This is a genomic window from Candidatus Bipolaricaulota bacterium (genome assembly GCA_035528115.1).
Lineage (GTDB): Bacteria > Patescibacteriota > Patescibacteriia > UBA11705 > DATKZF01 > DATKZF01.
On the sequence record DATKZF010000001.1, the window covers coordinates 57,672 to 115,342 of the forward strand.

A 57,671-nucleotide genomic window follows, 5' to 3' on the forward strand; every position below is an offset into this window, starting at 1 on the left:
GTGCCGGTAAGATTCGAACAAGTCGAATCCGAAGAGGAAAAAACCAACGTCAAGGTTTTTTTCAACAACAGTATATTGGATCCCGAGATATCGTGCGTCAATGTTTTTTCCATTAATCGCGAAATAGAAAAGACGCCGACAGTGGCCAAAGCGGCCATTGAAGAATTGCTCAAGGGCCCGACTGAAGCTGAAAAAGCGGACGGTTACAATACCAGCATCACCCGAGGAGTGAAGTTGAACTCCATCACCATTCAAAACGGCACGGCTTTCGTTGATTTTGATGAAAAATTGGAAGCGCAAACCGGCGGATCCTGCCGCGTTGGGGCTATTACTTCACAAATAACAGAAACGCTTAAACAATTTTCCAGCGTGCAAAGCGTGGTTATTTCCATCAATGGCAGAACCGAGGACATTTTGCAGCCGTAATAAATAAAAATGTTTTGAAAACCGCTGTTTGAATTTTTTTTCAAGGCGGTTTTTTTTATGGCGCGGTCGGCGGCGTATTCGCCGCCGATGTAGAGACGCGCCGCGGCGCGTCTCTACACGCGGTCGGGATCGCCCGCGGTCGCGCCATTGTGAATAACATTTTTAAAAAAATGTCATTCATTGCTATAATGAATTCATTGAATTAATAAAAAATATGAAAAAAACAGCAATACTATTGATCGCCGCTTTATTTGTTTTTGGATCGGCGCATGGCGTAGTGGCCGAAAATTACGATTTTGTTTCTAGTAATATCTGGGTTTCGGAAACCGCGCCGCTGGAAGGGGATATTTTGAAAATTTCTTCCGTGGTAATAAATGACGGAGATAGAAGATTCAATGGCGATTTGGTGTTTTTGGACAATGATCAGCTAATCAGTTCGCAAATCGCGTTTTCGCTCGGCGCCGGAGAGTCCAGCAAGGTTTTGACCACGAGCTGGACGGCCGTTCGCGGGGAGCATAGATTCAAAGCGGAAATTAGAGATGCTTATTTTATAAATGAAGAAGGACTCAATGAAGCGATTGACGGTACTTTTTTCAGTCAGGTGACGGACGTGATTTACGTTGACGTTGACAGCGATGCCGATGGTCTGCCCGATTTGGAGGAAGAAGAGCAGGGAACGGACCCGACGAATCCGGACACGGACGGAGACACCGAAAACGACGGGGATGATCCCAATCCGACAAATCCGCAAGTTTTCAACGGTCCCGATACGGACGGCGACGGCATTATAGATACCTTGGATACGGATATTGATAATGACGGTTTGTATAATTGGGATGAAGATGATAGCGGTACCGATCCGAAAGAATACGATACGGACGGAGACGGCTATAGTGACAAAGAAGACTCTTTTCCACTCGATTCTAAAAAATGGAAAGAAGAAGTGAAAGTGGCGGTGGTTGAAAAAAAAGATGATTCCAAGTCGGACGACAAAGAAACAAAAAAAGTGAAAGATGCTTTGGCGGATGACTCGGATTTGGCCAGTTCGGATCAAGTTTTTGACAGCGTGAGCGATTTTTTCGCCAATCAAAAAAATAACGATAAAAACGTTGAAAATACGGAAGCTGAAAATTCCGGTGACGCTAGTAATTTTGACAAAGCGGGCAAAGGCTATTTGGCCAGTCTGACCAAACGCGACAATTTATTGAAATTGGCTTTGATTCCTTTGATTTTGATGTCCGCGATCATCGCCAGACAGCTGGTTAGAAAACCCAAATCAAAAAATAAGGACAATGATCAGGTTTAAAAGATCTTGTATATTGTAAAAAATGCCGGCCCTGCCCGGGATTTTTTATTAAATATTTGTTATAATGACAATATAATTTGAATGCGCATGAAAAGGAAATATTTAAAATTTTTAATTATCATGACCTTGCTAATCGCTTGGAGCGTTTTTATTTACTTTGTCGATCCGGTTAAAATTATCGATTTGATCGGCGTGCAAAACTCTTATATTTTCGGCTTTTTGATTTCCGTCTTCGGAGGTTTAACCACCTTCACCGCCACTTCTTTTATCGCCACTCTGGTTACCCTGGCGCTTGGCGGGGTGAACCCTTGGCTTTTGGGACTTTTTGCCGGGCTGGGACTGGCGATAAGCGATAGCGTGTTTTATTACTTCGGCAAAAAGGGCAGTGAAGTCATTTCGAAAAAAACCGAAAAAAGACTGAGCAAATTTTTTGCATGGTTGAAAAAGCAGCCGGAATGGCTTATCCAAATATTGGTTTTTCTATATATCGGTTTTACTCCATTGCCCAATGACATCGTGACCATCTCGCTATCTTTCAGCCGTTTTCCGTATAAAAAATTCATTATCCCGGTATTTTTTGGGGACTTGACGTTTGCCACGTTGGTTTCGGTCGCGGCCAGCTTCGGTTATCACGTTTATTGATTTAAAAAAGAGATAGAGTTTGCTATAATTCAAACATAATTTATGAGAGAGCAATTATTGATAATGCCTTTTGATCACCGGTCATCATTGATCAGGGATTCGATAGGCGTCAAAACCAATGTTGCCGTCCAAAAGGCCACTTTAAAGCTTTTTAAAGAAATCATTTACGCGGCTTTTTTGATTGTTCAAAAAAAATATCCCCGAAAAAATGACTTGGCGATTTTGGTTGATGAAAAATATGGAGCAGCTATCCTGAAAGATGCCAAAAAAAGAAAGATAAAAATTTGCTATACCGTTGAAAAAAGCGGAGGCAAGGAGCTGGCTTTCGAATATGGCAATTCATTCGGCGCCCATATCGCAAAATTCCAGCCTGATTTTGTAAAAGTTTTGGTCAGATACAATCCTTCGAATAAAGAAATCAACAAGAGGCAGTTGAAAAAGTTGAAGCGACTCGGAGAGTTTTGCGAAAAGAAAAATTATAGATTATTATTGGAATTGCTGGTGCCGCCGACGAAAAATGATTTGGCAATTGCCGGTTCACTCGCGGCGTTTGATAAAAATTATCGCATAAAAAAGACGGTCGACGCGATCGGAGAAATAAAAAAGGCCGTAAAAGTGGATGTTTGGAAAATGGAAGGCTTTGATAAGTCGAATTGGCGAAAGATTTTCAAGGTTGTGCCCGAATATTCCAAAATTATCGTTTTGGGCAGAGGAGAAAATGAAAAGAACGTGATGAAATGGATTATGGACGCCAAAATATTTTCCAAAATAATAGGTTTCGCCGTCGGCCGGACTATTTTTCTCAAACCTTTGCTCGAATACCATAAAAAACGGGTATCGAAAAAGCGAGCTGAGGAACTGATCGCGGCCGATTTTTCAAAATTCGTGAAGTTGTGGAATTCATAATATTAAATAATAATTAATTTTAGAAAATTATGAAAAAGAAAATTTTCACCGTTGCTTTGGCGATGATGACAATGGCTGTTTTGGCGGGATGCGGCGCCGTGTATTCGACAGGGGAAGTCTTGGAAGCCAAAATGTGCGTGGCCGCCGATAGAGAAGGCCTTTTATGCACACGCGATTTGGCCAGCTTTTACGCGGACACGGACGTAATTTACGCCACCGCCATCTTGGCCAACGTTCCGAGCGGCACCAAAGCCACGGGCACTTGGTACTATTTCGATCCAGAACAAGGAGTTACGACCATCGGTTCCTACATTTTGGAATCGGAGGAAATCAATTCCGATCTCGCGTATTCTCTTTCCAAACCGACCAATGGCTGGCCGGCCGGTAATTATCAGGTGGAAATCGCGGTCGATGGATACCCGGATATAACGGTTTATAAGGATTTTTCGATTCAATAAATTTTGAATTTCTAGGTTGATGGCGCCTTTTGCCGCGAATTTCGTTTTGCGGCAAAAGGCGTTTGGATATATGAAGCAATCTCCTATCGAAAGCAAAGATAACGAGCGGATCAGATTTTTGAGAAAATTGACTTACAAAAAACACAGAGAGAAGTTCGGTCGTTTTTTTGTTGAAAACATCAAAATTATTCATGACGCGGCGAAAAATGGAATTTTTCCGGAAAGCGTTTTTTGCACGGAAAATTTTTTTGATCGACATAAAAAAGAAATTGAGTTCGTCATTCAAAAAGCAGGTGATGAAAATTTGTGTTTTATCGGCGACAAAGTCAATAAATCTTTCAGTGAATTAACCACGCCGTCCGGCGTGGCCGTGATTTATGTCATACCGGAATTTCAAATCAAGGAAAACAAGCCGGTTGTTTATCTGAACGGCATAAATGATCCGGGTAATCTGGGAACGATAATCAGGTCGGCCGCGGCTTTTGATTTTGGCAACTTAATATTGGATGAATTATGCGCCGACGCTTTTAATTATAAAACCGTTAATGCCTCAAAAGACGCCATTTTTAAAGTGAACATCGCTTATGACGAGAATTTGAAGAAAATAAAACAATTGAAAAAGAAAATGAGTATTTATTCAACGGCGATTAAATCGGGGGAAGACGCGGCCAAGATAAAAAAGGGCAAGGCGTTTTGTTTGGTTTTCGGCAGCGAAGCCAGGGGAGTGGATGATAAGATTTTGAAATTATCCGACGGCTTGATCAATATAAAAACAAACGGACAGGTGGAATCTCTGAACGTGGCCTGCGCGGCTTCGATTATTTTTTCCAAATTATATAAAGGGTGACAAACGGTAAAAGTTGAAATTTTTTAAAATAAAAAAGCCCCTTTGTTCGGGGCGTTTTTTATAAGATTAAAATCTATTCGTTTTTCTTTGTTGGTGACAATCTTTGCAGAAAATAGGTCTGTCGCCATCCGGTTTAAACGGCAATTCCGTGATTTCTTTACCGCAGCCGGAACAAGTCCAGTTGCCTTGAACCATCGGTCTTTGGGCGCCGAAATTTTGTCGGTCTTCCATGTGATTTGTTGTTTTGAAACTTTACGATTTAATCGCTCTTATGAAGGCTAATAAAATTGTAAGTTTTAACAAAACTTTTAATTATTATGAGGCCATTTTATCATGTTTTTAATAATTTGTCAATATGCGCCTTGATTTTGGGTGTTTTATTTCTAAAATGTTTGTCATAATAAAGACATGACTGAAATATTATCAAAATGCAAAATTAAAGAATTTGACCTGCTTTTAGCTGAAAAAAAGAACGTTTTGGCTCTCGGACCCGAATCGGCGGGTAATTTCTCCGTTTATATCAACGGAAAAGTTTATTATTGCTCAGATTTTGGCGATTTATTGGAGGAAGAGCGTTTTGATGTCTATAAAAAGGCTTTATTTGAGCTTATTGATAGAAATAACCTGATTCCCGATATTATTCGCGTTGACCTTCATCCGGCCTATAAAACCTCAAAATTGGGCGAAGAATTGGCTCTTAAATTCAACTGCCGCCTGGAAAGAGTCCAGCACCATATAGCGCACGTTTATTCGGCTGTATTTGATCAATTTGCGGGCTACGAATCTACCAAAGATTTACCAATCCTGCGAAAACAAGGAGAATACGAATCTACGAATACTTTACGAATACGACGAAAGCATGGAGATATGACTCTACCGACAAAATTTTTAGGCATAGCCTGCGACGGCACCGGCCTTGGGTTGGACGGCAAAATATGGGGAGGAGAAGTATTTCAATATCAAATATCAAATATTAAAAATAAACTAACGCGAATCGGGCATCTTGAAAACCAGTTGCTGTGCGGAGGCGACGCGGCCATTAAAGAGCCGGCTCGAATGCTACTTTCCATACTTTTAAATATAAAAAAGCCGGCTGAGGTTTGGCCGATTTTTAGCGCATTTTACACCGAACAACAATTTGATACATTGGTAAAAATGCGTGAACAAAAATTTAATTCACTGGAGACTTCAAGCGCGGGTAGGGTGCTGGACGCGGTTTCGGTTTTGCTCGGATTTTGCGGCAATGAGAGAAAATACAAGCATGAGCCCATTGACTTGCTGGAGAAAAATTCAACGCAGCCTTTTGAGCTGGAGCCTGTGATAACTGAAGAACAAAGAAACAAAGAAACCGAGGAACAATGGAGCAATGGAGCAATGAAGCAATATGTCCTTAACACCTCTTATTTATTTGAATGGTTGCTTGAGAATTTAGATAAAGATAAGGGCAGACTGGCGGCGACAGTTCAAAAATATATTATCGAAGGCTTGATTGAGATAGCCAAAAGAACTGATCCGAATTTGCCGATTTATTTTAGCGGTGGAATGGCCAATAATCGAATTATGAGTCAAATTGCCATGAATAATGGCTTAATCATGGCTGAAAACATCGATCGGGGAGACAATGCCTTGAGTTTGGGGCAGTTGACTTTATTTTTGTAAAATTATAATATTCGCTTTCAACAAAGGAGGGCGATCATGAAGTTTCTGGCGGCATTGCTGGCCATGCTCACCATATATTCCGGATGGCAGGCGACCAAAAACATCATATTTCTTTTCGGCGCGGTCAAGGACCGTGAAAGGTATGAAGAACTTCGAAGTACTGTCCATGGTCCGTTCGCATTGGTGGAGTCCTACGTCATTTTGCCAGTCAGCGTTTGTCTGATATTTTTCTTTATGACGCTTTTGGCGGCGGGAATCGCTCTGGAAACATAGCCCGTTCGGATCATTTCGCGCGGGTTTTAAATTTGACAGATATTGGTAAATTAATTAAGTTTAAATACGACGGGTGACGCGCGTAAAGTTCAAGAGTTTGGACCCGACGTCACCTGAATTAGCATCACCTGATGCCACCGACGTGCCGCGCGTCACCCGTCATCTTCTCTTGCTCCTCCCCACGTGGCGGAGCATTCTTTTTTAAAGAAAAAATCAAGGATTGACTTAATTATGCAAAATTGCTTAAATATTATATTAACGGGTGAAAACAGAGGAGGACGGTCATGACCTTGAATGAGGTTTATCTTAAATACCAGGTGGAAAAAGAAATTAGGGAATTCGCTGATTGTTCGCGAGCCTGGCTGCGCAAGGTTGGCTTGGCCATCAAAAGAGTGGTCGCGGCAATCATGAAGGAACGTCGCATCAGTTTTGAGGAAGTAAAGCGGCTACCAGGCAATACGATTCTGGGGCCAATCTCCGAAGCGGCGGCCAACGAGTTCTTCGCCTTGCTGGCCACGGGTAGCGAGTGGCGGAACAAATGATTCAACCCGCGGATGAACGTATCTTGCGGGTTTTTAAATTAGTGATTAATAACTTTTCGCATTAATTCATTTACGAACTGAAAATTACCATCGCCGGTCAAAACAACGTCAAAATTTTCGTCAAACGCTTTTTTCATCGCCGTGTTTTCAATATTAAGAAAACCCAAAGAAATCATGTTTTTATAATAAAATCCTTTGACCATGCCCGGATCTCCGAGAGAGTCCCCGAGCAAAATGACATTGGGACGGTTTTTAATCTTTTCAAAAACCGACGGAATTTCTTTCAAGACCGTTTCGTCTTTATTTAAACTGTGAATGATCGGCTCGAGCGGACGCAAGGCTTTGCCGTTTTGATCCCACTCGAATTTATTGGTCACCTAATAAATATTCGGGAAATTCAATTTATTTTTTTCGAAGAATATGGGAATGGCGTCTCCGCAGCCGCTGGCGGACATTATAATCAAAGGAATGTTTTTTTCATTGAGCAGAGTCAGAAATTCCATCGCGCCGTCTCGAAACTTCAAATGTCCGTTGGCCACGATATCCGCCAAATCGTTTTTTGACAGTCCGGATTCAATCAGCAGACGGTCGTGTTTGTCCCACCATTGCCGCATTGCCGTTTTCTTTTCGTTGATTGAAATACTTAGATCAAGTTCAATCGGATGATAATGATCGAACAGTGCGTGAGCTTTGGCCGCGTAATCTTCGGTCAGATGTTTGCCGTCGCGCAGCATTGAAATAATGGAAGGAGTTTTGACCCCGTCAATTGTGCCATAAGTCAGGGTGCCGTCGAAGTCCGATAAAAAGTGTAATCCATTCGCGCCATCCATTTGAATGGATTTTTTTAATTGTTCGAATTTTGTGGGATTTTGAATGGATATTTGCATAAAATTTAACAAATCCTCGGAATCAATTTTCCTCTCGGCTCTTCGATTTGTCTTTCCGATCCAAGTTTTGTTTTCAAAAAAACGCCTTCGCCTTCAAAGCATTTGCCAATAATTTTGGCCTCGGGATTGAATTCTTGGAGCTTTTTTAATGCTTCATCAGTGTTTTGAGGACTGACCGCGGCGATAAAGCGGCCTTCGGAGGGCAATGTAAAAAGCTCAATGCCTAAAAGTTCGGTCAAGGCAAAAACTTCTTTTTTATAAGGCAATTTGTCTTCATCCAAAACAATTTTTATTTTTGATTTGGCCGCGATTTCATTCATGTTGGCGGCCACGCCGCCGCGAGTCGGATCTTTGGCCGCGTTTAGAAGATGCCCGACCGCCTGAAACTCGGCCAAGAGCGGCCGGCAGTCGCTTATTAAATCGGTTTGATAGTCAAAGCGATAGGCGAGAAGCGTCAGTCCATGTTCGCCCAAATCTCCGGAAGTTATGATGTTATCGCCGGCTTTGGCTCCGCCATTGTCAATCACTCTTTCAACCAAGCCCACGCCGGCCGTGGTTATTTCAATTTTATCGATTTTGCCTTTTTCCATCACTTTGGTGTCACCGGTGACAATGGGAATATTCGTTAACTTTGAAATTTTATCAATCGATTCGGCGATTTTGAATAAGTCTTTTTTAGAAAAACCTTCTTCAAGCACAATGCTCAGCGATAATCCCAGCGGTTTGGCGCCCATCACCGCCAAGTCGTTTATCGTGCCGCAAGCGGCGATTTTGCCAATGTCGCCGCCCGGAAAAAATATCGGATCCACAATGAAAGCGTCAGTGGTGAAAACCAGCTTTTTGTCTCCCAAATCGAAAATCGCCGCGTCATCTTCGGTGTTGGTCCAGTTTGTTTTCAGATTAATGATTTTCCTGAGCTCGCGGATAAGTTCATTGTTTTTGAATCCGCCGCCGCCGTGGTCAAGGTCAATCATATTAATAATTTCTACCCCACTTTAGTGGGTGAATACAAAGGCCCACTAAAGTGGGGTAGAATTTTTATATTTATATTCAATTTGGCAAGATCCCTCAACCGACACCATACAAGCCCCTTGCGGGTTTTCCGGTGTGCAAATTTTAGCGAAAAGGGGACAGTCAGCCGGTTTGGCCAGACCTTGCAGTATTTTACCACAAATGCAGGCGCTTGGCCTATATTCGGTGTTTTTTCTTATATTTTCAATTAAATCGTGATGAATAAACTCGGTATCCTGATTTTGAAATTCCTTTCTAATTTTTAAGCCTGAATTTGGTATGTTTCCGAGGCCGCGCCAGCGCGCATCTGAAATTTCAAAGACTTCATTGATTAATTTTCGCGCTTCAATATTGCCTTCGGGTCGTACGACGCGCGTATATTCGTTCTTGAGTTCATTTTTTCCGCTGACAATCATTTCAAGCAACCACTGAATCGAAAGCAAGACGTCTTCGGGTTCAAATCCTGAAATCACTTGCGGCACATTAAATTGCTTAAAAGGCTCCTCTCCGATAATGGCCGCAACATGGCCCGGATCAAGGAATCCGTCGATTTGAATATTAGGGCTTGAAAGTAAAGCGGCCATGGCCGGCGGGAACAGTTTGTGAGCTGAATATACCTTTAAACCTTGCTTGATCGCCCAGGCTGACATGGGTGTGGTGGTCTCAAATCCTATGCCAAAAAACGCCAAATCATTTATTTGTTCAGCGAGTTTTACAGCGTCGAGAGTGGAGTAAACCACTTCGATTTTTTTGCCTTGTTGCCTTAATTTTTCAAGGCTTGAATTTGTCCCGGGCAAGGATAGAGCGTCGCCGTAAACGGCGATGGGCACATCGTTTTCCGCCAGGCCGATGACAACATCAATGTCAGTCTGATCGGTGACGCAGATCGGACAGCCGGGCCCGGAAATAAGCTCAACGTTTGGCGGAAGCAAACTTTTCAAACCGTACTTGGCCACGGTTTGCGAATGCGTGCCGCAGAGTTCCATCAGTGTGACCGGGCGGTTGATTTGAGAAGCGAGTGTGTTAATTTTATTGATGATTTTTTGCATGAATGTTATTTAATCGCGAATCTATTGAATTTTTTATAGTAAATGTTATAATAAATAAAACTTACTGCAGGCGCTGTGTCAATACATGGAGTTATTGTATTATAAGGGGGATAATGATGGCTGGGTATGGGTTTAGGCCTGGTGTGGCTGGAAGTGGTGGGTCGCCGATAGACTGGGAAGAGAGGGCGAGACAGAGGAAGATGTCACAGGCCGGCCACATCATAGTTAAGGCCGTCTTTGCCAGAGGAGGCACTGATGAGGATTGGATGAGAATTTTCCATGACCGAGGCCTGGTAGATCGCCTGGCAGAAATGATCATTCAAAAGCCCGAGCCCACCTCCAAGTAGGGGCAGCATATCTTGACTCTTGAAGTTCCCGCGCGTCATTCGCGCCGGAGCTTTTTAATTTCATCAGCTTCGTTTTTATCAACAATTTCAATGGCAAACCCCGCGTGCACAATCACAAAATCTCCCGGATTTGGTGTTATCAGGCTTATATTAACTCTTTTTTTCAGGCCGTTAAAATCAACCAGCGCGGTTTGGCTTGTTTTATCCATTGATTCAATTTTTCCGGGAATGGCTAAGCACATAATTTTAAGAGGGATTAAGGTTGGTTTATATGTCCTTTTGTTTCATGATTCATGCTCCATGACGTTATGTTGATAACTTTTGATGATAATTGTTTAAGATGCTATAATTTTAACAGAAACATTATTAACTTCAAATTTTATGAATGGTGACACCACTCCGGCTCCATCAAGCGAGTCTTCAAAAATGCAGTTAAAAGTTGAGGTTCCTTGGAGAGAAAAGATTTCTCGTCTGTTTATTTTTAGATTTCTCTGGGTATTCGTGCTCGTTTGGGTGCTTTATGTTTGGATGATTTGGATCGGCTTGGTAAATTTTGTTCATTTTTGGTACATGTTGATTTTAGGCAAAAAACATCAAGCCATGTGGAAGAAAAACGTCAGATTTTTCAAAACCATGACCGAATGGAATTCGTATTTATCGAATTTAACTGATGAAAGGCCGAAATTCATTGGCGATAAGGTTTAATCGACGAAATAAAAAATCAGCGATGAAAAATACGCTGATTTTTTATATTTACATTTGAAGCAGATTGGTTCCGGTCATTTCCGGAGCCGGGGGAATGCCGACTTGCGCTAAAATTGTGGGCGCCACGTCAGAGAGAATGCCCAGCGGGCTGTTTAAGGAAAGATCCCCGTTTTCACCGGTTTGAATGGTTTGACCGGCGTGTTTATTGCTCACGGCGATGAATGGCACCGGATAAATGCTGTGCTCTTTGTCTATTTTGCCGGTTTGAAGATTAACCAATTCTTCGGCGTTGCCATGATCTCCGACAATAAAGGCCATTCCTTGCTTGGCCAAAATCGCGGAAATGACTTTTTCCAAACATGAGTCAACTGCGTTAACGGCTGAGACTGTGGCTTGCAAATTGCCCGTATGGCCGACCATGTCGGGGTTGGCGTAATTAATGGCCATGAATTGATATTTATCCGAAGCCAAGGCTTTTAATATTTCATCGGTCACTATATTGGCGGACATTTCAGGCTGTTTATCATAACTGTCAACCAGCGGCGACGGAATGAGCATTCTGTCTTCTCCGGGGAATTTTTCTTCGATTTGTCCGTTCAAAAAATAAGTGACATGCGCGTATTTTTCCGTTTCCGCGATATGGAGCTGTTTGAAACCGTTGTCGCTGAAGACTTTGGCCAAGGGATTGGCAATGGTTTGCCGCGGATAGGAGACTTTAACCGGCAAACCCGTTTTGTAATCCGTCAAAGTGACGAAGGTCAGTCCGTCAATGAAATTTCGTTGGAATTTATCAAAATTCGGTTCAACGAAAGCTTGCGTCAATTGCACGGCTCGATCAGCTCTGAAATTGAAGAAAATCACCGCGTCTTCTTCGGAGACCATGGCGAGCGGCTGGTTTTTTTTGTCCACCACAGCGCAAGGCGGGAATTCTTCGTCGAATATTTGATTTTGATAAGACTCTTTTAACGTTTTTAACGGATCGGTGGTGGAAATGGCTCCTTTGCCTTCGGCAATGGCCGAATAAGCCTGGCTTGTCTTATCCCAATTTTTATTTCTGTCCATGCCGAAAATTCTCCCAGTGATCGAAGCGACCTCTCCGCATTTTTGTTTTTTGCAAAATTTCATGATGTCTTCCAAAAATCCCGCGCCGGAGTCTCTGGCAGAGTCGCGGCCGTCAAGAAACAGATGTAAAAAAGTTTGTTTTTTCAATTTGTTTTCTTTGCAAAGCTTTATCAGCGCTTCCAAATGCCGCTGGTGCGCGTGCACGCCTCCGTTGCCGAGCAAGCCGATCAAATGAATTTTCGATTTGTTTTGAACGGCTTTTTGAACGGCCGCAAGCAGATTTTCATTTTTGAAAAAATTCCCGTCTTCGATTTCTTTATCGATTCTGGGCAAGCTTTGATAATGAAGAACGCCGGAGCCGATATTCAAATGGCCCACTTCGGAATTGCCGACTTCACCCCAAGGCAGTCCCACGTTCACGCCGGACGCTTCAAGCAGCATGGTCGGATAAGATCCGATGAGTTTTTTGTAAAACGGAGCCGAGCTGAGGCTGATGGCGTTCGATTGGCCGGGAGTGGCAATGCCAAAGCCGTCCAGCACAATCAAAACAACGGGATTGTATGATAACTGCATAATATTAAGCTTTTATTTCTTTGATTATTTCGTCTATTTTTTTGTCCAGATCCGTCGCGTCCTTGATTATTTGAGTTTTCTTGTATCCATCGTCCGTTTTTTCCGCCTGCACCACGTAAATGTTGCGATCGTAAATGATGCGCGTCAAATCCGGCAAAAGTTTGGCTTTTTGATCCGGATCCGTGACTTTGTAATCGGCAAAATATTGCTCGATGGATTTTTGTTTCAAGGTGTCCATAAGTATTTTTATTAATTCAATTAAATTATACTTGATTTGAGTTATTAAATCAAAAAGTTAAGTGGTATAATGTTCATGGAGCCAATGGAGCATTGTTACTAATTACAATCATCCAGTAGGCCGATTGATATATAATTACGAATTACAAAAAGCTGATTAGCTTTAAACGATTCTTACTAATTACTTTCACCTATATCCTTAAGCCTGAGAATGTTGTAATTCGAAACAAATAACCTAGAAGCTAAATGGAAGATTGTAATTGGTAACAATAAAACAATGAAGCAATGAAGCAATCTTTTCTCCAAATATATATGCAAAAAGAAAAAGAAAACGAAAAAAAATCCATCAAGCTTGAAGTGCTTGAGAAATTGTCCGCGCTTATTATCGCGGGCTTTGGTTTGGTCGCGGCCTTGGCTTGGAATGACGCCATTAAGGCGTTGTTCAATAAGTTTTTTCCGGCGCCTTCCGGCAATCTGGTCGCCGGATTGATTTACGCGGTCGCCATAACCGCGATTGTGGTAATTGTCACCATCCAATTCGGCCGGATGATCAGGCGCGCCAAAAACGTGGTTGATAAATTGGACAAATAAATAATATCAACAACTTCGCCCGACGAATCGTATAAAAAATGCTATAATCTAAACATCTTTTATTTTTTATTATGCGGAGAAAATTCATGATCGCCGCAATAATGGTGTTGATGACCGTTGCTTTGGTCGGCAACGGATTTTGGCGTCAAGAAACATTGGCCGCCGAATTGTACGCGGCCTCGGACTCCGTGTCTTCGCATCAACCCGGAGCAAAATCAAACCATACCATAAGTTTCAAAACGCCGTCCGGCGTTCACGCGCCCGCTTCAAGCATTACCATCGGATTCGCTTTGGATTTTAATGTCAGCGGGCTTGATTTCAGTGACCTTGATTTGACTCACGGTCCGATCAGCGGTTCCGAAACATCCGAGGCCTTGGCTGCTGCCGCTGGCGTCAATGTTTGGGGGGCGTTTTTCGCCGGCAATGTTTTGTTTTTAATGCCGCCGACCAATGCCGGCATCAATGAAATCGCGCCAAGCGATACCGTAATTTTAGGCATTGGGTCGCAAACGGACACCGGCGCAAATGACATAGAAAATCCGGCGGTCGTCGGCTCTTACGATGTTTTGATCGCCGGGGATTTCGGCGACGGCAAGACCATTTCCGTGGCCATAGCCGATACCACGGTAAGTGTCGGCTCGACCGTGGTGGAGTCGGGCAGCGGGATTTACGGAGATACCACGCCCCCGATTATTTCAGATGTCGAGGTAATCAATATTACTCCTTATGCCGCCACGATTACCTGGGTGACCAATGAAGCGGCGAATTCGAGAGTCGAATACGGATTGGATCGCGCTCATGACGCGGTTTCCGTTTTTAACGGCTCGTTCGTTGTGTCGCACTCGATTGATTTAATGAATTTGAAACCCGATACCGTTTATTATTTTCAAATAATCTCTTTGGATCAATCTGGCAATCAGGCAATCGCCGGAAATCTCTCTTTTACCACCTTGCCGGAAGTGGAAGAGTTGTTTGTTTATAATATTCGAGTCAGAAATATTACCGCTCATTCGGCGGATGTTTTATGGGAATCAAACAGAGAAGCGGATTCGAGAGTGGACTTCGGTCTGACCGAAGAAGCTGAGACCGGTTTTTTTTACGATGAGGCTTTTGTTCGCGAACATGTAATTCATCTTAACGGACTTCGCGCCGAAACCAAATATTATTTCAATGTCACTTCCGAAGATGAATTCAAAAATGAAGTTACTGGCACCGGCCATTATTTCACCACCAAAAGTGAAGAATTGTTCGTGCCGAACGTGAAAAATTTCGACGCTAAATCCGATGTTGAAAATTATCGCGCGATATTAACCTGGGAAAACCCCATTTATCCCGAATTTCACGGCGTGACCATAAAAAGAAGTCTCGCCGGTTATCCGGCTTATCCGTCCGAGGGAGACTTTGTTTACGGCGGCGCCGCTCAAATCGCCTACGACAATAATCTTGCGCTGGGAGTGATATATTATTATTCGGCTTTCGCTTATGACGGATCCGGGAATTTTTCATCCGGCGCGTTCAGTTGGACGATTTTGATTCCGAAACATTATTTGACGATTAAAGCCAAGCCCGAGAAAAGAGTCCCGAAAATCGGCAATTGGGACACGAGCGCGGTCGTGACTTTTAAAACACCCGGAGAAAATTTTTCTTCAAATCTTTATTTGGTGGAAACAAACGCCCAAGGCGAGGCTGATTTGGTCATTGATGATTTAATACCGGGAATCTACGATTCCACGTTTAAGGGCTTGTCTCATTTGAAAAAAAAGCTTTACGGTTTGGACATTCGAATCAATGGAAATAATTTTTTGGACTTTACGCAAGGCGACACTTTTCACCTTTTGGCCGGAGACGTTCAGCGATCCAAAGACAATTACGTCAACGGATTGGATATCGCGGCCATGGAAAATAATATATACACCGGAGATGTTGACGTTGATTTGAATCAAGATTACGTGGTTAATGGGTTGGATTTCAGCGTCCTGTCGGCGAATTTTTATAAATGGGGAGACTGAGTTGATATGAAAAGCATTTTTAAATCATCATTTATCCTGCTGTTTTTGGCCGTGATTTTGATTTTCGGGCAAGACGCTTTGGCCGCCAAATTTTATTTTGCCCCTGCCGGAGGCTCAATGTCTTCGAATTGCGAAAATTCGCTCGATATCATGATTGATACCGAAGGCGCCGGCACGATAGCGGCGGACGCCATTATTGAATTTAATCCGGACGATATTGAGATTATCGATCAGTCGCCCGCTCCGGGCATCCAAATAAAAACCGGTGGCGCGTATGAAATGTATCCGGGTAATAAAATTGATCCTTCGGGCAAAATATTTTTGACCGGGTTTGATTCTTTGCAAGTATTCAACGGCACCGGAATTTTCGGCTCGATTGTCTTCAAAAGCAAGCCGGGAGTTCAAAATACCGAATTCAATTTTTATTTTCAACGGAATCTGACGACCGACAGCAATGTCGCCAACCTCAACAGCGAGGATGTTTTGACAGCGGCCTCGGGCGCGAATTTTTCTTTTCTGGCAATGGCTTGCGACAAAGATTTGTCCCCGCCGAGATTGGAAAATATCAGTCCCGCGGTATCCGCCAAGAACGTGGCTTGGGATTCCAAAGTGGCTTTTAACATCGTCGATGACGGGGCTGGCGTTGATTTGTCCACGGTCAAGGTCGTGGTGGACGGTGTGCGTTACGCCGTTGACGAAGAAGTGTCGTTTGATTTCACCGGAGACAAAAATGATTATAAAATAATTATTGACCCGCTCTATGATTTTTTTGAAAATGACACGATTAACGTGGAAATAAAAGTCGCGGACTTAAAAGGGAATGTCATGCCGACATTTTTTTACTCATTTTCAACGGGCAAAGCAATCGATCAAGAGCCCGTTTTACCCGCGGATTTTATGTCCGAGGAGGTTACCGTGCCGCAAGATTTGAGGCTTGATTTGTCTCAAGTCGAATTTTGGGCGGCCGCGCACACCGTGCCTTTGCTCCAGAGCAAGACCGGCGTCATTTCGATTTTGCCTTTGAGCGTCTTTACCGCGGAATTTAACGCCTCCGCCTTATCAAAGCCGGTTAAAGACGCGCAATTGGCAATCGGTTCATCGATTTATCAATTCGCGAAAACCAGCGACGGTTTGTTGTATAAAGTCAGTCTCCAAAGCGATGCGGAACCGGGATTTTATCCCGCTAAAATCATTATCAGGTATCTGGACGGTTCCATCGACGCGGTGGATTTCGCCGTCAATGTTTTGCCCTGGGGTGATATTTATGAGACGATAAGCGGGGAAAAGTCATTCGTGCCGGACGCGACAATAATGTTAACGGATGATACCTCCAACGCGATTTGGCCGGGTTCGGCTTTTTCGCAAGCCAATCCGTCGCAAAGCGATCTTGAGGGCTCTTTCGGTTTTTTGACCGCGCCCGGACAATATAAAATCAAAATAGAAAAGGAAGGCTATAAAACAAGAGAAGTTTTTTTCGACAACGGGTCGATAATAAATCCCTCGATTGAATTGCTCGCTCTGCCGAAACCTTTAGCGACCGCGGGCGGCGCGATTGGATATATCAAATCTTTCGGCAAACTGATCAAATTCAAAATGAAATCGTTGGCTCAGACGTTGAGTTTGCCCGGAGTCACTCGGTTCGCGGCCAATGTCTTGTTCCCGGCCGCTTTGATCGCCACCTTGGTCAATTTGTTGAACGCCTTGGTTTCTCTGCGCTGGTTGGTTTATTTGTTCCTCTGGAGTCCGATGGCTTTTGTTCGAAAGCAACACAAGGATGGTCTGGTCTTTGACGCGAAAACGAATCGTCCCGTGCCGCTGGCCGTGGTTCATCTGATAGATATTGAGACGGACAAAATCGTCGCCACTCAAATCACGGGCAGAAACGGCCATTACAGTTTCAGAGCGAAAAAGGGTTCGTATAAAATTTTTGTCAGAAAACCTCATTACAAATATTCTCCCGACAATGAGACGATTGAAGTGACCGAGCCGATCGGCATTATCGCCAAAAACGTGGCGATGGAGCACGTCGGAGAATCAAAATTGCCGAACGGATTGATCAAATTCGGTATTTTCGCGCAAAAAACCGTGGCCATGATCGCTTGCTTTATCGTTTTGGCCGAATTTATTTTGGACAGGACTTATTTTAATTTGTTTTTATTAATCGTTAATCTGGCGATTGTAATATTAATATTTGGCGTGGCCAAAAAAAAGGCAACGCGAAATTTTAACAAAATATGAAAAAATTAAAAAACGCGTTATTGATTTTGGGTATTGTCGCTTTGATCGGAGCAAGTATGTATGTGGGTTGGTCAGTGGCCAAGCCGGAAAAGACTCAACGCCTCGTGACCGCTGAGGTTATTTTGACGACTCTTCACGCGCAGGGTTTTTTAATCAGCGAGAAATATGTTTTTGACGAACCGATCACCATTGAAAACACCCAGGGCACCTGGAAAGACTTGTTCTTCGGTCAAACGATCGAAGCTCGCGGCGTGGTAGAGGTCAGTATGGGAATTGATTTGCAAAAAGTCAAAGAAGAAGATGTTGATTTTCAATTGAATAAAGTGATTCTTTATTTGCCGCAAACGGAAATTTACAATACTCGTCTGGTCGGCAGAATCGACGTGCAAAACAAGCAAGGCATATTAAAGCGGCTTTTGGACAGCGACGACGGTTATAATCAAGCCTTGGAAGAGCTGACCGTTCAGGCCGAAGCCGCGGCGAAACAAGAAAATTTGCAAAAAATAGCGGATGAAAACGCGGTGGCGGAAATTACCAGAATATTGAAGCTGGTGGTTAAGGATAAAGAGATTGAAGTTCGTTTTAAAAATAATGAAAAAAACGAGGGGATATAGTCTATGAAGCGACTGATGATATTTTTTTGGTTGTTTATATTGTTTTCGGCCTTGCCCGTTTTGGCGGCGAACAAAAACATCGACGTGCCGTTCACGGTGCAAGCTCCCGACGGCTGGTACTCGCCGTTTGACGAAGCGTGTGAAGAAGCGGCCATTGTCATGCTGGATAATTTTTATCAAGGCAAAAATTATATTGCCGATCCCAAAAAAGAAATTTTAGCCGTAGTGAGTATTGAAAATAAACTCTGGGGGTACAATAAAGACACGGACGCTCATCAAATGGCTCATATTATCAATAATTTTTTCGCTTTTGAAACGGACACGAAAAATAACTCGACTTTGGCGGCGATAAAAAATGAAATTGATAATAATCGTCCGGTGTTGGTGCCGGTTTACGGCCGCGGCTTGTCAAATCCCAATTTTCGCGGGGCCGGTCCGATTTATCACGTGGTTATAATCAAGGGGTATGATGATTCGACCAAAGAATTCATTGTTAATGAACCGGGTACTATTCATGGTCATGATTGGCGATACGATTTCGATGAAATGATGAACGCGATTCATGATTTGAATTATTCCAATCAGCAGGAAGGCGCCAAAGTTGTTTTATTCACGCATGACGACATTAGACATTCGGGCTGGAGCGACGCGGACAAAGACGGCTTTTCAAAATCCGAAGAAATGAAATCCGGCACTGATTTAAAATCGGCTTTGTCATTTCCCGGACAAAATTTCGCGATCTATAACAATAAAATTTTGCGAAGTTTCACCGATCCCAGAGTATTTTTAATTAATAACGGTCATAAATCCAGAATTTATTCAGCGAGAGAGCTTTTTGCCAAAGGCTTTGATTGGAGGGATTTGCTCAGAGTCGAGCAAAACGTTTTGGATTTGATACCCAATCAATAAAAATATGGTTGAATCGATTCGCGAATCTTTGCCGGCGGCCAAACCCGCTCGAAGACCCGGTAAAAAAAATATCAGGCCGGTCTTGTCCAGTTTTGAGCTGGATAAAATCAGCTCGGAAGATGAAAAAATAATCAAATCTTTTTGGCGGGCGATTGACATGGACGTCGACCCGGCCGCCAATATTGTGATTTATTCTCAAGATTTAATAGAGGGCGATCCGGAAGCCAGAAAACAAATGGAAAACGCTTTTGACAGATTGAGAAATAAAAAAGCCTTGAATTTTCCCGATCAGCGCAAATTGCATTTTGAGCAAATAGTTGATGAAATCGCTTTGGCCGATTTTTTACCGGTCGGAATTCGAACCAGAAAATCAGATCCCATTCCAACAAACGGCAAATTGTATTTGATTGATGAATATGGAAAGTTAAATTGGTATTTCGGTGAGGCAAAAGAAGATAAGGTCATGGATTTGCGTCCATTTGAAGCCATAGGCGCTTCGATGCTGCCGTCGTTTGGCGAAGGAGCGCTGAAAAAGTTGATGGATGCTGTAATCGAAAAACAGATGGCGGCCGCGGAGAAAAAAATGTCATGAACAACCGTTTATGGTTAGCGGGAGTTTTCCAATTTAAAATCAAAAATAAAAACAGGCAATTGAAAGGTTGCTTTATTTTTCCCAAAGGGATTCTGTTGGGATAAATTTGTGACCATTGGTAACGAAACAAGAAATACTACAACCAAGGATAGCTTAATAGACGTGGTAATTTGTAACTAATATAACGCCAAGGCTAGCCAATCGGCGGCAATCATTTGTAACGTATGAATAAATTCGCCAAAAAAATTTTAAATCAAATTCGAAACGTGGTTTTCGGCGTTGAAGACGGCCTGATTTCCACGCTCGGAGTATTAACGGGCATTGCCGGAGGCACGAACAACAAGGCAATCGTGATTTTAACCGGCTTCGTGGTCGTTTTTGTGGAAGCGTCATCAATGGCCGTGGGCACGTTTCTTTCATCCAAATCCGAAAGACAAGCCAAGGTTAAAAAATTAAAGGAAGAATTGGAAAAAATCAGGGAAAATCCTGAAAAAGAAAAGCTGGAATTGGTTGAATTTTATAAAAGAAGAGGTTACAGCGAAAAAGAAATCAGCATGATGGTGAAACGAGTCAGCGGCAGTGAAAAATTGATTTTGGAAGAAATGGCCAATAAGGAACTGGGCATTTCCATGAAAAGAGAATATAAAACAAAGCGAGGAGCGTTTTATATGTTCTTTTCATATATGATCGGTGGTTCAATCCCCGTGTTGCCTTATTTTTTCTTTTCGGTAAATATTGGCATTGTTTTTTCAATAATATTAACCTCAATCGGACTTTTCTTTTTGGGATATTACAAGGGCTGGTTGACTGGAGTGCCTAAGGTTAAAAGCGGTTTGGAAATGTTTGTCATGGCGGCCGTGGTGTCAGGATTGGGATTTGCCGTAGGCAAAATAATCGGCCACTTCATTGGCTTGGTTTCATAATATGACTTTGGTTAATTACAAAAAGAAAAGAAAATTTGAAAAAACATCGGAACCCAAAGCCGTGGTGGCAAGTTCGAAAAAAGGAAATATTTATTCCATTCAAGAGCATCATGCCAGAAATTTGCATTGGGATTTGAGGTTGGAAGAAAAAGGCGTTTTAAAATCCTTCGCCATTCCCAAGACTCCGCCGAGAAAAACGGGACTGAAGCGTTTGGCGGTTCAGACCGAAGACCATCCGGTGGCTTACGCGTTTTGGCAGGGAGAAATTCCCAAAGGAGAATACGGAGGCGGTAAAGTTAAAATTTGGGATAGGGGGGAATATAAGACGATTGAAAAAGATAAGAAAAAATGGTTGATTGAAATTTCCGGTAAAAAATTAAAAGGCAAATACGCCCTGATTCATTTTAGAGAAAAAAATTGGTTGTTTTTCAAAATGAAAAAAGATTAAAATTACAAATTATAAAAGCCTCGTCGAGTTTCGGCGGGGCTTATTGGTTTTCGGGGGTGCCTTGTAGGTACCCCATGAGATATTCCGGCGTGCTACCGGAGTTGGCGCGACGTTCGAACGCGTCTTTTTTGCCGTGATTCCATTCACGGAAATTCCCCGTGATGTGCGGGCACTCGGACTCGTGAAACCCTTGATTTCTCAGACAATACGCGCACTTCATCGGGAGCAAGATTACCGCGAGATCGATGTCATTTGGACGCATCACAAGCTCTTCCTTTCACGCCTTGGCGTTGTAAACATTGTTATTATGCATAGATTAATATTTTTTGTCAAGTTTGCGTTTTATTCGAAAATTGTATAAATTATAGTGTGCATAGGAGGTGAAGCGATGAGTGTAAACTCTGAAATTGTAAGACTGCACGGAAAATTGGTTGGCCGGAGAAGACGCGATGCAAAAAGATGGGAGCTTTCTTTGTCGGACACGACATCAAGAGATGACCTGATTGCGCTACTAGAGTATTTGCGTGAAGAAACTCCGCGGTTTTGCCGAATACCCGGGGTGAACTTCTTGAAAGACAGAGATCCTCGCTCGCTCATTTTGAAGCTGTTGGCGATCAAAAACGACAAGAGAAGATCGCGAAAAAAATACGAGCGCAGAACGGCAGTCATGATTTCCAGAATCGATAATTGCATCGAAATACTGATCCAAATCTCGCGAAGCTGATTCATAATCGGCTTTTTAAAATTTTAAAAGACAGATCGTGAATCTGTCTTAGAACGTCGATTGACTGATATCAACAGTTTTTTTGACAGAAAATGCGAATATTTATACGCTTTAATCAGGAAGGTAGGAGGTCACACATGTGTTATGTCAAGCTCAAGGGAGGGAAACAGGTTCACAGACTGTTTTTTTTGGCCGTGTTGAATCAGGTGCGAACGCTGGCCATATTTTATCCTGAAGCTTTTGTCGCTTTGCGGCAATGCTGCATCGAGCCCGGACAAGAGCTGCCGTCTGATATTCTGGAAACGCTAAACAGCGAGCTTTATCTCGTTGACGTAGGAGGCAATGTTTGCCCTGAATTAAGAGACATAGTAATCTCTCTAATGATCAAAGACGGATAAACTTATCCGTTTTTTCAATCTTGACTTCGGGTCGGTTTTGATGTATATTGTATTTTGTAATCGTTATGCATTGGCCGGCATAGCTTCCGCCTTCGCTCCTCGCTTTGCTCAGAGCTTCGGCGGACAGGTCCGCCTACGTTGAAACTTCGGCGGACAGGCAGTGGTTTTGCCCGCTCGACTCAGTGGAGCTTCGCGAGCGGGTCCGCTCAGCAGCGAATCTGCGTGAGCGGATAAACCATTGGTTGTATTGCCCTTTGTAATTAATCACTATTTATCGTGCCAGCGTAGCTCAGTGGCAGAGCAGTGGTTTTGTAAACCATTGGTCGTGGGTTCGACTCCCTCCGCTGGCTCCACTCTAAATTTTGAAAAAGAGTATAACGTGGGTTCCCACCTGCGCTCCTCGCTCCGCTCGTAGGAGTTACGCCTGCCTTCGTCCCTCGACAAGCTCAGGGCTTCCGCCTACGCCAATGCTTCGGCGGACAGGTCGGCTGGCAGGCCATTTCGCCCTTGATTTGTTTTGAAATAAGGTGTATAATTAAAAACGTTGAATATTTAATATAGAAAATATGTCACAAGACAACATGATTAAATTGGAGTGCAAGGAATGCAAGCAAATCAATTATTACTCTCATAAAAACAAGAAAATTTTGAAAGAAAGACTTGAGATGAAAAAACATTGCAAGCATTGCAAAAAGCACACCATGCACAAAGAAATCAAGTAAATAAAAAACCTCTCGACAAGAGAGGTTTTTTGTTTTTCTTAATATTTGAAAATGTAAATTTGATCGTCTATGGATTTTGATTCCAAGGAGTTGGCAATTGCTTGCGTCACCGTATTATTGAAATTATTCCAGTATTTCGGAATCACGAAATAAACCGTGTCCGCGCCCGTTAAATTTTTAACTTCATTGACGTATTCGATCTTGGGGGCATCGTTGACCATTTTAAGAAAATATTGATACAGCTCGCCGCCGGTGGGAACGGGATAATAAAAATAGCCGTTTAAGGTCGGCGCAAAGCCGTACAATCTAACGGCCGCGGCTGAAGTGTTTTGATTCGCCAGCACCACATATTTTTCGCTTTCGTTTTTATTGATATATTCGGCCGCGGCAAAATCGTATTTGCTGACATTGACGGCCGGGTCGGCTGAGACATTGTCGAATCGCGGATAACTCAGGTAAAAGCCGGCGCAAATCAGCAGAGAAGCCATGACTTGAAATGAAATTTCGGCCAACCTCTTTTCTTTGATTTTATCAATCAATAGATTCCATGCTGAAATAAAAACAGGGGTCATTATGATAAACATTAAGAAAATCAGCCGCTGAGCGTAATCCGAGCGTTCGTAATAAATCAGCTCGTTGAAGGCGAAAATATTTTTTAGAATCAAGTAATTGATTAAAATAAGGAAGAAAGCGCCGAGGTAAATGCTGAAAACGCGCGTTTCTTTTTTTCGCTCGGCGGATTTTTTTATGGCGAATAAAATAAAGATGGCGATAAATATCAAAAAGAAAAATTTCCAATTGAAGCCGTAAAAATAAACCAAGTCAAGGATGTATCTGAAATTGTTTTTCCAGTAAAATACGTGCGTGAAAAAATGTCCGGCCGATTCAACCATTGCCTGCAAATCAAAAGATAAAATTGTTCGCTGGCCGCCCAGAAGCCCGGCCGCCATAAAAGCGAGCGGCGCTATTGTCGCGGATAAAATAATATAGCCGATTTTTAAAGCTTTGATTCCAATCGACTCGCTGCGTTTTTGAAAGATTAAAATTCCGATGGCGAATAAAAAGGCAGGCAGGCCGGACAGCGGATGGACGCAAATGGCGGCCGCGGCGAAAAAAATCGGCCACAGCCAAGAAATGCTTTTTTCCTTTAAATATTTGAAACAGAGAAAAGAGACGATCAAACAAAATAAAAAAGAAAGATATTGGGGAGTGGTCACGATCAAAAAAGAGCAGGGAACTGTCAGAAATAACAGCGCGGCCGCCGGTTTGATTCTTTTTACGCAGCTCAGAATAAGGTGAGGCAAGGCCGCCGCGGCCAAAACGGGTAAAAGCAATCTGTCCAGCCAGTCGATGGGAACTGCCAATACTTTATTGGCGAATACTTCAATGGCGTATTGGCCCAGATAATAAAACGGTTTGGGCGAGACAAAGCCGTCTTTGACGATGAGCTCGACCGTTTTTTGATGAATGAACGGATCATAACCGAAACCGAGTTTATAAACGATAACCGCCACTGAAAATGACAGAAAAAAATGAATGGACAAAAATATTTTTTGCCAGAATTTTTTGAGCTTCACCCGGGTCAGAAAAACTATAAGAATGAAAGTGGCGATGAAATAAACGATAAAAATTCTTTTGTCGATAAAAGCCCATGGAGTTGGCGCGGCAATGTCGTTTCTACCGTCAATGATGATTTTGAAAGCGAAACCGGCCGCGATCAGATAGCTTGTAGCGCATAAAAATTCCCTGAAGTCCAATTTCAATTTCGGCCAAGACGGCCTTTTCAGCGGCGCGCCAAACTTAAGCCATAGCGCTGAAATATGCCCGCCAAGGAAAACGGACATTAATGCAATGGCCAAATCGTTCAATTGATAAATAAAATAAACCACTGATCCCAAAATCGCGATTTCTCCGATCATGATCAACGCGGCCCACAGCCATGAGCGCAAAGCGGTTTTGCCCAACAGCGAGTAAAGAAGATATAAATTCAGCAAAATAAACAAAAGTCCGGAAATCAAATGCCAGATCATGTTGACGGCCGCGTATTGATTGACGCAGACGGCCGCGGTCAATAAAAGGTCGAAGAATAAAACGAGAATTTTAATTTTCATATCTGAGACCATTGTAGCCTCAAATCAAAGGCTTTTCAAACGGTTAGCTTGATAATTACGATTTTTTTGGTAGAATGGCATTATATGATTAAACCGGTTGAAAATTTATTGGCCGCTTATTTCGAGGAATCCAAGCCGTTGGAATATGAAGAGGAAAGCACTATTGGCGTGAATGAAGTGATTGCCAAGGCTGTTTTGGCTTATGAAAAAATTAGAAATATCGTGGACTACCGCGATGAACATCTTTTGCGAAAAAGCGCCATTCAGCGCATTTGCAAAAGAAGGTTTTCCGAAGTGCTCCGAGGCGCTCAGATCGGCGATACATTGATCAGGGAGTTGATTCGAGCCGGCTACGTGGCCAACCATTCTCTGCCGGAGACCAAAGTCAACGAATTGAACGGCGCTTTGAATAAGACGGCCAATCTGTGGCTGGCCGTAAAAGACTCTTTGACTTTTTCCGAACAAAAGAAAATTAAAAATTGGCTGCTGGGAATTTTATCGGTCGAGATTGAAGAATTGATCATAAAAACGGATTTCAAACGCGCGTTGGTCAATGCGGCGTTTTCGATCGCCAAATTGCAAACGGAAATTTTGGACGAAAAGATGTCCGATGATGAAAAGGATCTTCAACTTTACGTGGGCATTCAGCGGGCGTTGTTTAAGTCGGACAATGAGATGATCTCTTACGCTCTTTTACGTTTGTATTATCCGGCTTGGTTTGAAAATCCTGATGAAATTTTCGATGAAATTAAAATCAATATCCTGGGCATAAAGAAAATGATCGATCATCAGATTAAGCACCCGCTGGGCCGAAAGATCCAAAGATATTGCAAATCATTCAGCGTTTATTTTTACGTCATTAAGGATTTGATTGAAGAAGATCCCGACCAAATCGAAGAAATTTTTTCCGACCCGGAGGCGACCAAGGAATTATTGAAGGGGATTATTGAAAAGAAAAAAATAGCGGTGAACAGTCGTCTGAATAAAAGCATTTGGCGCGCCATGATTTATATTTTGCTGACCAAAATGCTGATCGCCTTGGCGCTGGAAGTGCCGTTCGAATATTTTTTATTCAAGGAAATTAACTTGATTCCGCTTTTCATAAATTTGTTCGGCCCCATTGTCTTGTTGTTTTTTATCGGCAAAACCATAGTTGTTTCATCAAGCAAAAACGCGGAGAAAATTCTGACGCAGACGATGAGTATTATTTACGGTTGGACCGAGAATATGAAGAAAACGATTATCAAGCCGCCGAGAAATTGGGGAGCGCTGAAACATATCATTTTCGGACTTTTTTACTTTTGCACTTATTTTATCAGCTTCGGCGCCATCGTCTGGGGTCTGGCCGAGCTTGAATTCAATGTGGTCAGCGGCGCGATATTTTTGGTGTTTTTGAGCATTGTCAGCTTTTTCGGCTACCGTTTGCGCCAAAATGCCAAAGAAATGTATGTGCTCAAGGAAAAAGGCGGTTTTTTGTCCAGCTTGATGGAATTTTTCTTCATGCCCGTTATAAAAGTGGGGCAGGAGATTTCCACCAATTTTTCTAAAATAAACGTTTTTATTTTTATTCTCGACTTTATAATTGCCGCGCCGTTTAATATCATCATTGACATCATTGACGACTGGTTCGCGTTTTTGAAGGAGAAAAAGGATGAGATTTACTAAGTGTTTTTCACTTAGCAATCCCGCTTTTGGCGGGGTTTTTTTTATTTGACTAAATTTAGTTTTGATTAGCATTCGACGAACCTTGGCGTGTCTGCTGGAATTCAGTCTGCGGCAGCGCGGGCTGTAAAGATCCAGAGCTGCCGGACGGATACAAACAATGTTGGGCAAAGGCCGCGTCCTTGCCCTTTTTTAATTGAAAAAATCGGCATTTTGAGCGCGATTTTGTTGTTGACAAAATGTTGAATATGGCGTATTATTAACTCTTGTCGTTGATTGCTGGAAACCGCAACTGTTGGAGGGCGGAAATGACGCTTATTTTCGATGAACGAGTTCAGGTCGAGCTTCTAGGTAGGGCATGGGGTGATTTTCACCCGACGAAGAGTGCGGAGGCTCACATACTCCTTGTCAGGGCCTCGGTCAGTCACAAGTTCGCCGAGCTGTTTTTGCCCAGCGTTGCTTTCACGAACAGGGTGGCGGGCAGGCTGGACTCAAACGCTTTCCGTCTGGACGATGTACCTCCCTTGGCGTGGAGGACAACCACGAAGGCTGATGGCGGAATCATCGTCAACGATCCGAGTGTGGCCGTGGGCATCTGCAACGCGGATTGCCACATCGGAGTGATCTACGAGCCACGTAGGCACATTCTGTGCGTTGTGCACTTGGGCCTCAAGTGCTTCCATCGACCGGACGGAGAGCCGAGCATTCTCCAGGAGGCCATCAAGGTGCTCCGTTGCGACTCTTCGGACCTTCTCTTTACCTTCGGCGGCGGAGCGGGCCCGTGTTGCTTCGGCTACGACCTCCATGATCCCAAGTTCGGCGATCAGAACATTCGCCAGGCCCAGGATCTCCGGAATCGGTTCGGAGAAGACGCGGTCAAGGGTGAAGTCGAGCGCGGGCCGCGTCGCGGTTTTGCCGCGCATGATCTTCCGACCATGATTTTGCGGCACGCGCAAGATCTCGGCTTGGCGATTCAAGACATCGATTTCACCTGTACTTCCTGCGCCGGCTTGAAGGTGGAGGGGGAGAACGAAGTCGGCGAGCGCATGTTCTGGTCGAATTTGCGAGGAGACGTGAACAACCGCAATTTCTTTTTCGCGCGCTTGGTCGGGTAGCCGGCCGCGATCTGGAAGGAGACACTTTGGGCAAAGGACGCAGTTCTTGCCCTTTTTTAATTGAAAAATCCCGAGTTTTAAGCTAAACTGTGATTAATATGAAGCAATGGTTGAAAAAAAATCGGTTTGTCGTTATTTTGGCCGGCATTGGCATTGTGTGTTTTTTTATTTACGGCTTTTTGGCATTTACCGCGCCCAAGGAAATTTTCAATTCTCCGGATGAAACGGCCAATTATGTTTTTTCCAGCGCTTATTCGCGCGGCTCCATGGCCATGGCCGAGCCGGACAATTTAAGGGTTCAAGGAATCATTCATCCCAGAAGCGCCACGGTCAATGAAAAAGGGGACATAGTGCCCGGATATTTTTTGGGACTGCCGATTATTTTGGGTTTTTTGGCGAAAATTTTCGGCAGCGGGATCATTTCCTTTGTCACGCCGATTGTTTCGGCCATAACGCCTTTGTTTTTTTACTGGGCCCTGAAAAATATTTTTGAAAAAAAAGTCGCTTTCATTTCAGCTTTGCTTTTATATTTTCATCCCATTTTTATTTATTACAGCGCCAAAAGCTTGATGCCCAATGTTTTGTTCATTGATTTTTTGATAATTTCTTTGGCTTTTATTTTGAACGCCGGTTACAAGAAAGGCTTCAAAAATCAATTCAGAATCAAACCGATTTTGTTTTATCTATTGGCCGGCGCTTTTTTGGGTCTGGCCATGAGCATCAGACCATCGGAATTTTTCTGGGTGGTTTTTTTGTATTTGATTTTATTTCTTTTTGGAATTAAAAAAGTCAATTGGCCCGGTTTGATTTTGGGTCTTTTGGCCGCCGCTGCCGCGCAAATCCCGACCTTACTGGAAAATATGGCGCTTTACGGCGGTTATTTGAAGCTGGGCTATAATACCAGGCTGCTGGGAGTCGAGCTTGATCAAGGCGGCGTTTTGGGATTGTTAAAATCAATTTTTTCATGGTCAACCGTTTTTCCGTTCGGCATCAAGCTCGCGGCCAGCGCCAATGTTTTTATCAATTATTTCTGGAGATTTTTAGGCTGGTATCATCTTTGGCTTTTGCCCGGCCTGGCAGCTTCTGTCGTTTATTTGAAATTCAATTGGTCGCGCAAAATCGTTTACGCGATCGGCATTTTGGGAGTCGGCGCGTATTTGATTTTATATTACGGCGCTTATGTTTTTCAAGATAATATCAATTCCTCGCAGATTTCCATCGGCACGTCATATTTACGATATTGGCTGCCCCTGATGATCATGATTTTGCCCGTCATGGCTTATTCGATATACGCTGTTTGGCGTTTGTCCGAAAAATTCGGATTGAAAATAAAAGCGGCTTTCACGATTTTATTTTTTTTAATTTTGAATCTGTACACCTTTCAAATCGTCTTTGCCGAGACCAATGAAAGCTTGCTCGCCGTTAAAGAAAATTTGAAAAAATACGATTTTATTCGAGAAAACGTTTTGGCCGTTACCGAAGAGGACGCCATTATCATTTGCGACCGCTCTGATAAAATATTTTTCCCAAAAAGGCAAGTGATTGTTTTTCAGGAAAATTACGAGATTTTCCCGCTGATCAATCGGATCGTTTCACGCCGGCCCGTGTATTTTTACACCATGTTGCCGCCCGAAGACCTTAATTATTTGTCACAAAATAAAATCGCGAAAAGAAATTGGCAATTTTTCATTATCAACCGATTCGATAATTTTTATCTTTATAAATTGATCGGCGACAAGGATTGAGTTATGAAAGAAAAATATTTCAAAATATTGAGAGTGGCGATTTGGTTGATGGCGGTTGGAGTTTTGGCTTATTTTTTCGCCGATTATTTTTCGATTGACGGCTCCTTTTATTTGAAATACGAAGTTGGCCGGCCGATTGGCCAAGTGTCCCGATTTTATGCGCCTGAAAATTATCAAATCATCTCCGACGCCGAGAAAACATTCGTTGAAATAAATAAAACTCCGACCGCCTTTGATTTGAAATTACCGACAAAATTCGAAAAAGCGACAATCGTTTTGACATACAGGACCGAGGATTCGGACGGTTTTCGCTTCGGACCGATTTCGGATCAAGGAAAAACACGATTTGAAACGGAAAAGATCGAGACTTCGGCCAATTGGCGAGAGCAAGCCTTTGAATTTAATCTGGCCGATGCTTACTTTTCCAAAAACCAAGGCTATTCCTTCGTTTTCGAAACATCCGGCGGAACAATTGAAGTTGCTTCAATTCAATTTGATTTGCAAAGAAAAAAATTATGGCAATCGATTGGCGAAAAATTAAAATGAGCGAGCAAGCCGGCGTTTTGTCCGCGGATTTTTATTTGATCGGCGCGCTCGCTCTGATAAGCTATTTTTGTCTGGAGAAAATTTGGCCGGGCATAATCGGCAATTATTTTAATCCCGCTTGGCTGATCGTTTATTGGCTGATTTCTTTCGCCGCTTTTTGTTTTTTCAGGCCGGATAGAACCTCGCCGATGCGGATACTTTTAGGCTGTTTGGCCGCGGCCGCCGGGCTGCTGTATTTCAAATTATCATTGGGTCCGTGGTTTGGCTTGTTGATTCTTGTTTTCCCGGTTGTCTTGCTGTTAATTTCGGAGAGGCGCAACGAGATTGCCAAAAGATGATTTTTTAACTAAAATGTCTATGTATAACTCTTAATGAATTTTTATGGCGAAACAAAGCAAAAATATTTTGGTTTTGGGCGGCGCGGGTTTTATCGGTTCATATCTGTGCGAGAGACTGGTCAAGGCCGGTTTTAACGTGATTTGCGTGGATAACTTTTCAAGTTCCAGTCAGTTAAACATCAATCATTTGCTGCAAGAGTCCAATTTTGAATTGATAAAGCATGATATGGCCGAGCCATTGCTTGATTTGGAGGAAATAGAGGACGTGGCCAAATTTCAAATTAATGTTTACGGCATTCAGGAAATTTACAACTTGGCCTGTCCGACTTCGGTGAAAAATTTTGAAGCGCATCAAATCCAGACGATCCTGGCCAATACGATCGCGGTGAAGAACGCTCTTGATTTGGCCGTGAAATACAAAGCGAAATTCATGCAGTTTTCATCTTCGGTGATTTACGGCGACGTGCCCAAAAGCACCATTGGCAAGCCGAATTTCATCAAAGAAGATTATCGCGGCCTGATTGATCATTTGGAGCCGCGCGCCTGCTACGACCAAGGCAAAAAATACGCGGAGACCATCGTTGACGTGTATCACCGCCAGTTTGATTTGGACACCAAGATCGTCAGAATTTTTCGAACGTTCGGTCCGCGCATGCTGCTTAAAGACGGACAGATGATTCCCGATTTCATTATCAACGCGTTGGATAATAAAGATTTGGAAATTTTCGGAGATGAAAATTTCATCACTTCGATTTGCTATGTATCCGACATTGTCGAGGGCGCCGTGACCTTGATGGACAGCCCGCTCAATGATCCGGTCAATATGGGCGGCACGACTGTGCATAAGTTAGTCGATGTGGCCAATAAAATTAAAGAATTGACCAATTCATCATCGAATATAGTTTTCAAGGAAAGCTTATTGTTTATGAGAGAACTGGGTTATCCGGATATCGGCAGGATCAAGAAAGCCATCGGTTGGTTTCCCATCGTCAGTTTGGAAGACGGCCTGAATAGAACCATTGAATATACCAAGGCGCACAAAAATTTGGTTAATTTCTCTTCAAACAATGACGAAGCGTAAAAAATTATGTCAAAAGTGATTATCGTTTTGCCGGCGTACAATGAAGAAAAAACAATCGCGGCGGTGATTGAAGATTTGTTGCGAGCTGATTTTCAAGAAATCGTGGCAATTGATGACGGATCTTCGGATAATACGCTTGAAGTTTTAAAAAAATACCCGGTTCATTGCTTGGCGCATAAAATTAATTGCGGCCAAGGCGCTTCGCTGCGCACGGGCACGGAAATGGCTCTGGCGCTGGGCGCGGACATTATCGTGCATTTTGACGCGGACGGACAGCATCAGGTCAAAGACATTGAAAAATTCGTCGAAGCGATCGAAAGCGGCCATGATATCGCCATCGGATCCAGATTTTTTGGGGAAAACCAAAATATTCCATTCACCAAAAAATGGTTCATTTTAAAACCGGGCATTTTGTTCAACTGGTTTTTTACGGGGTTAAAATTAACTGACGCGCACAACGGTTTTCGCGCCATGTCGCGATTGGCCGCGCAAAAAATAAAAATCACCCAAAATCGCATGGCTCATAACACGGAAATTCCCTCGGAAATATTCCGCCATGGATTGAAATACGCCGAAGTGCCCGTGGAAATAATTTATAAAGAATACGGCCAGACTTTTCGCGGCGGCATAAATATAATCGTTGATTTGATTAAACATAAAATGTTTCATTGATACTTATGAATTTGATTCAGATTTTCATTTTATTGTTCGTGGCCTACGTGATTTATCGATTGACCAAGAAATTGACCAAGCGCGAATTGAGCGCGGAAGTGTTTGTTTTATGGTTGATTTTTTGGCTGCTCATGGCGCTGGTGGTGATTTTGCCTCAGACTTCGCAGTTTGTCGCGGATTGGCTGGGCGTGGGCAGAGGAGTCGATGTGATGATTTATATTTCAATTATCGTTTTGTTCTATATAGCTTTCAGGATTTTCGCGCGCTTGGAGAAAATGGAAAAGGATATTACTTTGCTGGTGAAAGATTCGGCCATCAGGGAAGCGATGAAAAATAAGATTGGCAGAGCTGAAAATAATTTTAAACAAGATTGAACGCGGCGGAGAGATATCCTCTCCGTTTTTAAGTTAAATGAATTTTTGATATAATTAGAGAGCTAAATATTTTTTATTCCAATAATCTATGGAGGAAACGGAATTTAAGACAGGACTCGAAAATGAGGCGGATTTGGTGGAGCGCGCCAAGACCGATGACGGAGCTTTCGGCGTTTTGTACGGCTATTACTTTCCGAAAATTTACGGTTATATTTTTAAAAGAGTCGGCAACCGAGAAACCGCCGAGGACTTGGTGTCGGAAATTTTCATGAAAGTTTTTTGCAATCTCGAACGATACTCGGCTCGCGGTTTTGGTTTTTCGACCTGGCTTTATAGGGTGGCCACCAATCATCTGACTGATTTTTATCGAAAAGCGGCCAATAGAAAAATTGTCGATATTGATCAAGTGGCTGAACCGGCCGACAAAATGCAGGGGATTGAAGATAAAATCCAAGTCGATCAAGATCGCGGTAAAATTCAATCAATTATTGCCAAACTCAAGCCAAACTATCAAAAAGTCTTAAATTTGAAGTATTTTGCGGAATTATCCACTTTTGAAATAGCGGATATTTTTAAAATAACTGAAAATAACGCTCGGGTGCTATTGCATCGGGCGCATAAAAGTTTTAAAAATTTATATGAAAAACATGGAAAATAACCTAAAAAATGACGGTTTTAATCAAGAAATAAATTCTCAAAATCGTAATGATTTTGAGACTGAGCCGTTGAAAGAAGCAGATATGATTAACAAAGCTAAATTTAAGGCTGAACCTGCTTCTCAAGATTTTCAACAGGCTTTAAAGTCGAAAATCTTGGCGGCCAGATCAGCCAAACAAAGTATGAATAAGTTCGATTTCAGCAAGGTCATCAGCGCGATCAAGCCCAAAAATTTCGCGCCGGTCATGGCTTTTATTTTAATTATCGCCATTGTTTTCACCACCGTCCATTTTTGGCCGGATTCCAGAATTTCCGGACCATTCAAAACTCTCTCGGGTCTGATGATAAGTCCGGCTCACGCCGAGGATAATTTCGATGTCCAGCCCACTTTGAGCGATTCAATCGGAGTTGAAACCTCGACCGCGTTCATTATTAAAAGTAAAGACAAACTCGATTCCGATTTATTGAAGGAAAATATCAGCTTGATCCCGCAAACCGAGTTTGATTTTGAAAAAATCAGCGATTATGAATTTAAGGTGACTCCGAAAAACATTCTCGAAGGCAAAAAGGTTTATAATTTAAAAATCGAAGCCGCTTACGTCAATGATAACGGCATTGTTATCGCTCGCGATTTTTCATGGGCTTTTCAGGTGAAGGATCAATTTAAGATCATAAACACTTTGCCGAAAGACAAAGCGTACAATGTTCCGTTGAACAGCGGAATCGAAGTGACTTTCAGTCATGAAGACATCAAAAATTACGAAAAGAATATTTTGATTGAACCTAAAGTGGAGGGCAGATTTGAAAAACATAAAAGAACCGTGGTTTTCGTGCCCAAAGGTTTGAGCGCCGGCACGATTTATACGGTCACGGTAAAAAAGGCTATTGAATTGCCCGGATCCGATAGCAAAATGGAGAACGATTATGTTTTTCAATTTGAAACCACCTCATCGGTCAATAAAAATTATTACAGCGGCGTAAGCTTTGTTGACAACTACATGGAATTTACGACCTCAAATCAAGCCGCTTTTCAGGTGTATTCATATGGCAACGAATTGGAGACCGCGGCTCAAATTCCAATGACGATTTATTCGTTCAAAAGCGAAAATCAATTTGTTGACGCGATCAACAAGGTCAATGACATTCCTTCCTGGGCTTATTACAGCAATAGAATGTACTCGTACGATATATCGGCGTTGAATAAAGCCGATTCCTTCGAGCTGGCATTGCAGGAGTACGGTTATTCCAATTACTTATTATTGCCTGAAAATTTGTCCGCCGGTTATTATTTGGCTGAAGTGGATTATCAAGGCCGCCGAGCGCAGACATATTTCGTGGTGACCGATATTTCCGCGTACAGCATGCTTTCGGAAAATAAAATCTTGGTCTGGGTCAATGATTTAAAGACCAAAGAGCCGATCGCCAACGCCGATGTTCAAATTGTCGGATCCTCTGTCAGCGCCAAAACGGACAAAAACGGAGTGGCCACGATCGATACGGGCAAAATTTTAAGCTTAACGGAGATCAAGGAGCAAAGATTGGAAAATAATTATTTGATGAAAATATCGGCCGATAACAAAGCTGTCATTATCCCATTGAGCGCCGATTATTATTATTTGGGAGAAAATGAGAGCGATCAATATTGGAATTATTTTTTCAGCGACAGATCGATGTACAAACCGAATGACACCCTTAATTTTTGGGGATTCGCGCAGAGTCGCAATGGCCAGGAAAATATAGATAAAGTGAAAATTTCTCTTACGGAATTCGATTACAAAAATTATTATTACGAATCAATCGACGTCAATCAGGTTGTCGCCGAGGTTTCCGGAGGCGGCACTTTTTCAGGCAAGATGGATCTGAAAAGCTTGACTCCCGGATATTACAGTTTGGATTTTTATATCAATGATAATTTGGTTTCGCGAAGATCCATCTCGATCGAAGATTACATTAAGCCGGCATACAGCCTGAACATAGTGCCGGAGAAAAAAGCCATTATCGCCGGCGAGCCCATCAATATTGATGTTAACGCTTCTTTTTTCGAAGGAACCCCGGTGCCTAATCTGGCGCTTAGCTATAATGCCGATAAAGAAGATAAAACAATAAAGACGGACGCGCGAGGCGACGCCAAGATAACCATCTCGACAAACGCCTCCAAGCTTAATGACGATTGCATCAAAACCGCGAGTTGCCATCTTTACGAAAGCTCATACCGGAATGTTAATATTTCTCAGCTCGATTCCGAAGAAGCGGATATTTACGACACGGTGACAATCAGACTTTATAACGCCGCCATTCAAGCCGGCGCCAGATTCGAGGCCATCGGCAACAATAAGGCCAAAATTGAAACTAGAATAAATAACATTGATTTTGATGAATTGAACGCGGGTGAAGCTTCCATTTACAACGCGCCCGTTTTCGAGGATGAGTCCAAGACGGCGGTCGCCAACGCGACATTTCAGGCGGCGGTCACGGAAATCACTTATGTCAAAAACGAAACCGGGGAATATTACGATTTTATCAATAAAGTTGTCAAAAAAACTTATGATTACGACAGGCAAGAAAATGTGGTTTTGGTTTATGATGGAAAAACCGACGCCAATGGCAAACATATTTTCGAATTGAATATTGACCCCGAAAAAAGTTATCAGGTGCAAATTTTAACCAAGGATGCGGCCGGAAGACAAACAATCGCCGACGCGTACATGTCGGGCAATTATCAGCCGTCTCTTTTTTCTCAATACGAACTGAAATTTAAAAATAAAGATGATGATTATTCGGCGACCTTTGATTTGGGAGAAAAAGTTGATGTCTCTTTCAATAAAGATGGTGTGCAACTGCCCGCCGGAGGCAAGGATTATCTTTACCTTAATCTTCAAAAAGGCTTGATGAATTACTTTGTTAGCGATGCCGCGGAATACGCTTTCGAGTTTGAAGAAAAACATATTCCCAACGTGAACGTGAAAGGAGTATTTTTCGATGGGCAGGCGTATCATGAGGCCAATTCGGATTGGTATTTGGGATTTTCTCAAAGTATTATCGCCAGATACAACAGTCTGTCCAAAGAATTGAATATCGCGGTCAAAGCTGATAAAGATAAATACGAACCTGGCGAAAAAGTAACATTGGATGTAAAAGTGTCCGATCGAAACAATAAAGCCAAAAAAACCGACGTAAATTTCAGTCTGGTGGATGAAGCGTTTTTCAGTCTGAGCGACCAGACCGTCATGCCCCTGGACACTTTGTACGAGCCGGTTTCCACCGGTTTGATAAGCACCTATAAATCTCACGATTATGTGAAGTTTATGGGAGGAGGAGGCGCTGAAGGCGGCGGTTGCTTTGCCGCCGGCACCAAGATAACCATGGCTGATGGCTCCAAGAAAAATATTGAAGACGTCAAAGAAGGCGATGAAATTTTAACTTTCGAAAACGAACGAGCAATAAAAACCGTTTCCGCGAAAGTGGTCGAAACATTCGAGCACACGGTTTCGGGATATTTGTTGATTAATGATTCCTTGCGGGTAACGCCCGAGCACAGAATGTTCATCAATAGCGGTTGGCAGATGATCGGGGAAGCGAAAGTCAATGATATGTTAATGGACGAATCGGGACAATTGGTCAGAATTGAGAAAATCGCTTATGAAAGGGAAATCGTCAAAGTTTACAATTTGCATATTGAGAAGTATCACACTTTTTTCGCCAATGGCATTTACGTCCATAATGAAAAAGGCGGCGCTCGAGTCAATTTTTTGGACGTGGCTTTGTTTCAAACCGTTTCCACGAATGCCAAAGGGGAGGGGCAGGTAAGCTTCACTTTGCCGGACAATTTGACCTCCTGGCGCGTGACCTGCCAGGCGATCAATCAGGATCTCTTCGCCGGTTCATCAGTCATTAATATCCCGGTCAGTTTGCCGGTTTTCGTGCAACCGAATGTTTCTTCGGAATATTTATCTAAGGACAAACCGATTATTAAAATGACCGCTTACGGAACGGAGTTGACTTCCAAAGATCCGGTGTCGTTTAATCTGAAATCCGAAACGCTCGGTATCAATGAAAAGGGAATTGCCGGAGCGGCGTTTGTTCCGAATTATTATCAAATAGAATCAATGCCGCAAGGACAGCACGAGTTGGAATTGGGAGTAGAGAGCTCGAAAGGCAATGACGGCATGATAAAGAAAATAACGGTCTTGGCGTCGCGGCTTCGAGAATCCGCGCAAAGATTCTATACTTTGTCAGATGATTTGAAGGTCGAAGGCGGCGCTGCGGGCCTGACCAAGCTGACTTTCAGCGATTTGAATCAAGGCAGCTTTTACTGGACATTGCAAAAGATGTCTTGGACGGTCGGCGACAGAGTGGATCAAAAGCTTTCCAGAATTATCGGCGATGAATTGCTCCTGAAATATTTCAATGAAAATAAGTACGAGGCCGACGATCTTGACGCGAGTTTGTATCAAGACGCGAAAACCGGCATCAGTTTGTTCCCGTACAGCGGCGGCGATTACGAGTTAACCGCGAAGATAGCGGCGGTGGCGGCCGATCATTTCGATAAAAATAATTTGGCCAATTATTTTTACGCAAAATTGAATAGCGATAAATCCACGCGAGAAGAAGTGGCGCTGGCTTTGTTCGGTCTGGCCGGTTTGGACGAGCCCGTGTTATTGCCCGTTCAAGCTTTCGCGAAAATAGAAGATTTGCCGGTCATTGAAAAGTTGTATATAGGTTTGGCGCTGGAAAAGCTGGGCGACGGAGAATCGGCCAGGTCCATCTTAAAAGAGCTGTTGGACGATTATGGCGATGAAAAGGCGCCATACGCTTGGTTGAAAGCGGGTTCGGATCAAGACGATATTTTACGGGCGACATCTTTGGCGGCGGTGCTGGCCGGAGGATTGAATCATGAATCTCACGAAGCTCTTTGGAGATATGTCAGAGACAACAGAACCGATGAAGTTTTGGTTAATCTTGAGCAGTTGATGTACACGACGTTTTCGATCGACCAACTCAGACCGGGAGAATCTTCTTTTTCCTATGAATTGAACGGAGAAGTGAAAAATATTTCGCTGGAAAAGGGATCTTGGCATCAAATCTATCTTTCTCCGGAACAATTGAGCCAAATCAAATTCAGTAACATTTCCGGCAAAATAGGCGTGGTGAGCGGTTATGAAATCGCGGCCACGGCCGTTAATTCCGAAGAAAACGGCCTTAAAATTTCAAGAGAGTATTATGTCAACGGTAAAAAGACCAATACGTTCAAGGATACTGACTTGGTGCAGGTTAGAATTAATTATTCTTTCGACGCGGCCGCCGTGCAAGGCGAATATGAGGTGGTCGATTCTTTGCCCAGCGGTTTGAGAATCGTTACCAACCCCTTCAGCAGATATCGGGAATTTATTTCCTCGGCTTGCGGTTTGCGATATCCATACGAAATAAGCGGTCAAAGAGTCAAATTCGGCGTCTGGAAGACGACTTATTCCAATTATTGCAACAACGGGGAATTCACGTATTTCGCCAGAGTGGTCAATCCCGGAGAATATGAAGCTGAGCCGGTTTTATTGCAATCGATTAAATCAAGCGAATTGAAAAGATATTCGGAAAGCTCGAGGATAACCATTGAAAAATAACATGACAATCAGAAAAATATTTTTAATTTTTCTCATACCGGCGGCGGTTGCTGCCGGTATGTTTTTTGTTTTTTTAAGCGGGGCTGAAATAAAAAACCATGTTACTGCCGATGAGACTGAACAACCCGTTCAAGAAATTTTGAGCGGTCAGATAATCAAAGCGGAGTTAAACCCGGATTATTTGTATCCGGCCTTGTTGTTCGCTGAAAGCGTGGAAATAAAACAATACGGACTTATCAAAGGGGCAATTGTCACGCATCATGATTTGGCAATAAGGATGACCGCTGAAAATTTGTATAGAATTTCAAGAAATCAAAAAGTCGACAGATTGATTTTAATTTCGCCGAATCATTCTGACATCGGTTTGTCCCAGGCCATTGGCAGTCTGGCCGAGTATGACACTATATTCGGAAGATTGAGTCAGGATGAATCGATATTGGAGGATTTAAGGTCGGCCGGCTTGCTGTCTTATGATTATGAAAACATTAAAAATGAACATGGCATAAATTACATCGTGCCTTTGATAAAATATTATTTTCCGGAAGCCAAAGTCGCCGCGTTAAGTTTGTCTTCGAAACATGATTTAAAGCAGGATCTGAAATTAAGCAATGCGTTGTCGAAATATTTGGACGAAGCAAACACCGTCTTGATAGCGTCAATAGATTTTTCCCATTACCTTTCCACAAGCAGCGCCAATCAAAATGATTCGAAAACATTGGAAGCGATCAAGGCGCTTGATTTTGATTTTTTATCCACGTTCAATAATGATTTTTTTGATTCTCCGGCCGCGCTTTCGACCTTGATGAGCAGTCTCGATTTGGCTAAGGCGACGAATGACATAATTTTAGGTCATGCCAACTCCTCGGATTTTGTAGGCCATGAATTAAACAGCTCCACCGGTTACTTTTCGATTTTATTCTCAAAATAAAAAAAATAGTCCTAAAAAAGCTTGAAAAATAAGCTTTTTTTTGGTACAATCAATTTATATGGAAAAAATCGCCATAATCATGATAAATTATAAGGACTACGCCAAGCGGTTTTTAAAAGAAAGCGCGGAGTCTTTATCAAAAATAAATTATCCCAACGAAAATTGGCGGTTATACGTGGTGGACAATGAAAGCTCTCCTGAAACGGTGGCGAGCATAAAGGAATTGGCGCCGGAGGCCGTCATCGTGCCTTCCGGAGGCAATGGTTGGGGACATGGCAATAATGTCGGCGTTAAAAAGGCAATGGAGGACGGGTTTGACGATTATTTCTTTTTCGTCAATATGGACACGATTTTCGATCCGAAGTTTATCAATGAGGCCTTGAGCGTTTATAAAAGCGATGATAAAATCGGCATTGTCCAATCAAAATTGCTTTTGCATCCGCCCCAAAACGGGCAATACTATCTGAATTCGGGCGGCAACGCCTTGACGTTTCTGGGCTTCGGCTATTGCGCCGGCGACGGCAAGGTTGACGATATTTCCATGGAGACGACGGATATTATTTCCGCGGCCGGAGCCGGACTTTTAATTTCAAAAGAAAAATTCATGGAGATCGGTCAATGCGATGAGACTTATTTCATGTACCATGATGATATTGAATTGAGCCAAAAAATAAAATTGGCCGGATACAGGTTGGTTTTGGCGCCAAAGTCAGTAATTTATCATAAACATGAATTCGGCCGATCAATTCGTCAAGTGTATTTCATGGAGAGAAACAGGTTAAGATTTTTATTGGAATTTTTGCGCTGGCCGACTTTGATTATCATTTTCCCCGCCTTTGTTTTGATGGAAATCGGCATGTTGCCTTTTGAAATAATGAATAAATGGTTTGGCGCCAAATTGAAAGCTTATGGATATTTTTTCAGCTTGAAAAATTTGAAATTGATTTTTCAAAAAAGGAGAGCAATTCAGCGTTTGAGAAAAATCAAAGACAGGGAATTTACGAAAAAATTCGTGGGCAAAATAGAATATCAGCAGATTGAAAATCCATTGCTCAAATACGTTGCCAATCCGCTGTTTAATTTGTATTGGAAAATAACGAAATATCTAATTTTTTGGTAATATATGAGCGCTAAAGACAAGTCAAATTTGAAAATCGCGCAAGTAGTGTGCGTGGTGCCTCCGTACGGAGGCGGCATCGGAGTGGTGGCGCATTGTTATGCGTCCGAATTGTCGCGTTTGGGTCATCAAGTCGATGTTTTCGTGCCCAGATTCGATGTCGATCCGGATTATAAACGCAATTACAATCTGCGATTATTAAGGCCGCTTATTCGTTCCGGCAACGCCTCCTTGGTCCCCAACTTGTATTGGCGATTGAAAAACAAATACGACATTGTGCATTTGCATTATCCTTTTATCGGCGGCACAGAGGTGATTAACAGTTTGCGCAAGAAAAGATTTATAAAGAAGTTGGTGGTGAGCTATCACATGGATTTCGTGGGTGAAGGAGTAAAAGGCAAATTATTGAAATATTACGCCAGTTGGCAGACGCCCAGAATCATTAAAACCGCGGACAAGGTGGTTGTTTCCTCCATCGATTACATGATGGATAGCTCTATCAGGAAATTTTATTTGAAAGATAAGGCCAAGTTTTTGGAATTGCCGTTTGGCGTGAAAAGAACTTATCGAGTCAGACCCAAAGATCCGTATTTGCTGAAAAGGTTCAAAATAAAACCTGAGGACAAAATACTTTTGTTTGTCGGCGGTCTGGACGCGGCTCATTATTTCAAAGGCGTGAATTATTTGATTGACGCCATGAAGTATTTGGACGCAAATTACAAATTGATCGTCGTCGGGGAAGGGGATTTGAAAAAGACATATATCGAGCAAGCCAAATCGATCGGCCAAGAAAACAGAATATTTTTCACCGGCTATATTGAGAGCGACCAATTGCCGGATTATTACGCGCTGTGCGATTTATTCGTTTTGCCATCCGTTGATAAATCGGAAGCTTTCGGCATTGTTTTAGTGGAAGCGCTCGCTTCCGGCAAGCCCGTGATAGCCTCAAATTTGAAAGGTGTCAGAACAGTGGTCGATTCCGGCAGAAACGGCCTTTTGTTTGAGCCAAAAAACTCAAAGGATATTTCGGATAAGGCTAAAATTATTTTGCAGAATACCAGATTATACGCGCAATTTTCAGAAAACGCGACCAAGGTGGCGAATATGAAGTATCGTTGGCCTCAAATCGTGAAAAAACTGGAAGAAGCATATTTGGAGATATTATGAAGATCGCCATTATCAGTAATTTATTCGCTCCTTATCAGCGTGGCGGCGCGGAAAAAATCGCCAAAGCGCAAGCGGAATTTCTGGTGAAAAATCATGAGGTTTTTGTGATTTCTTCAAAGCCTGACGGCTCTGAAATTTCAGTGGAGCAAAAAAACGAATTAAAAATTTATCGTCTTTCTTCGGCCAACATATATTATTATCTCGACGATTTTAGGCATGGCGTTTTGGCCAGACTGATTTGGCATTATTTAGATCAAATCAATTTGGTCAATTTTTTCAGGGTCAGGAAAATCCTAAAAAAAGAAAAACCGGATTTGGTTGTCTCGCACAATTTAATGGGCTTGGGGTTTTTAATTCCGCTGGTTTTGAAAAAATACCAATGGACTCATGTTTTGCACGATGTTCAGCTGGCCGCGCCGAGTGGTTTGATTATCAAGGGCGAGGAAAATACTTTTTCAGTGGCGGGCTGGCCGGTAAAAATATATTCTTGGTTGAATAAGAGGCTTTTCAATTCGCCGACCAAAGTCGTGTCGCCATCAAATTGGCTGCTTGATTTTTATTTGGTCAAAGGATTTTTTAAAAAATCCAAAACGCAGGTTTTGCCCAATCCGATTTTATTTGAAATTAAAAATTCTACGAAAGAAAAATCGTCATCTTTGAAATTGCTTTTTGTCGGACAAATCGAGGAGCACAAAGGCATATTATTTTTAATAAACGCTTTGAAGGAATCAAAACGAAATTTTATTTTAAGCATAGCCGGTTCCGGTTCGAAAGAATCCGAGGTTAAGTCTCTGCTCGGCGGAGATGAAAGATTTAAGTATTTGGGAAAGTTGGCTCCGATGGAAATCAAAGACTTGATAGCGACGTCTGATTTTTTGGTCGTTCCGTCTCTTTGTTATGAAAATTCTCCGACCGTGATTTATGAAGCGTTCAGTCAAGGAATGCCGGTTATCGCCTCGAAGATCGGCGGCATTGGAGAATTGGTGAAAGAAGGGGAGACGGGTTTTGTGTTTGAAGCGGGTGATCGAGACCAGCTTATTCTGGCGGTTCAAAAAGCCATGGCAACGCAAAATTACGGCCAACTCTCCCAAAATTGTCTGAGCACGGTAGGTGATTTTAATTCGAAACAATATTTGGAGAAATTATTGGACGTGTTTCAATAATAGTAATAGACAGCCGGCTGGGAGCCAGCATCGCATAAAAACATACCACCTAACCCGGCAGAGAGCTTGACTCTCTGCTCTTAAGTTGTCATATTTCAATAATAATGATATAATCATAACGATTTCGATTTGATTACGGGGGCGTCGTATAGTGGTAGTACAACGGTCTCCAAAACCGTTTGCGTGGGTTCGATTCCTACCGCCCCTGCCACGTCGCTCGCCACAGTCGTTCGTGAACGACGTGGCTCGCGAGCAATATTTCAGCCAAATGCTGATTTTTTTTGTTTATCAACAAATTGGTTCGTTTGTTGCAAGGAGCGTGTTATAATAGCAATGATTTTAATTAATTTTCAAATATTATGAAAAAATCCAATCTAAAATGGATCTTGCTCGCGGTCGCGGTTATCATCGCCGCCGCCTTGATTTATTTTTTGGCGATCAAGGGAGTTTATAAAAAAGAAATTTACGAAAATTCGCGCTATCAGTACAGCTTGAATTATCCCGCGGATTGGACTTTGGGAGCGGAGGAGACAAATAACGCGGGCAGGGAAATATTTTCACCGGATAAAAAGGTTTATTGCTATGTTTACGGTTTTGAAAATGCGTTGGTAAACGACAACGGCGAGCCGCAGACGATCGATGAATTTTCTGATTGGCTGGTCACGGCTTCCAAAGAGTTATCGACCGAGGAAGAGCCGATAAATCTGTTGACCAGAGAAGCGACAAAGCTCGACGGTTGGCCGGCAATGAAAATGTCGTTTGACGAAGGCGCGATTGTCAGAGAGGCTGTTTATACTCTGGGCAAAAGCACCGGATTGGGATTCTTTTGCGTCTATCCGACCCGAGATGATCAAACGCAATACGGAAAAGATTTCGAAAAGATGTATAAAAGTATTGCTATCAAATCAGATTTGGACGGCGCGGGAACAAACGCCATCAGCTGCGCCAATCTGCTCGGCGGCGCGACCACCCCGTTAAAGGGCAAGGAAGTTTTTTACGATACCGCCTACACCGAGGTTACCATGACCGGCCGCGAGGACTGGGATCAAGATCGTTTGCCCTTGCAGGTGGTACAGCTGGAGCCGGCCGGATATGAGTGTTATCCGATGCCGTTTGAATTCTCGGATTCTTCGCCGGACGACGTGAACGCCCAGCCCGAAGTCACCAAAGTGGAATGGACGTGTGAATTGCCGTATGAGGAGTGGGGATACGTGGCGTTCGATGATGAAAATGAAAAAGCCGCGCAGGAGAAAGAAGGACTTGTTTGCAAGCAAGACAACTGCATGGATGAAAATTCCGCGCTGACGTCAATTTGGTTTTGTTCCAAATAAAATGTTACGAATTACAATATTCTTAAGCATAAAGCTACAAATGGATGTAATTTGTAAGAATATTTAAATTTTATGCGCCAGCATGCCGCAGGCCGCTTGAATGCCTTGGCCGAAGCTTTTCCTGACCGTGAATTTTATTCTTTGATTTTCCAGAAGTTTTTCAAATGCATTCATCTCATTTTCCGTTGTCGAATGCCAGTTTATTTTATTTTTGTCAGCGACAATATCGGTCGCGTGAAATTTGATTATATTCAAATGATAGAGAGGATGAGAAAGAAGGCTGTTTAGTTTTTTGGCGTCTTCAAGACTGTCGTTGAATCCGGGGATTACAATATATTCGAAAAATAATTTGCGCCGAGTGGCGTTGACGTATTTTTCGCAAGTCTTCATTAACGTCTTCAGCGGATATTTACCATTGATCGGCATAAGAAACGATCTTTTTTTGTCTCCGGCCGCGTGCAACGATATGGCCAGGTTGACTTGGGGAAAGTCTCGACCGAATTCCAAAATTTTCGCCGGGATCCCGCAAGTGGAAACGGAAATTCGTCTCCAGCCTATATCCATGAGATTGTGAATCGAATCAATGGCTTTTTTCACTTCGTCATAATTCATGAACGGCTCGCCCATGCCCATGAACACGATATTATTGACGCTTTCGTTTGTTGATTTCAAATAAGAATTGACTTCTCGCAATTGATCAATGATTTGTTCCGCAGTCATGTTTTTTTGAAAACCCATGGCGCCGCTGGCGCAGAATTTGCAGCCCAGAGCGCAGCCGGATTGGCAGGATAAGCAAACCGTATTTTTATCATCTTTATTTTTAATAATTACGGCCTCGACAATATTTCCGGAATCAATGAGCTCAAAGGCCAGTTTTTCGGCGTATTTGGACTTGGCAATGTCTTTTATTTTCACTGAAGAAAATCCCACGTTGTCTTGGAGGGACTGTCTCAAATCCTTGGAAATAATGGAAAAATCAAGCCAAGAAGACGCGTTTTTGGTGAAATAATAATTCAAAATCTGGCCGAATCGAAATTTCGGTTGACTTGAATCCTTTAGAAATTGTCGCAATTGGTCGATATCCATAAACCAAATTGTAACATTAAATTGTTTTTCGGTCAATTGAGGCGAGATTTGAGTTTTGGGAGGGGAAAGGGTAAAATATGGTTGTGCGAGATACATGTTTTACTTTTGGGGCTATCGTCAGAGCTTTTAAAAGAAAGTGGATTTTTTTCTTTTTTATAGAGGGGATATAAGGAATTTTCACGCTACGCTCCAAAACTTTATTTTATAATTAGAGCTAAGGCGCTATAATACAACAGAAATAAATTCGAAATACGCTTATGCCTACATTAAATTGGATTGGAAAAGACGCAGTAATAAACCACGACAAAGAGGTTCCTTTTCGATTACTCAAAAAAGTTAAGTCCGCTTCCGTAGGCAATTCTCAAAATCTCATTTTGCATGGCGACAATCTACATGCCTTGAAGGCTTTAATGCCATATTACACAGGTAAAATTGAGTGTATATATATTGATCCACCGTACAACACTGGGTCTGAAAAGTGGGTTTATAATGATAAAGTAAATTCACCCAAAATTAGAAGGTGGTTAAAAAAGATAGTAGATAGAGATGATCTTTGCAAACACGACAAATGGCTTTGCATGTTGTATCCAAGGTTGAAGCTTCTAAAAGATTTACTAAGTCAAGACGGTATTATTTTTATTAGCATTGACGATAATGAGTTCGCTCAACTTAAATTACTTTGTGATGAAATTTTTGGAGAATCAAATTTTATTTCGATGTTATCAATTGAAAACAATCCTAAAGGTAGAAAAAATTCGGCTTTTATTTCTGTCAGTAATGAATATTGTTTAATATATGCCAAGGATAAAAATATTAGCTATTTTGTAGAAAATATTCCTAAAGGAGCAAAAGATTTAGCGCTTGATGAAAATGGAGTTTATGTACACAACAGTGGGAAAAGAGTGCTTGTAGGAGAAAACAAATTTAATCCCGTTGTTGAAAATTTTGAATCGAGTAAACACTATAGCGTCTATTACAACAAATCCAAAAATGAAATAATCACCGTGAAAGAGAGATCTATTCATGATAAAAATACAGATTTACTAAATAAAGGTTACAAAAGATATTATTCATATTTTGAAGATAAATTTGTTTTAAATACCTATACAGCGTCAAAAATTAAGCAACTTTTTGAAAATGATGCTCTGGATTTTAAAAACGGAAAAATATATGAAAAGAACTTTAGTACAAAAATTAGGATTAAAAGCCTAGTTACCAATAGTAAATATGTAGCAGTTATAGACAACGAAAAAAAGGAATACCAAATAGATGTTAAAACTACTTCGGCAGGTACTGAATTAAAAAATCTTTTTGGCGCTAAAAAAATCCCCTTCGATAACCCAAAAAATATAGGCCTGATTAAACTATTAGTTACTTTGTTTGAAAGAAAGGACATAACAATCCTTGATTCTTTTGCTGGCTCCGGCACAACAGGTCACGCCGTTTTGGACTTAAACAAAGAAGATGAAGGAAATCGCAAATTCATCCTCGTTGAAATGGAGGACAATGTTGCCAAAGATATTACGGCGGAACGAGTAAAACGAGCGATCAAAAAATACGATTATAAAGACGGCTTCGAATATTGCGAACTCAGCAAACCACTTTTTGATGAAGAAGGCCAAATTGAGGACACTTGCGACTTTGACCAATTCGCAACCTACATTTACTTTACTGAAACGCAAACCAACATAGACCCTGCCAATGTATCGGGAAATTTTATCGGCGAATACGCAGAAACCGAGTATTATTTGATATACAAAGAGAAGGGCGAAAATGTATTGAGTAAATCTTTTCTGAAAAAATTACGAAAAACCGACGGTACAAAAATAATTTACGCCGACAAATGCTTGCTTGATGAGGCAACACTTGAGAGCCACAACATCATCTTCAAACAAATTCCTTACGAAGTTAAAGTTTACTAATTATGGAACTCAAAAAATATCAACAATCAGCGCTAGACAAGCTCAAAGCCTACCTCAAAGGCATAGAGGCCGTCGGGCCAAAATATGCTTTCATGGGTGAAACCGACCGACCGTATCACGGCGACTTTTTCGGTGATGTGCCTTTCGTTTGTGTAAAAATCCCGACTGGCGGAGGAAAAACGCTTGTCGGCTGTCATGCTATCAACGAAATCATGCGCTCTTTCCTCAAGCACAAAATGGATAGAGGAATTGTGATGTGGTTTGTGCCGTCCGAGGCTATCAAATCCCAAACACTCAAAAAATTTAAAGACCGCAACGACTGGCACAGGCAGGTTTTGGACGAGGCATTTCAAAACAGCGTGCGTATTTTTTCAAACGAGGAAGCATTGCGAATCAGAAAAGAGGATGTTCAGGACAATCTTTGCATTATCATTTCCAGTTTGGAGGCTTTCCGAAAAGAAAAAACGCTCCAAAAGAAATACAAGGTTTATCAAGAAAATGGCGCACTATTGAGCCATTTTGAAAATCTTGATGACCGAGACGACCTAGAAAAAGACGAGGAAGGCACAATTATTAATTCCCTCGCAAATGTCGTCCGCATGAGCAACCCGCTTGTGGTGATTGATGAAGGTCACAAAACAAAGACCGAGCTTTCAATGGATTTTCTCAATAGTCTGAATCCAAGTTTTATAATTGAATACACTGCAACACCACGCTCCGGCAGTAATATTTTAGTGGATATTTCCCCCGCTGAACTCAAAGACGAGCAGATGGTGAAAATTCCACTTGTACTTGAAAGCTCCGCCCAATGGCAAAACGCCGTTGCCCGCGGTCTTGAGAAGCGAGCCGAAATTGAAAAAGAAGGTAAGAAAAATACAGGCGAATATATCCGTCCAATTGCCCTAATCCAAGCCCAGCCAAAAAGCAAAACGCAAAACAACGTAACTGTTGATCAAATCAAGGAATATTTACTTTCCGCCAAAATTTCCGAAGAAGAAATTGCGATCAAAACATCCGACCGAAACGATTTAGAGGGCGTTGATTTATTTAGCAAGAAATGTAAAATCCGCTACATAATAACCGTTAGTGCGCTCGCCGAAGGATGGGACTGTTCTTTTGCCTATGTTCTCATTTCCGTTGCCAATGTCGGCGCAAAAATAGCCGTTGAACAGATCATCGGACGCATTATCCGTATGCCGTATGCCAAACGAAAGAAAAACGAGGCATTAAACCGCTCTTACATTTTCGCCTCCGCCAAAAACTTCAATGAGGCAGCCAGCAACATCATTTCAGGACTAGAAAGAAACGGCTACAGCAAACTGGACTTGATCGGCGCTTCATCAAACGGCGATACCGCAAAAGACCCGAAAGAAGTAAACCGAGCCGTGAAAAAGAATTTTGCCGTTCCGATGATGAGCTTGGAGGATGAAAAACTGACCTTTGAAGAACTGATCGGCGAAGATTTTGAGCTGGCCAAACAAAACGCTGAGTTTGATTTTGAAATTCATTATGATAATGACGGCAGAGCGATTATCGATATTCAAGCCGACAAATGGATTAAGGGCGCTCAACAATTCTTAAAGCTCACCTATAAAGATAAAAACTTCTCAAAAAAGGAACTAGTGCAATGGTTAGACAAAAAGCTACGCTACACCCTCCTGGCTCAACCTGATAAAGTAAATTTTATTGATAACGCTTTGGAATATCAACTAAAGAAAAAATCATTGATTGAATTGTCAGTTAATCGCTATGTTTTACTTAATAAGCTCGGCGAGGTAATAGATGGCATTTTGGAAGCACACAGTAAAACTCAGTTTGATAAAGCATTGTCTGCCAAAAAAATTACTGTTAAACCGTTTGATAAATATCCCGAGACAATTATTTTGGATCAGGAAATGCCTCAAGAATTCAACAAATCATACTATGAAAAAGTTGGTAAATTGAATAAAGAAGAATTGAATTTGATTGACCGGCTGGATTTAGAGACTTTACCGAACATTGATTTTTGGATACGCAATAGAGAAAAGACTGATCCGTTCTATATTATTGGTTGGAAGAAAAATAAATTTTATCCCGATTTTGTCGTCTATACAAAAAAAGGCAATATTATTGCGTTAGAGTGGAAAGGCGAAGATCGGGTTAGCAACAAGGATACAGAATACAAAGTTGATATTAGTAACAAATGGGCAGCACTCGCTAAGGGCAAACTGCATTTCTTCTTGGTTCATATTGGGAATATTGAAGATGTGTTGAACAGCCTAAGAGGACTTTAAAATATTTAAGTAGCATTAAAAATGACGGAAAATAATATAAATTAAAATGAGTGAAGAATTTACTAAAATAACTATAGACGAATTAATCGGCCCACCTATAGATATTTCTAAACTTGATGTGAGTTCTAAGTCAGCTTTATCAAAAGCCGCATTTGATTTATATAGAGAAACTGCAATGGTTGCTGTATTGGCATCCCATTTATATGAGTCTTATCAGCCAGAAAGAAGTGCATTACCACGTGATCAGGCAATAGGTATTGGCCTAATCGTGAGGATATCAAAATTTATGTCATCGGTTTTAGCACTTTTGTGTGACAAAGAAAGAGAGCACGGCGAAGTCATAATGAGTTTGAATAGGTGTATTATTGAATCAGCAATAAACTTAAAATTTTTTTGCGAAGAAGCATTAGAACTGGATTTTGAAGAATTTGTTAAATCAAGTCTTAAACCAGAAAAGGAGGCATATGATTCAATTCAGAAAAATATTAGCAAAAGAGGATCGACATTACCAATTGAAAAAAGAATGCTCAACTCAATTAACCTAACCTTTCGTACTTCTGGGATAAAAGAAGTAAGCGAGCTTACATCGATTCCCAAAAGGAAGAATTACAAAGATATTCTTACTATAATGGGGATGGAGTCATTCTATCCGTTTTTCCAAGGAATTCCATCCCACGCTATACATGGCACTTGGGTGGATCTTATACTTCACCACTTAGAAAAAACAGATGACGGTTTTAGGCCTAAACCAGAGCCTACTGTTACAGACGCACGTTTACTGTGTCCCATTAACCTCATAATTCTAACGGCCATACAATCTTATATCAAAAAATATTTTATACATGATAGTGAAGTGTTTGTGGCTCTCGTGGATAGAATTAGTGGACTACTAGAACTTAATAATAAAGTTGATACTGCTCACGAAGAGAGCATTTCCAATAAATAAATGGCTACAGGGGGCATTCACCCCTTTTATTCCCCTCTGCCCTCCGCCCAAAAGCTAAAAAAATGAGTTTTGGGAGGGGAAAGGGTAAAATGCAGTTAGCTGAAATTCCAAAATTTCAATAATATGCTCATAAAAAAAACAGAAGCTAAAAAATTTGAAAATTCCAAAGACTGCGCGGTTTGGGAATATGAATTTCCAAGTAAAGATTTCAGCTATGCGACCGCTTTGATCAATGGTCGCTATCCGGAACGGAAAAGAGTAACAAATTTGGAATGTGAAGAAATATATTTTGCTATCTCCGGTTCCGGAATCATTCATTCTGAAAAAGGAGATTTTAAAATTAATGAAGGCGATTTATACTTCTTTGAAAAAAGCGAAGTTTATTGGGTGGAAGGAAGTCAATTATTGTTAGCATTGGTAAATGCGCCCAAATGGACGCCTGAACAACATAAGATTGTTGACTAAGTGAGTGACTTGTTTAGGGATCATGGAGTTTGAATTTCAGGCGAAAAAAAGGTAAAATGACTATATAAAATAATATGAAAACCTGCGGCAATTTCAATTTTATCGAAACCGAGCTCAAAGACGTTTTTATTATCGAACCTAAAGTTTTCGGAGATGAGAGGGGATTCTTTTTGGAAACGTATAATGAAACCGCTTTTAAGGAATTCGGCCTGGACTTGAGATTCGTTCAAGACAACCATTCGAAATCGCAAAAGGGCGTGTTGCGCGGTTTTCATTTTCAAAAAAAACACCCCCAAGGAAAACTGATCAGAGTCACGGCCGGAGCGGTTTTGGACGCGGCAATTGATATGAGAAAATCGTCTCCGACTTTCGGCCAAGCGCAAGCATTCGAATTATCAGCGGCCAACAAAAAAATGCTGTGGATTCCCAAGGGATTCGGTCATGCTTTTTTAAGCCTTGAGGATGATACCGGGTTTATGTACAAATGCACTGATTTATATCATGTTGAAGACGAGGGAGGAATTATTTGGAATGATCCCAAAGTTAAAATCGATTGGGGCGTTTTGGCGCCGTTGGTTTCGGACAAGGATCAAAAGTGGCCGCGATTTGAAGAATCGGATTTTTATTTCGAATAATTTTAAAAAAATATGTCGCCATCTGTCTTAAAATGTTCGGTTTGCGGCAGTGATCAACTTTTTATGTCAAAATTGCAAGCCGGATTCTCGGGCGCGCACGGTTTTTCGCTGGAACCTGACAGAAAAACCTGGAATAAAAAAGGCGTAAAGCCGCAAACGTGGGTGTGCGAAGATTGCGGTCAGGTGATTTTTTTCATCGCGCCTCATGAAAAGGACAATATTTTCAGATTTACCAAATGAAGCGGAGTTACGAATTACAAGATTCTAGTTGGATTTTAGGTAATTTGTTACTAATTACAAGATTCTTAGGCATAAAGCTATAAGTTCATGTATTTCGTAACAACCGCTTGGAAGCTAAATAGAAGAATGTAATTCGTAACAGTAATATCCACTTTTGAGGACATAAATATTTTTTTATGTCTTTTTTTGTGCTATAATTTTAACAATATGAAAGAAAAAACCTTTTTAACGATAGTTGTTATCGTGATTTTAATTGTTGTTTTTTTTGGTTATTTATATCTAAAAAACGGTTTGAGTAGCGCGGCTTTGGAAATACCCATGCCGAGCAGATAAAATTATGAGCAAAACAAAAAACGGCAAAGCCAAGCTATCGGCTTTGTGGCAGACTTTATTAACCTTTGCCTTGGCGCAAGTGGTGTCTCTTGTTACAGCCATTGTTATTTGGCAAGAACAAGACTTCACTCCAATAACCATGCCCGTTCCTTGGTACACTTTCGTTTTGTCTTTTTCGATTGCCACACTTTTCGTGCTTTTGGCCATAAAATACCTTAAAGGCGGCAGGTTCTTCATCTTGTTTTTTTACTTACTGGTGGCCATCGGAGCCATGGAAGTTTTTAGCTCCTTTTTGATTTCCGAATTGGCTTTGCTGTGCGTTTTAATAATTTTGATAATCAGATTGTCAGCCCCCAGCATTTGGATTCATAATCTCGCCATTATTGTGGGCTTGGCCGGAATTTCAGCTTCGATCGGCAAGGATTTGACGCCAATGGGAGTCATCGTGATTTTGATTGTCTTATCGGTTTACGATTACATCGCCGTATATAAAACTAAAACGATGGTAAAAATGTTCAAAGGGCTTTTATCCAGAGGCGTGATATTTTCAATTATCATTCCCGAGCATGTTAAAAATTGGACAGTGCCCTTGCAGAAGGTCAGGCAAGGTGAAGGCTTTATGTTTTTGGGCACCGGAGATATTGCTTTGCCCATGATTTTCGCGGCCAGCGTCTTGCCGGAAGGCCTGATAGCTTCCTTGGGCGTGATCATCGGTTCGCTTGTCGGAGTTTTGTGCATCCACTTGATTTTCAACATACAAAAGAAACGCGCGCCCATGCCAGCTCTGCCTCCGATAGCGTTCTTTTCGATTTTGGGATATCTAATTTCCATGTTTATATAACTTATGTGGGTATTTTTAGCGATACTTGGTTATTTGTTTTTTTCGATCGGAAATATTATAGATAAACTTGTTTTGACAAAGATAAAGAGAGCCACGGAATACGCTTTGTCGGTGGGAGTTTTCGGCAGTCTCGGCCTGTTGTTTGTTTTTTTCGGATTTGTTTGGCCGAGCGAACCCATAATTTTACTGGGTATTTTGGTCGGAGCCTTATACATTTTCGCGTTAATACCTTATTACAAAGCGATTCAACTGGGCCAGGCCAGCAGGGTGGCCTCGTTCATCGGCGGCTTGATACCGGTGGTTGTTTTAATCTTAACTACGCTGAGCGGCCTTGAACTTCTGACAACCAGGCAGTATTTCGCCTTTTTCTTGATTTTGGGAGGCAGTTTCTTGATCTTTTACCATTTGCCGCGAGGCAAAAAATCCAAAACTTCGATTCTGTGGGCGCTGCTTAGCGCGACGGCTCTTGGTTGCTTTTATTTTTTGTCCAAATTTATTTTTCTTGAAACGGGGTTTGTTTCGGGCTTTGTGATCATGAGAGTCGGAGGAATATTGGCCAGCGTGTCGCTAATGTTCTTTCCGCATGTGTTGTCCGATATTTTAAAGGATTATAAAAACAGAAGACGTGAGACCACCAAAGACAAAGCCTTTCTGGTTTTATTGGCGCAATCTTTGGCCGCGGCCGGATTCGTTTCGGTCAGTTATGCCGTAGCCATCGGCAAGGTCGCCTTGGTTAATGCCATGGCCGGAGCGCAATATGTGTTTTTGTTGATCTTGGCGGTTTTATTGGCTAAAAAATTCCCGCAATTAAAAGAACAGGTCGGCAAGGAAGTCGTTATTCAAAAAATAATCGCCATAGTCATAATCATTACCGGATTGATTCTAATCATTTGATATGGAAAATTCGCAAATCGAACAAAAAAAAGGCCATGGAAAAATAAAATGCGTTTTTATCGTTATCTTAATGCTGGCGGCTTTGTTGGCCGGCGTGTTGTTTTTTCTTTACACCTTGATTCCGCCAAAGTCCGCCAATGACAACCCTGCTTGGGGCGTGACATATTCTCCCAGATTCGCCAGAGAACTGGGACTTGATTGGCAAAAAACCTATCTTGATATTTTGGACAATTTGAATTTCAAAAACATCAGACTGGCCGCTTATTGGGATGAAATCGAACCTGATATCGATGATTATGATTTTAATGATCTGGATTGGATGATTGATGAAGCGTCAAAAAGAAACGTTGACGTGATTTTGGTTTTCGGCAAAAAAGTTTTGCGTTGGCCCGAGTGTTATGAGCCTCGATGGACCAATACGATCAGCAATGATGAGAAAACGGTCCAGCTTTTGGAAATGGTAGATTTGATTGTAAATCGCTACAAAGACAATGAACATATTATCATGTGGCAGGTGGAAAACGAGGTTTTCTTTCCTTTCGGCACTTGTCAAAAGCCTCAGCCAAATGTTTTCGAAAAAGAAATAGCTTTGGTGAAATCATTGGACGATCGGCCGATAATGCTGACCGATTCCGGGGAATTGAGCACTTGGAGAAAAATTTGCTCACGCGCCGATGTTTTGGGAATTACCATGTACAGAGATGTCGCCACGCCCATGACCGGCGATTTTCATTGGCCTCTGCCGCCCGAATGGTATTCGAAGCGAGCTTGGTTGGCTGAAAAAAAAGTCGATAAGGTTATAGTGGCTGAAATGCAAATGGAGCCTTGGTTTAATGTGCCGTTTAACAGCGTGTCCGTATCCGAACAAAGAAATAAATTTGATGTGGAATTGTTTAACGATAATATCGATTTTGCCATGAAAGCGGGTTTTGAATCTTATTATTTATGGGGAGTGGAGTGGTGGTATTATATGAATGAGTACGGGTATTCCGAATATCTTGAAGCGGCGAAAAAGCTTACTCCGTTAAATTGATTTTTTGGTTGACAAAGATGAAAAGATATCTTAATATATTACAATAATCAACCGATTTTCTATGAATATTTCATCAAAGAAATGCGCGGTTTGCGGCAAAGAAAGTAATAATCTCATTGAAAAACATGAGCAGGTTTTTTGCGGTCAGGAATGTTTGAATAAATTCGAAGAGCAACTCAAAGAGCTGGAAGGCATGTCGCTTGACGATTGCTGTTAATTAAAAAATCCGGTCAGCGTGGCTGAAACCGGATTCGTGGCGGCTATCGAGCCTCAGTGGAAATTGGTTTCCCTGATGATTTCTTGCCACTGCTCGAGAGTGGCAAAGGCTCGAGCGGTACGGTCTCTCCTTCCTCCCGGTCCATCGATGAAGTATCCGACGGACACGCGCAACTTGCTTACGGGAACCTTGTCTCCGCGCAAGCGTCCCAACACCACCTGTTTGTGCTGTTCGAAGGGATCATTCGGATTGGCCATCCCCGCTTCCTCCTGTTGTCTCACACCAATAAAGGCAATTAGACAAAAAAATATTAACATTAGAAAATCAGTTTGTCAAACATAGTTTTGCTTTATGGATCTAAAAATCCCAATCAATAATTGGCAAAGTGAAGACTCAACCGGAAAACCGTTTGATTTTTTTGATTGGCAAGGCGATGATTTCGCTCTTATAGTATTTTTTCGGGGCAAATTCTGCGGGTTGTGCCGAAAGTTTTTAATGAAATTAGGCGATGAGCGCGAATTTTTTAAAAAACACAAGGTAAAGATAACTGCGGTTTCTCCGGATTCCAGATTGGCCGCGGCCGTGCTTAAAACTTTTTTGCGGCTTGATTTCCCCAATTTAATCGACCCTGATTTTAAGGTGTCCGAGCTGTTCGGCGTTCCCAAAGAAGAAAAGAATCAAGCGAAATATTTAATCCCTTCGGTATTTTTAATCAATCCCAAGCATGAAATCGTCTGGGCGAAAAAAGGCGATAATTATGACGATTTTATCGAAATGAATGAAATGATGGCTAAAATAAAAGAAAATTTGGATTAAATGACTATGAGGGTGATCGATTTTAATTTCAATTTGCCTAAAAATCTTATCGCTCAAAAACCGGCCACGCCTCGAGACAGCTCGAGGCTGCTTGTTTATGCTAGAAAAACAAAAGCATTGTCGCATGAAAAATTTCATAATTTGGATAAATATTTGAACAAAGGAGATCTTTTGGTTTTTAACAATACCAAAGTGTTTCCGGCCAGGCTTTTGGGGAAAAAAGAAACAGGAGGAGCCATGGAAGTTTTTTTGCTCGAAGAAAAGAAAAAAAACGTTTGGCAGGCCTTGGTAAAAGGTAAAAATAAAAAGGCCGGGCAAAAAATCATTTTTGACAAAGTTTTAATCGCGGTTCTAAGCAAACAAATCAATGATTTCGAATGGTTGGTGAAATTTGAATACAAAGGAGATTTGCGCAAAAAATTGGAAAAAATCGGGCAAGTGCCATTGCCTCCATATATAAAATCCTCGGAGAGTCAAAGTAATCTTAAAAAGCAATATCAAACCATTTACGCAAAAAAACAGGGGTCTGTGGCCGCGCCCACGGCCGGATTTCATTTCACTGAGCAAGTTCTAAAAAAATTAAAAGCCAAAGGCGTGAAATTCGCTTATGTGACTTTGCATGTTGGTTTGGGCACTTTCGGCCCGTTACGCCAGGCCAAAGTAGAGGATAACAAGCTTCATTATGAAAAAGTGGAAATCAATCAAACGAATTTCAACAAAATAAATAAAGCCAAAGAAGCCGGCCGCAGAGTAATTACGGTGGGCACGACCACGGCCAGAACGCTGGAAGGCGCAATGGGGGCAAAGGCCGTTAAAAAAGCTTGGAGCGGAGAATTGAATACTTTTATATATCCTGGTTATAAATTCAAAATAATCGATGGTTTGATCACTAATTTTCACTTGCCGCAAAGCTCTCTCATGATGCTCGTGGCCGCTTTAATAGGCCGAACAAATATTTTAAACGCCTATAAAACCGCGGTTAAGGAGGAATATCGATTTTACAGTTTCGGAGACGCAATGTTGATACTCTAGGTGGTAGCTTGTAGCTTATTAGGTTATTAGGTGGAGACGCAGGATATATGAAAAAAATTGTTTTAATTCTACCCAACATCAGAAGCGCGTTTAATGTCGGTTCGATTTTCAGAACCGCTGACGCGGCCGGCATTGAAAAAATCTATCTGTGCGGCTATACTCCGCGACCCGATAAGGATGAAAAGAAAATCGCCAAAACCGCCCTAGGCGCTGAA

Annotated in this window: 58 protein-coding genes, 2 tRNA genes and 1 pseudogene (2 of these 61 cut by a window edge); 51 read left to right on the top strand and 10 right to left on the bottom strand. The window is 42.0% G+C overall.

The window, feature by feature from the left end; genetic code table 11:
* From VMX18_00275 to VMX18_00300, 6 genes are all read left to right on the top strand, one after another.
* Positions 1-426: the final stretch of a GerMN domain-containing protein gene (locus VMX18_00275; protein ID HUT21826.1), read on the top strand. 528 nt of this gene lie to the left of the window's left edge; the window shows 426 of its 954 coding nt (coding positions 529-954); its start codon lies beyond the left edge, outside the window; the stop codon is at positions 424-426.
* Positions 427-640: 214 nt separating this feature from the next.
* The gene (locus tag VMX18_00280) at positions 641-1,732 is read left to right on the top strand and encodes a hypothetical protein (protein HUT21827.1); all 1,092 of its coding nucleotides are present in this window, start codon (positions 641-643) and stop codon (positions 1,730-1,732) included.
* A gap of 120 nt (positions 1,733-1,852) precedes the next feature.
* Positions 1,853-2,374, top strand: coding sequence for a VTT domain-containing protein (locus tag VMX18_00285; protein HUT21828.1), 522 nt, complete (start codon positions 1,853-1,855; stop codon positions 2,372-2,374).
* Positions 2,375-2,416: 42 nt separating this feature from the next.
* Positions 2,417-3,280 (top strand): DUF2090 domain-containing protein, encoded by an 864-nt coding sequence (locus tag VMX18_00290; protein ID HUT21829.1) that lies wholly within the window; start codon positions 2,417-2,419, stop codon positions 3,278-3,280.
* A 29-nt stretch (positions 3,281-3,309) separates the two neighbouring features.
* Positions 3,310-3,738: a hypothetical protein gene (locus VMX18_00295; protein ID HUT21830.1), complete on the top strand. Its 429-nt coding sequence runs from the start codon at positions 3,310-3,312 to the stop codon at positions 3,736-3,738.
* 70 nt (positions 3,739-3,808) lie between these two features.
* Positions 3,809-4,585 carry an RNA methyltransferase gene (locus VMX18_00300; protein HUT21831.1) on the top strand — a complete coding sequence of 259 codons (777 nt, stop codon included), beginning with the start codon at positions 3,809-3,811 and terminating at the stop codon, positions 4,583-4,585.
* Positions 4,586-4,651: 66 nt separating this feature from the next.
* Here VMX18_00300 and VMX18_00305 read toward each other — a convergent pair whose 3' ends face one another.
* Positions 4,652-4,816 carry a CxxC-x17-CxxC domain-containing protein gene (locus VMX18_00305; GenBank protein ID HUT21832.1) on the bottom strand — a complete coding sequence of 55 codons (165 nt, stop codon included), beginning with the start codon at positions 4,814-4,816 and terminating at the stop codon, positions 4,652-4,654.
* Between the two features lie 177 nt (positions 4,817-4,993).
* Between VMX18_00305 and VMX18_00310 the strand changes: the two genes are divergently transcribed.
* From VMX18_00310 to VMX18_00320, 3 genes are all read left to right on the top strand, one after another.
* Positions 4,994-6,244: a hypothetical protein gene (locus VMX18_00310; protein HUT21833.1), complete on the top strand. Its 1,251-nt coding sequence runs from the start codon at positions 4,994-4,996 to the stop codon at positions 6,242-6,244.
* A 36-nt stretch (positions 6,245-6,280) separates the two neighbouring features.
* Positions 6,281-6,517, top strand: coding sequence for a hypothetical protein (locus VMX18_00315; protein ID HUT21834.1), 237 nt, complete (start codon positions 6,281-6,283; stop codon positions 6,515-6,517).
* A 284-nt stretch (positions 6,518-6,801) separates the two neighbouring features.
* Entirely contained in the window at positions 6,802-7,059 is a 258-nt protein-coding gene (locus tag VMX18_00320) for a hypothetical protein (protein HUT21835.1), read from the top strand.
* A 38-nt stretch (positions 7,060-7,097) separates the two neighbouring features.
* On the opposite strand, the pseudogene VMX18_00325 reads toward VMX18_00320, so the two are convergent.
* The 4 genes and pseudogenes from VMX18_00325 to VMX18_00340 form a co-directional block, all read right to left on the bottom strand.
* Positions 7,098-7,946, bottom strand: a pseudogene (locus VMX18_00325) (hypothetical protein).
* A 5-nt stretch (positions 7,947-7,951) separates the two neighbouring features.
* A complete protein-coding gene (gene hypE / locus VMX18_00330; protein ID HUT21836.1) occupies positions 7,952-8,920 on the bottom strand; it encodes a hydrogenase expression/formation protein HypE in 969 nt (322 codons plus the stop codon).
* 45 nt (positions 8,921-8,965) lie between these two features.
* Positions 8,966-10,006, bottom strand: coding sequence for a hydrogenase formation protein HypD (hypD, locus tag VMX18_00335; GenBank protein ID HUT21837.1), 1,041 nt, complete (start codon positions 10,004-10,006; stop codon positions 8,966-8,968).
* Positions 10,007-10,388: 382 nt separating this feature from the next.
* Positions 10,389-10,595, bottom strand: a complete 207-nt coding sequence (locus VMX18_00340) for a HypC/HybG/HupF family hydrogenase formation chaperone (protein HUT21838.1) — start codon at positions 10,593-10,595, stop codon at positions 10,389-10,391.
* A 139-nt stretch (positions 10,596-10,734) separates the two neighbouring features.
* Between VMX18_00340 and VMX18_00345 the strand changes: the two genes are divergently transcribed.
* The gene (locus tag VMX18_00345) at positions 10,735-11,058 is read left to right on the top strand and encodes a DUF4389 domain-containing protein (GenBank protein HUT21839.1); all 324 of its coding nucleotides are present in this window, start codon (positions 10,735-10,737) and stop codon (positions 11,056-11,058) included.
* Between the two features lie 48 nt (positions 11,059-11,106).
* On the opposite strand, the gene gpmI is transcribed toward VMX18_00345, so the two are convergent.
* Positions 11,107-12,693, bottom strand: coding sequence for a 2,3-bisphosphoglycerate-independent phosphoglycerate mutase (gene gpmI, locus VMX18_00350; protein ID HUT21840.1), 1,587 nt, complete (start codon positions 12,691-12,693; stop codon positions 11,107-11,109).
* A 4-nt stretch (positions 12,694-12,697) separates the two neighbouring features.
* On the bottom strand, positions 12,698-12,931 hold the full coding sequence (locus tag VMX18_00355; GenBank protein HUT21841.1) for a hypothetical protein: 234 nt from the start codon (positions 12,929-12,931) through the stop codon (positions 12,698-12,700).
* Between the two features lie 311 nt (positions 12,932-13,242).
* On the opposite strand from VMX18_00355, the gene VMX18_00360 reads away from it, so the two are divergent.
* From VMX18_00360 to rpmG, 11 genes are all read left to right on the top strand, one after another.
* Positions 13,243-13,521, top strand: coding sequence for a DUF5654 family protein (locus VMX18_00360; GenBank protein ID HUT21842.1), 279 nt, complete (start codon positions 13,243-13,245; stop codon positions 13,519-13,521).
* Positions 13,522-13,592: 71 nt separating this feature from the next.
* A complete protein-coding gene (locus VMX18_00365) occupies positions 13,593-15,530 on the top strand; it encodes a fibronectin type III domain-containing protein (GenBank protein ID HUT21843.1) in 1,938 nt (645 codons plus the stop codon).
* 6 nt (positions 15,531-15,536) lie between these two features.
* A complete protein-coding gene (locus tag VMX18_00370; protein ID HUT21844.1) occupies positions 15,537-17,768 on the top strand; it encodes an Ig-like domain-containing protein in 2,232 nt (743 codons plus the stop codon).
* The gene (locus VMX18_00375; protein HUT21845.1) at positions 17,765-18,382 is read left to right on the top strand and encodes a DUF4230 domain-containing protein; all 618 of its coding nucleotides are present in this window, start codon (positions 17,765-17,767) and stop codon (positions 18,380-18,382) included. The genes VMX18_00370 and VMX18_00375 overlap by 4 nt, the downstream gene beginning before the upstream one ends.
* A 3-nt stretch (positions 18,383-18,385) precedes the next feature.
* The gene (locus tag VMX18_00380; protein ID HUT21846.1) at positions 18,386-19,291 is read left to right on the top strand and encodes a C39 family peptidase; all 906 of its coding nucleotides are present in this window, start codon (positions 18,386-18,388) and stop codon (positions 19,289-19,291) included.
* A gap of 4 nt (positions 19,292-19,295) precedes the next feature.
* Entirely contained in the window at positions 19,296-19,883 is a 588-nt protein-coding gene (locus VMX18_00385; protein ID HUT21847.1) for a hypothetical protein, read from the top strand.
* A gap of 224 nt (positions 19,884-20,107) precedes the next feature.
* Positions 20,108-20,806 (top strand): VIT1/CCC1 transporter family protein, encoded by a 699-nt coding sequence (locus tag VMX18_00390; GenBank protein HUT21848.1) that lies wholly within the window; start codon positions 20,108-20,110, stop codon positions 20,804-20,806.
* 1 nt (position 20,807) lies between these two features.
* Positions 20,808-21,254, top strand: coding sequence for a DNA polymerase ligase N-terminal domain-containing protein (locus VMX18_00395; GenBank protein ID HUT21849.1), 447 nt, complete (start codon positions 20,808-20,810; stop codon positions 21,252-21,254).
* An 861-nt stretch (positions 21,255-22,115) separates the two neighbouring features.
* A complete protein-coding gene (locus tag VMX18_00400; GenBank protein HUT21850.1) occupies positions 22,116-22,376 on the top strand; it encodes a hypothetical protein in 261 nt (86 codons plus the stop codon).
* 278 nt (positions 22,377-22,654) lie between these two features.
* Positions 22,655-22,729: transfer RNA gene (locus VMX18_00405), tRNA-Thr, on the top strand.
* 213 nt (positions 22,730-22,942) lie between these two features.
* A complete protein-coding gene (gene rpmG, locus VMX18_00410; protein HUT21851.1) occupies positions 22,943-23,098 on the top strand; it encodes a 50S ribosomal protein L33 in 156 nt (51 codons plus the stop codon).
* A gap of 38 nt (positions 23,099-23,136) precedes the next feature.
* On the opposite strand, the gene VMX18_00415 is transcribed toward rpmG, so the two are convergent.
* A complete protein-coding gene (locus VMX18_00415; protein ID HUT21852.1) occupies positions 23,137-25,209 on the bottom strand; it encodes a hypothetical protein in 2,073 nt (690 codons plus the stop codon).
* Between the two features lie 84 nt (positions 25,210-25,293).
* On the opposite strand from VMX18_00415, the gene VMX18_00420 reads away from it, so the two are divergent.
* The 16 genes from VMX18_00420 (at position 25,294) to VMX18_00495 (ending at position 44,723) form a co-directional block, all read left to right on the top strand.
* Positions 25,294-26,874, top strand: coding sequence for a hypothetical protein (locus VMX18_00420; GenBank protein ID HUT21853.1), 1,581 nt, complete (start codon positions 25,294-25,296; stop codon positions 26,872-26,874).
* A 305-nt stretch (positions 26,875-27,179) separates the two neighbouring features.
* Complete coding sequence (locus VMX18_00425; protein ID HUT21854.1) at positions 27,180-27,986, top strand: laccase domain-containing protein; 807 nt, start codon at positions 27,180-27,182, stop codon at positions 27,984-27,986.
* A 98-nt stretch (positions 27,987-28,084) separates the two neighbouring features.
* Positions 28,085-29,731, top strand: coding sequence for a glycosyltransferase family 39 protein (locus VMX18_00430; protein ID HUT21855.1), 1,647 nt, complete (start codon positions 28,085-28,087; stop codon positions 29,729-29,731).
* Between the two features lie 3 nt (positions 29,732-29,734).
* Positions 29,735-30,277 carry a hypothetical protein gene (locus VMX18_00435; protein ID HUT21856.1) on the top strand — a complete coding sequence of 181 codons (543 nt, stop codon included), beginning with the start codon at positions 29,735-29,737 and terminating at the stop codon, positions 30,275-30,277.
* Positions 30,247-30,615 carry a hypothetical protein gene (locus tag VMX18_00440; GenBank protein HUT21857.1) on the top strand — a complete coding sequence of 123 codons (369 nt, stop codon included), beginning with the start codon at positions 30,247-30,249 and terminating at the stop codon, positions 30,613-30,615. Before VMX18_00435 ends, VMX18_00440 begins: the two co-directional genes overlap by 31 nt.
* A 43-nt stretch (positions 30,616-30,658) precedes the next feature.
* The gene (locus VMX18_00445) at positions 30,659-31,696 is read left to right on the top strand and encodes an NAD-dependent epimerase/dehydratase family protein (protein HUT21858.1); all 1,038 of its coding nucleotides are present in this window, start codon (positions 30,659-30,661) and stop codon (positions 31,694-31,696) included.
* Between the two features lie 6 nt (positions 31,697-31,702).
* Positions 31,703-32,368, top strand: a complete 666-nt coding sequence (locus VMX18_00450) for a glycosyltransferase family 2 protein (protein HUT21859.1) — start codon at positions 31,703-31,705, stop codon at positions 32,366-32,368.
* Between the two features lie 5 nt (positions 32,369-32,373).
* Positions 32,374-32,742 (top strand): DUF2304 domain-containing protein, encoded by a 369-nt coding sequence (locus VMX18_00455; protein ID HUT21860.1) that lies wholly within the window; start codon positions 32,374-32,376, stop codon positions 32,740-32,742.
* 88 nt (positions 32,743-32,830) lie between these two features.
* On the top strand, positions 32,831-33,400 hold the full coding sequence (locus VMX18_00460) for a sigma-70 family RNA polymerase sigma factor (GenBank protein HUT21861.1): 570 nt from the start codon (positions 32,831-32,833) through the stop codon (positions 33,398-33,400).
* On the top strand, positions 33,381-39,017 hold the full coding sequence (locus VMX18_00465) for a polymorphic toxin-type HINT domain-containing protein (GenBank protein ID HUT21862.1): 5,637 nt from the start codon (positions 33,381-33,383) through the stop codon (positions 39,015-39,017). The genes VMX18_00460 and VMX18_00465 overlap by 20 nt, the downstream gene beginning before the upstream one ends.
* A 1-nt stretch (position 39,018) precedes the next feature.
* Positions 39,019-39,945 (top strand): AmmeMemoRadiSam system protein B, encoded by a 927-nt coding sequence (gene amrB, locus VMX18_00470; protein ID HUT21863.1) that lies wholly within the window; start codon positions 39,019-39,021, stop codon positions 39,943-39,945.
* A gap of 58 nt (positions 39,946-40,003) precedes the next feature.
* Complete coding sequence (locus VMX18_00475; GenBank protein ID HUT21864.1) at positions 40,004-41,065, top strand: glycosyltransferase family 2 protein; 1,062 nt, start codon at positions 40,004-40,006, stop codon at positions 41,063-41,065.
* 3 nt (positions 41,066-41,068) lie between these two features.
* Entirely contained in the window at positions 41,069-42,229 is a 1,161-nt protein-coding gene (locus VMX18_00480) for a glycosyltransferase family 4 protein (protein HUT21865.1), read from the top strand.
* Positions 42,226-43,392 (top strand): glycosyltransferase, encoded by a 1,167-nt coding sequence (locus VMX18_00485; GenBank protein ID HUT21866.1) that lies wholly within the window; start codon positions 42,226-42,228, stop codon positions 43,390-43,392. Before VMX18_00480 ends, VMX18_00485 begins: the two co-directional genes overlap by 4 nt.
* 137 nt (positions 43,393-43,529) lie before the next feature.
* Positions 43,530-43,603 (top strand) — tRNA-Trp (locus VMX18_00490).
* Positions 43,604-43,751: 148 nt separating this feature from the next.
* A complete protein-coding gene (locus tag VMX18_00495; protein HUT21867.1) occupies positions 43,752-44,723 on the top strand; it encodes a hypothetical protein in 972 nt (323 codons plus the stop codon).
* A gap of 63 nt (positions 44,724-44,786) precedes the next feature.
* Here VMX18_00495 and rlmN read toward each other — a convergent pair whose 3' ends face one another.
* On the bottom strand, positions 44,787-45,905 hold the full coding sequence (gene rlmN, locus VMX18_00500; protein HUT21868.1) for a 23S rRNA (adenine(2503)-C(2))-methyltransferase RlmN: 1,119 nt from the start codon (positions 45,903-45,905) through the stop codon (positions 44,787-44,789).
* Positions 45,906-46,066: 161 nt separating this feature from the next.
* Between rlmN and VMX18_00505 the strand changes: the two genes are divergently transcribed.
* From VMX18_00505 to VMX18_00555, 11 genes are all read left to right on the top strand, one after another.
* A complete protein-coding gene (locus VMX18_00505; GenBank protein HUT21869.1) occupies positions 46,067-47,731 on the top strand; it encodes a site-specific DNA-methyltransferase in 1,665 nt (554 codons plus the stop codon).
* Between the two features lie 2 nt (positions 47,732-47,733).
* Positions 47,734-50,004, top strand: a complete 2,271-nt coding sequence (locus VMX18_00510; GenBank protein HUT21870.1) for a DEAD/DEAH box helicase family protein — start codon at positions 47,734-47,736, stop codon at positions 50,002-50,004.
* Between the two features lie 46 nt (positions 50,005-50,050).
* Positions 50,051-50,950, top strand: coding sequence for a DUF5677 domain-containing protein (locus tag VMX18_00515; GenBank protein HUT21871.1), 900 nt, complete (start codon positions 50,051-50,053; stop codon positions 50,948-50,950).
* A gap of 123 nt (positions 50,951-51,073) precedes the next feature.
* Positions 51,074-51,415 (top strand): hypothetical protein, encoded by a 342-nt coding sequence (locus VMX18_00520; GenBank protein ID HUT21872.1) that lies wholly within the window; start codon positions 51,074-51,076, stop codon positions 51,413-51,415.
* Between the two features lie 74 nt (positions 51,416-51,489).
* The gene (gene rfbC / locus VMX18_00525; GenBank protein HUT21873.1) at positions 51,490-52,050 is read left to right on the top strand and encodes a dTDP-4-dehydrorhamnose 3,5-epimerase; all 561 of its coding nucleotides are present in this window, start codon (positions 51,490-51,492) and stop codon (positions 52,048-52,050) included.
* A 63-nt stretch (positions 52,051-52,113) separates the two neighbouring features.
* Positions 52,114-52,290, top strand: a complete 177-nt coding sequence (locus VMX18_00530) for a hypothetical protein (GenBank protein HUT21874.1) — start codon at positions 52,114-52,116, stop codon at positions 52,288-52,290.
* Between the two features lie 207 nt (positions 52,291-52,497).
* Positions 52,498-52,623, top strand: a complete 126-nt coding sequence (locus VMX18_00535; protein HUT21875.1) for a hypothetical protein — start codon at positions 52,498-52,500, stop codon at positions 52,621-52,623.
* 4 nt (positions 52,624-52,627) lie between these two features.
* A complete protein-coding gene (locus VMX18_00540; protein HUT21876.1) occupies positions 52,628-53,464 on the top strand; it encodes a presenilin family intramembrane aspartyl protease in 837 nt (278 codons plus the stop codon).
* A 3-nt stretch (positions 53,465-53,467) separates the two neighbouring features.
* Positions 53,468-54,358 carry a hypothetical protein gene (locus VMX18_00545; GenBank protein ID HUT21877.1) on the top strand — a complete coding sequence of 297 codons (891 nt, stop codon included), beginning with the start codon at positions 53,468-53,470 and terminating at the stop codon, positions 54,356-54,358.
* 1 nt (position 54,359) lies between these two features.
* Positions 54,360-55,391, top strand: coding sequence for a cellulase family glycosylhydrolase (locus VMX18_00550; protein HUT21878.1), 1,032 nt, complete (start codon positions 54,360-54,362; stop codon positions 55,389-55,391).
* A gap of 61 nt (positions 55,392-55,452) precedes the next feature.
* Positions 55,453-55,608 carry a hypothetical protein gene (locus VMX18_00555; protein ID HUT21879.1) on the top strand — a complete coding sequence of 52 codons (156 nt, stop codon included), beginning with the start codon at positions 55,453-55,455 and terminating at the stop codon, positions 55,606-55,608.
* 53 nt (positions 55,609-55,661) lie between these two features.
* On the opposite strand, the gene VMX18_00560 is transcribed toward VMX18_00555, so the two are convergent.
* On the bottom strand, positions 55,662-55,889 hold the full coding sequence (locus VMX18_00560; protein HUT21880.1) for a hypothetical protein: 228 nt from the start codon (positions 55,887-55,889) through the stop codon (positions 55,662-55,664).
* Positions 55,890-55,959: 70 nt separating this feature from the next.
* Between VMX18_00560 and VMX18_00565 the strand changes: the two genes are divergently transcribed.
* The 3 genes in view from VMX18_00565 to VMX18_00575 are tightly spaced (at most 47 nt apart) and all read left to right on the top strand, a layout consistent with a single transcriptional unit that may run on beyond the window.
* Positions 55,960-56,424 carry a redoxin domain-containing protein gene (locus VMX18_00565; GenBank protein ID HUT21881.1) on the top strand — a complete coding sequence of 155 codons (465 nt, stop codon included), beginning with the start codon at positions 55,960-55,962 and terminating at the stop codon, positions 56,422-56,424.
* Positions 56,425-56,430: 6 nt separating this feature from the next.
* Positions 56,431-57,456 (top strand): tRNA preQ1(34) S-adenosylmethionine ribosyltransferase-isomerase QueA, encoded by a 1,026-nt coding sequence (queA, locus tag VMX18_00570; GenBank protein HUT21882.1) that lies wholly within the window; start codon positions 56,431-56,433, stop codon positions 57,454-57,456.
* Between the two features lie 47 nt (positions 57,457-57,503).
* Positions 57,504-57,671, top strand: the 5' end (the start) of a protein-coding gene (locus VMX18_00575) for a TrmH family RNA methyltransferase (protein HUT21883.1). Its footprint extends 294 nt past the window's final position; only the first 168 of its 462 coding nucleotides appear in the window; it begins with the start codon at positions 57,504-57,506; its stop codon lies off the right edge, out of view.

Coding starts and splice junctions, on each gene's coding strand:
- rfbC (HUT21873.1), top strand. CDS start 51,490: ATGAAAACCTGCGGCAATTTCAATTTTATCGAAACCGAGCTCAAAGAC.
- VMX18_00395 (HUT21849.1), top strand. CDS start 20,808: ATGACTTTGGTTAATTACAAAAAGAAAAGAAAATTTGAAAAAACATCG.
- VMX18_00455 (HUT21860.1), top strand. CDS start 32,374: ATGAATTTGATTCAGATTTTCATTTTATTGTTCGTGGCCTACGTGATT.
- VMX18_00565 (HUT21881.1), top strand. CDS start 55,960: ATGGATCTAAAAATCCCAATCAATAATTGGCAAAGTGAAGACTCAACC.
- VMX18_00295 (HUT21830.1), top strand. CDS start 3,310: ATGAAAAAGAAAATTTTCACCGTTGCTTTGGCGATGATGACAATGGCT.
- VMX18_00340 (HUT21838.1), bottom strand. CDS start 10,595: ATGTGCTTAGCCATTCCCGGAAAAATTGAATCAATGGATAAAACAAGC.
- VMX18_00320 (HUT21835.1), top strand. CDS start 6,802: ATGACCTTGAATGAGGTTTATCTTAAATACCAGGTGGAAAAAGAAATT.
- VMX18_00400 (HUT21850.1), top strand. CDS start 22,116: ATGTGTTATGTCAAGCTCAAGGGAGGGAAACAGGTTCACAGACTGTTT.
- VMX18_00355 (HUT21841.1), bottom strand. CDS start 12,931: ATGGACACCTTGAAACAAAAATCCATCGAGCAATATTTTGCCGATTAC.
- VMX18_00535 (HUT21875.1), top strand. CDS start 52,498: ATGAAAGAAAAAACCTTTTTAACGATAGTTGTTATCGTGATTTTAATT.
- VMX18_00285 (HUT21828.1), top strand. CDS start 1,853: ATGACCTTGCTAATCGCTTGGAGCGTTTTTATTTACTTTGTCGATCCG.
- VMX18_00505 (HUT21869.1), top strand. CDS start 46,067: ATGCCTACATTAAATTGGATTGGAAAAGACGCAGTAATAAACCACGAC.
- hypE (HUT21836.1), bottom strand. CDS start 8,920: ATGATTGACCTTGACCACGGCGGCGGCGGATTCAAAAACAATGAACTT.
- VMX18_00360 (HUT21842.1), top strand. CDS start 13,243: ATGCAAAAAGAAAAAGAAAACGAAAAAAAATCCATCAAGCTTGAAGTG.
- VMX18_00530 (HUT21874.1), top strand. CDS start 52,114: ATGTCAAAATTGCAAGCCGGATTCTCGGGCGCGCACGGTTTTTCGCTG.
- gpmI (HUT21840.1), bottom strand. CDS start 12,693: ATGCAGTTATCATACAATCCCGTTGTTTTGATTGTGCTGGACGGCTTT.
- VMX18_00290 (HUT21829.1), top strand. CDS start 2,417: ATGAGAGAGCAATTATTGATAATGCCTTTTGATCACCGGTCATCATTG.
- VMX18_00550 (HUT21878.1), top strand. CDS start 54,360: ATGGAAAATTCGCAAATCGAACAAAAAAAAGGCCATGGAAAAATAAAA.
- VMX18_00315 (HUT21834.1), top strand. CDS start 6,281: ATGAAGTTTCTGGCGGCATTGCTGGCCATGCTCACCATATATTCCGGA.
- VMX18_00390 (HUT21848.1), top strand. CDS start 20,108: ATGAATAAATTCGCCAAAAAAATTTTAAATCAAATTCGAAACGTGGTT.
- VMX18_00415 (HUT21852.1), bottom strand. CDS start 25,209: ATGAAAATTAAAATTCTCGTTTTATTCTTCGACCTTTTATTGACCGCG.
- VMX18_00305 (HUT21832.1), bottom strand. CDS start 4,816: ATGGAAGACCGACAAAATTTCGGCGCCCAAAGACCGATGGTTCAAGGC.
- VMX18_00480 (HUT21865.1), top strand. CDS start 41,069: ATGAGCGCTAAAGACAAGTCAAATTTGAAAATCGCGCAAGTAGTGTGC.
- VMX18_00445 (HUT21858.1), top strand. CDS start 30,659: ATGGCGAAACAAAGCAAAAATATTTTGGTTTTGGGCGGCGCGGGTTTT.
- VMX18_00380 (HUT21846.1), top strand. CDS start 18,386: ATGAAGCGACTGATGATATTTTTTTGGTTGTTTATATTGTTTTCGGCC.
- VMX18_00430 (HUT21855.1), top strand. CDS start 28,085: ATGAAGCAATGGTTGAAAAAAAATCGGTTTGTCGTTATTTTGGCCGGC.
- VMX18_00440 (HUT21857.1), top strand. CDS start 30,247: ATGGCAATCGATTGGCGAAAAATTAAAATGAGCGAGCAAGCCGGCGTT.
- VMX18_00510 (HUT21870.1), top strand. CDS start 47,734: ATGGAACTCAAAAAATATCAACAATCAGCGCTAGACAAGCTCAAAGCC.
- VMX18_00370 (HUT21844.1), top strand. CDS start 15,537: ATGAAAAGCATTTTTAAATCATCATTTATCCTGCTGTTTTTGGCCGTG.
- VMX18_00435 (HUT21856.1), top strand. CDS start 29,735: ATGAAAGAAAAATATTTCAAAATATTGAGAGTGGCGATTTGGTTGATG.
- VMX18_00515 (HUT21871.1), top strand. CDS start 50,051: ATGAGTGAAGAATTTACTAAAATAACTATAGACGAATTAATCGGCCCA.
- VMX18_00310 (HUT21833.1), top strand. CDS start 4,994: ATGACTGAAATATTATCAAAATGCAAAATTAAAGAATTTGACCTGCTT.
- VMX18_00520 (HUT21872.1), top strand. CDS start 51,074: ATGCTCATAAAAAAAACAGAAGCTAAAAAATTTGAAAATTCCAAAGAC.
- VMX18_00280 (HUT21827.1), top strand. CDS start 641: ATGAAAAAAACAGCAATACTATTGATCGCCGCTTTATTTGTTTTTGGA.
- VMX18_00420 (HUT21853.1), top strand. CDS start 25,294: ATGATTAAACCGGTTGAAAATTTATTGGCCGCTTATTTCGAGGAATCC.
- amrB (HUT21863.1), top strand. CDS start 39,019: ATGACAATCAGAAAAATATTTTTAATTTTTCTCATACCGGCGGCGGTT.
- VMX18_00540 (HUT21876.1), top strand. CDS start 52,628: ATGAGCAAAACAAAAAACGGCAAAGCCAAGCTATCGGCTTTGTGGCAG.
- VMX18_00385 (HUT21847.1), top strand. CDS start 19,296: ATGGTTGAATCGATTCGCGAATCTTTGCCGGCGGCCAAACCCGCTCGA.
- VMX18_00485 (HUT21866.1), top strand. CDS start 42,226: ATGAAGATCGCCATTATCAGTAATTTATTCGCTCCTTATCAGCGTGGC.
- VMX18_00475 (HUT21864.1), top strand. CDS start 40,004: ATGGAAAAAATCGCCATAATCATGATAAATTATAAGGACTACGCCAAG.
- VMX18_00365 (HUT21843.1), top strand. CDS start 13,593: ATGCGGAGAAAATTCATGATCGCCGCAATAATGGTGTTGATGACCGTT.
- rpmG (HUT21851.1), top strand. CDS start 22,943: ATGTCACAAGACAACATGATTAAATTGGAGTGCAAGGAATGCAAGCAA.
- hypD (HUT21837.1), bottom strand. CDS start 10,006: ATGCAAAAAATCATCAATAAAATTAACACACTCGCTTCTCAAATCAAC.
- VMX18_00450 (HUT21859.1), top strand. CDS start 31,703: ATGTCAAAAGTGATTATCGTTTTGCCGGCGTACAATGAAGAAAAAACA.
- VMX18_00460 (HUT21861.1), top strand. CDS start 32,831: ATGGAGGAAACGGAATTTAAGACAGGACTCGAAAATGAGGCGGATTTG.
- VMX18_00345 (HUT21839.1), top strand. CDS start 10,735: ATGAATGGTGACACCACTCCGGCTCCATCAAGCGAGTCTTCAAAAATG.
- queA (HUT21882.1), top strand. CDS start 56,431: ATGAGGGTGATCGATTTTAATTTCAATTTGCCTAAAAATCTTATCGCT.
- VMX18_00545 (HUT21877.1), top strand. CDS start 53,468: ATGTGGGTATTTTTAGCGATACTTGGTTATTTGTTTTTTTCGATCGGA.
- VMX18_00555 (HUT21879.1), top strand. CDS start 55,453: ATGAATATTTCATCAAAGAAATGCGCGGTTTGCGGCAAAGAAAGTAAT.
- VMX18_00375 (HUT21845.1), top strand. CDS start 17,765: ATGAAAAAATTAAAAAACGCGTTATTGATTTTGGGTATTGTCGCTTTG.
- VMX18_00495 (HUT21867.1), top strand. CDS start 43,752: ATGAAAAAATCCAATCTAAAATGGATCTTGCTCGCGGTCGCGGTTATC.
- VMX18_00425 (HUT21854.1), top strand. CDS start 27,180: ATGACGCTTATTTTCGATGAACGAGTTCAGGTCGAGCTTCTAGGTAGG.
- VMX18_00465 (HUT21862.1), top strand. CDS start 33,381: ATGAAAAACATGGAAAATAACCTAAAAAATGACGGTTTTAATCAAGAA.
- rlmN (HUT21868.1), bottom strand. CDS start 45,905: ATGTATCTCGCACAACCATATTTTACCCTTTCCCCTCCCAAAACTCAA.
- VMX18_00300 (HUT21831.1), top strand. CDS start 3,809: ATGAAGCAATCTCCTATCGAAAGCAAAGATAACGAGCGGATCAGATTT.